Raw genomic sequence first — 57,671 nt, 5'->3', positions numbered from 1 at the left:
TCGCACAGCGAGGAGCGATGCTGGTCTGGCGGCATCTTCACGCGCACCACTGCGTGCGTGGGCACGTCGATGATCACGCGCTCGATCATGGTGACGTGTTCGTCGCCCGCCAGTGGATATTTCCACGACTGAAGTTCCGGGTGGCCAAGCTTGGTGGTGACCAGGTACATGTCGCCGGTCTTGCGCTGGTCCTGCTGGAAGGTGGCGATCCGCTTGGAATCGGGCGACCACTCCAGGATCGCCCGGTCGGTGTGCTGCCAACCCGCGTTGTCGGTGGCGTAGCCGAAGTTTTCCACGCCGTCGGTAGTGAGCTGGGTTTCCTTGCCAGTGGCCACGTCGCGCACCCACAGGTTCCAGTTGCGGATAAAGGCTTCCTGCTTGCGGTCGGGCGACAGCACGCCGGGCTCCTTGCCGGTCTTCACCAGCGTGCTCTTGTCCACGCACTCGCCTGCGCCGTGCAAATTGCACAGGTAATGCTTGTCGCCGATCGCGATGTCGTCGCGCCCGTCGGTGGCGATGCGGTAGTCGGTGATGTCGAGCTTGTCCGCCTTGACGTCCTTCTTGCCGGCCTTGGCCAGCGCGGCGGCGAGCCTGGCCTGGTCGAGCAGCGGCGCGGCCTTGCCGTTGGTGGCATCCATGCGCAGGTAGTGATCGCCGCTGGCGTCATGGTCGAGGTACCAGAAATGCGTGCCGTCCAGCCAATGCACCGTGTGCACCATATGGTCCACCAGCGGCGTGGTGTTGTACGCCATGTAGCGCTCGGCTTGCGCATAATCTTGCGCGGTCAGCGTGCGGCCCGCAGCCATAGCGCCCGGGATCACGCCCAGGGTCAGCAGTCCACCTGCCAGCGCGCCACGCAGACGCGACATGCCGATTTTCGAACGCATGTTTGCTCCCATTTAAAGGCCATGACCGCCGCGGCGGCCTCCCCCTATCTTGTCACCACCTTTCATCGTAGTGCGCGCGGGGGCCGGCGCCCCCTGCCAAAAGCCCTACGCCCCTGCTCGCCACGGAGAGCCACAAGCCGCAAAATCCCTGGCGCCCACGACGCCCCGGAACATCGCATGTCGCAGCCCTACACCCTCATCGGCAACTACATTTCCCCCTACGTGCGCAAAGTGCTGGTGTGCATGGAGCTCAAGGGGCTCGACTACCGGATCGACCCGATGACGCCCTTCATCGGCAACGACGATTTCAGCCGCGTGAGCCCGTTGCGCCGCATTCCTGTACTGATCGACGGCGAATTGGTACTCAACGATTCCTCGGTGATCTGCCAGTACCTGGAAGACAAGCATGCACAACCGGCGCTTTATCCGGCCGACATTGCGCAGCGCGCAAAGGCAAGGTGGCTGGAGGAATATGCCGATACGCATCTGGCGGATGTGCTGATCTGGCGGCTGTTCTATCAGGTGGCGATCCGCAAGCACATCTTTCACGAACCCACCGACGAGGCCATCGTGCAGCGTGCACGCGAGGTGGAAATTCCCGCCGCGCTCGATTACCTGGAAACACAATTGCCAGTTGAGGGTTTCATTTTCGGCGACTTGTCCATCGCCGATATCAGCCTGGCTTGCTATTTTCGCACTGCCTCGTTCGTGCGCTACGCGGTGGATGCGCAGCGCTGGCCGCGCACGGCCGCGTTCGTGCAGCGGATGCTTGCGTTGCCGGCGTTTCAGAAGCTGGCGCAATTGGAGGAAAGCATTCTGAGGATTCCATTGGCGCAGCAGCGCGAGGCGCTGGCCGCGGCAGGGGCGCCGCTTACGAAAGAGACGATGGGCACGCATGCACCACGGCATGGTTTGCCGCGAAGGTAACCGCTTACACGCAATCTCCACGGCCGTCATTCCCGCGAAAGCGGAAATCCATTTCGCTCTAGTGCGAAGGCGAAGATGGATTCCCGCTTTCGCGGGAATGACGGCTATGAGCGGAGAGGGTACGTTTTACAACTGCTTCTCCATCACTTCCACCAGCCAATCGACAAACACGCGCAACCTCGCCGGCATCTGCCGGTGCGGCGGATACAGCACCGTCACCGGCAATGATGGCGGCGGCATGGTGGGAAGTATTTCCTTGAGCTTGCCGTTCGCCATCGCATCGGCCGTGTGATAACGCGGAAACTGCGCAATCCCCAGGCCCGCTTCGCAGCAGACGCGGTAGGCCTCGGTGCCGCTGACGGTGACGCGGCCGGGCAGCATCACTTCGCGCCGCTTGCGTCCAACCATGAACTCCAAGGGTTCGGTGCGGTGCGTGGTGGGCGATGCCCAGTTCACCGCGTAGTGGCCGTTCTGCAGATCCGCTAGGTTGCGCGGCATGCCCTGGCGGCGCACGTAGTCCGCGCTGGCGACCGTGACCTGTTCCAGGCTGCCGACGCGCCGGCCGACCAGGCCTGAATCGGACAGCGTGCCCACGCGCAACACGCAATCGACGCCTTCGCGCAGCAGGTCGACGAAGTTGTCACCGGTGCCGATGTCCAGCTCGATCAACGGATAACGCGCGAAAAACGCCGGCAACGAAGGAATCAACCACATGCGCGCGGCCGGCGCCGGCAGATCCACGCGCAGCCGCCCACGCGGCTGCTCCCGTGCCTGGCGAAAATCCGCTTCCACCGCATCGACGTCGGCCAGCAGGCGCACGCAATGGCTGTAATACGCCTCTCCTTCGGGCGTGGCGCGCACACGGCGCGTGGTTCGCTGCAAGAGCTGCGCGCCGAGCCGCGCCTCCAGCCGCTTGATGGTGTGGGTAACGGTGGCGCGCGGCAGGTTGAGGTCATCCGCGGCGGCGGTGAAGCTGCCCAGATCCACGATTCGCATGAACAGGCGCATGGCGTCGAGGCGATCCACGGATTGTTGATCTCGATGAAATGGTGAAGTCCATTATTGAGCATTTATCGCAACATCGCATCGGCCGAAGATGCGTTGCTGCTCTACCACATCCCCCACGAGGCGACATCATGCAGACACGCACACTCGGCAAGAACGGTCCTAAGGTTTCCGCCATCGGCCTCGGCTGCATGGGCATGAGTGATTTCTATGGCGCGCGCGACGATGCGCAATCCATCGCCACCATCCACCATGCGCTGGACCGCGGCCTGAGCCTGCTGGACACGGCCGACATGTACGGCCCTTACACCAATGAGGAACTGGTCGGCAAGGCGATCAAGGGCCGCCGCGGGCAGGTGTTCCTGGCCACCAAGTTCGGCATCCAGCGCGATCCGTCCGATCCGTCCAGGCGCGGCGTCAACGGCCGCCCGGAGTACGTGCGCGCCAGTTGCGACGCCAGCCTGAAGCGTTTGGGCGTGGCGCACATCGATCTGTACTACCAGCACCGCGTGGACCCGAATGTGCCGATCGAGGAAACCGTCGGTGCGATGGCGGAACTGGTGGCGGCCGGCAAGGTGCGTTACCTGGGTTTGTCGGAAGCTTCCGCCGAGACCATCGAACGCGCCAGCAAGGTGCATGCAATCAGCGCGCTGCAGAACGAATTTTCGTTGTGGACGCGCGATCCGGAAGAGAACGGCACGCTGGCGCTGTGCCGCAAGCTGGGCATTGCGCTGGTGGCGTATTCGCCGCTGGGCCGCGGCTTTCTTACCGGCGCGATCACGCGGCCGGAGGATTTCGACGAAGACGATTTCCGCCGCACCAACCCGCGCTTCCAGGGCGAGAATTTCGCGCGCAATTTGCAGCTGGTGAAGCAGGTGGAGACCCTCGCGGTGGAGAAAGGCTGCACGCCGGCGCAACTCGCATTGGCCTGGCTGCTGGCGCAAGGGCAGGACATCGTGCCGATTCCGGGCACGCGCCAGAGCGCACGCCTGGATGAAAACATCGGTGCGCTCGAGGTCAGGCTCAGCGAAGACGAACTGGCCTCGATCGACCGCATCTTTCCGCCGGAAGCCGTCGCCGGCGCACGCTATGCGCCAGCCGGCATGGCGACGATCGGACGCTAACGGTCATGGACATGATCCAGCGCATCCAGCCGGAAAACGTGTTCGCCTTCCCGGGCATCCATGCGGGTGTCCGTGCTGGCCAGTTGCTGTTCGTGTCGGGCCAGGTGCCGCTGGGCTCGGCCGGTGAACTGGTGGGCGTGGGCGATTTTCGTGCGCAGGCCGAACAGGTGTTCGTCAACCTCGGCGAAGTGCTCGCCGCTGGCGGCAGCGGGTTCGGCCGGGTGGTGAAGCTCACCGCCTTTTTCGTGGATATCGCGCGCGATCTGCCGGCGTATCGGGAGGTGCGCAATCGGTTCATCGACGAGGAACATGTCTGCGCGAGTTCGGCGGTGCAGGTGAGCAAGTTGTTTCATCCGTCGGTGTGGTTGGAGGTGGAGGCTGTTGCGGTTTGTGGTGAGTGAAGGTGCGTGGTATCCACATTCCTCCGTGAAAATAGACCTCGCCTGATCGTCATTCCGGCGAACGCCGGAATCCAGTTCAAACACGTTGTGCGAAGCACTCAAACCCGGTTTTGTGTCCTTCGGACGCATATTTAGACTGGATTCCGGCGTTCGCCGGAATGACGGTGAGGTCCACCTAAATTCCCAAGGAAAGGAGGCTATCTCAGGCATTACAATGCCCCCATGACCACCCCCGAACACTCCCCCCTTGGCAAGCACACCGTCTACGCCGACCGCTACGACCCCTCCCTGCTGTTCCCGATCCCCCGCCAGCTCAAGCGCGACGAGATCGGCGTGCACGAACCGCTGCCGTTCCAGGGCGTGGATATCTGGAATGCCTACGAATTGTCGTGGCTGGATATGCACGGCAAGCCGATGGTCGGCGTGGCGGAATTCCACGTGCCGGCGCATTCGCCGAACATCATCGAATCCAAATCCTTCAAGCTGTATCTCAACGGTTTCGCGCAGGAACCGCTGGCCAACGTGGCGGCCTTGAGTGCGCTGCTGCAACAAGACCTCACACGCGCAGCTGGCGCGGTGGTGACGGTGACGATTCGCTCACCGCGCGCCGCGCAACATGTATTCGCCGATCTGGCCGGCGAATCGATCGATGGTCTGCCGGTGGCGATCGATCACTACGGCCCGCCGCGAGCGGAATACCTGCAAGCCGATGCAAGCGCGGGGATCATCGAGGAAACGCTAGTCTCTGACCTGCTGCGCTCCAACTGCCCGGTGACCGGCCAGCCCGATTGGGGTAGCGTGCAGATCGCTTATCGCGGCGCACCGATCGATCGCGAAGGATTGCTGCGCTATCTCGTTTCGTTCCGCACGCACAACGAATTCCACGAGCAATGCGTGGAGCGCATCTTCGTCGACGTGATGAAGCATTGCGCGCCGGAGCGGCTGAGCGTGTACGCACGTTACACGCGTCGTGGCGGGCTGGATATCAATCCGTTTCGCAGCACCGAGCAAGCGGCGCCGGGCAACATGCGCGGTGCTCGCCAATAAATCGCGATGTCCGTAGGCTGGGATGACAATCCCAGCACCACGAAGCTATCGGAAAGCTGGGATTGGCATCCCAGCCTACACTCGCAGAGAAACCGTCGTCCCGGCGAAAAGCGGGGCGACGGCATTCAAGCAACATCAGAACGTATAACGCACCGTCAACATCGCCGACCAGCGCGACACCACACGGCTCGGATCGTAGAAACCACCGTCATAGGTCTGCAGCGGCTGCGCCTGGTAGTTGCCGCTCTTGTCAGTAGGCAGGCTGTAAACGTACTGACCCTTGGCATTCACGCCGGCGTAGTTGACCAGCGTGCGCGTCGGATAGATGCCGGTAGTACGCTGCTGGCCCCAATCCGAATTCAGGAGATTGAGCACGTTGTAGATATCCAGGCGAATCTCACCCTTGTTGCCTGGGAAGATGCCGGGAATTTCCTGCGCGAAGCTCATGTCCAGCTGGTTGAACCATGCCGTGCGGGTGGCGTTGCGGCTGGCGATTTCGCCACGGTGATGGCTCAGATAATCATCCGAACTGATGAAGTTCTGGAACTGCTGGATCGTCTGTGCGCTGGTACCCGGCGCAAACGCCACCTTCGGATCGTTCACCGCCGGGATATAGACCGGTTCGAAACCGGCGATCGCCAGGCCCGGTGCATTGGTGCCGTTGGCGTCGTTGCCGAACACCCAGGTATACACATTGCCGTCGCGGCCGGAATAGAACAGCGAGACCTTGCTCTTGTAGTCGCCGAAGAACGCGTGCTGCCAATCCAGCGCAAGCTTCACGCTCTTGCCGGTCTGGTAGTTCGACGGCGCACTGTCCGTCGCGTTCGGATTGACGCGCGCGATACGCGAATAGCCGTTGATGGCAATGGTATCGGTGCCCGGATCGACATCCTTCGCGCGGTTGTAGCTGAAGGACAAAGTGCCCGAGAGATCGGCATTGAAGGGCTTGCTCAAGGCCAAGGTGATCGAATCGGACGACCCCTTGTTGGTATTGGTGAGCAAGGTCGATGCAGGACTGAACGCGCGGTTCTGGTTGGCCAGCGCATCGGCCGGCTTGCCTGCTTCACCCGGCGTACGCCAGTACTCGAGACGGCCGTCCGGCAGCGTGCCGGTGGGCGCGCCGATATTCAGTACCTGATACAGGATGCCGTTCTTCACCTGGATGTGTTCGTATTCCGCGCTGGCCATCAGGCCCCACCACGGCAACTGGCGATCCAGCGCCAGGCTGAACTTCCATGCGCTGGGCATCTTGAAGTTTGGATCGACCACGTCGATGGAACCGGCGCCGCCGCCGGCCGGAATGTTCTGCCCATGCGGATCCGGACTGAACGGCGCCGCTGCCGGGTTGAACGACTGGTACTGCAGCAACGTCACGCCGTTGTTCTGGTATGGATTGGTCAGCCATACCACCGGCGGCGTGGTCTGGAACAGGCCGATGCCGCCGCGCAACTGCGTGCGCAGCTCGCTGTTGAACAAGTAATTGAAGGACAGGCGCGGCTCGATCAGGGTGCTGCGGCTGCTGATGGTGCTGTTGTTGGCGTAGCCGAAGGTCTGGCTGAAGCCGGCGTTGTACGCCGGCGTGCCGGTGGCATGCGGGATATCCGCGCGCAGGCCGTATTGCACCGACAACTGATCGTTGACCTGCCAGGTGTCCTGCACGAACGGGCTGAACTGGCCGTACGTCCAGCGTCCGGCGATATCGTTCAAGGCATAGCCCGGCGCCGGATGGAACAAAGTGTATTGCGCGTAATTGCCCGCGGCGAAATTGTTGAGGCCCCAGAACGTGTACTGGCCGAACTGCGTGCGGCCGAACAGGTTGTAGATCTTCTCGCGGCGGTAATCGAAGCCCGCCTTGAAGCTGTGATCGCCCAGCACATACGTGCCGGCCCAATACAGCAGCAAGGTCTTGGTGTTGATGTAGTTGTAGTGGCGGAACTGTTCTTCGCCCAGGTTCACCACCGGACCGCGGCCGTTGCTGGACAGGTTGACCGCCACCGCCGGCTGCTGCACCGGCGCCGTGGTGGCCTGCGTGAAGTCCTGCCAGGCGATCTTCGTTTCGGTGGAGAAGTTGTCGGTCCAATCGTCGAACAGATGCAGCGCGTAGTTGTCGGTACTGATCGCCTTGGTATAGGTGTAGCTGCTCAGGCCCACGCTGTTGGGACCGTTGCCGCCGACGGCCGGCTGGCTTTCGCGCGTGCGCTGGTAGACGAAGCTGGCACGATGGTTGTTGCTGATGTTCCAGTCGATCTTGCCCAGGTAGCGCTTGTCGTCATACGTCAAACCGGAGGTACCGCCGAACACGCCGGGCTTCAGGCCCAGGCGGTTGGCGATATCGATCACCTTCTGCAGATCGCCAGGCGAAACCTTGTTGCTGGTGGACGCGCCATTGCCCAGGCTGGAATCCAGGCCATTGGCCGAATCGGCGCCGATGCCGTTGGTGCGTTCGTGCTCGGCCGACACGAAGAAGAACAGCTTGTCCTTCACGATCGGGCCGCCGACGTTGAGGCCGCCGGTCCAGTCGTTGCTGTAGCCGTGATAGTGATAACCCGGATTGCTGCTCGGCAACCAGCCGGCGTCGCCCACCAGATGATTGGCATTGCGATAGGAGTAATACACCGCGCCATGGAACTGGTTGGTGCCGGACTTGGTCACCGCATTCACGTCCGCGCCCACCGTATCGGAGGCGACGTCGTAGTTGGCGGTGGCGATGTTGTATTCGGCGATCGCCTCGGGCGAGATCGGCGACTTCAGGTACGGCAGGCCGTTGGCGTTGAGGCCGAACGGATCGCCCTGCGGCACACCGTCCACCGAAAGCAGGTTGTAGCGGTTGTTCATGCCCGCGGCGGAGAACGAGCCCACGCCCTGGTCCATCACCTGGATGCGCGGATCGAGGCGCACGATGTCGTCGATCGAACGGTTGCCCAGCGGCTTGGCCTGCAGTTCGGCTTGCGACAGGTTGGTCGCCAGCCCTTTGTTTTCGCTGCTGAAGATCTGCGCCATGGCCGACGCCTTGACCGTCACGCCGGCCAGCGTGGTGGCGTTCTTGGCTTGCTCGGCGCCCATCACCAGGTTGATCGACGAGGCCTGGCCCAGCTGCAGATACACATCATGCGCTTCGGCGGTCGTGGCGCCCGCCTTGCTGGCGGTGATCTCGAACGGTCCGCCCACGCGCAAGCCCTGCGCGGTATAGCGGCCATCCGCATCGGTGGTGACGTCCTTACGCGTGCCCGAAGGCTCGTGCACGATGGTCACCGTGGCGCCGGCCACCGGATGACCGGCACCATCCACCACGCGCCCGTTCATGCCGGAAGTGGTGATGTTCTGCGCCAGAACAGGCGTGCTCAGCAAAAGGCAGGCAATGGCCAGCGAAAGCCGCGTGGGTCGAGCCGTCGTCATGTATGTAAATCCCCAGTAATTGTTGTGAGCCACGAAAGCGCCTCTCCCGATAAAAGGCGTCAAAGGCGAAGCACTTGCTGGTGGTCCCTGCACCCGCGGCCGGTTGTCATGTGTGGGTCGGCCGGGACCGTAAGATATTGCCGCAAGAAAATGACAAAGTCGTTAGCTTGTCTGAAGAGGGCCGTATCTCGCGGCCGAGTCGCCGACCCTCCCCTGCTTCGCAGGGGGAGCTGTAGTCGCCGTTCCGAATCGAGCGCGAATGTCGGTCGCGCACACTGCGTTGCACGGCGCGATGGTGATGCGCACCGTCGCCGGCGCGCCGGAACGGCTGGCCGCTTGAGCGTGATTTCAACCTCGGCGTCCTGATTTCGCAGTATGAGCATCAACCCCCTTGGACAGCGCGTCCACAGAGGTTCCTAGCGGTTACACTCTGCGCCCCCGGTCATCGGCACTTCAGATCGCGGGCGCTAGCCTTGGCAGCTGCCTTAAGACGCCGGTCTGCCGGTAACGCTACTTCTTCATTTCGGAATCCGCCCATGAAACTTTCCGCACGTTCCGCCGCCTTTTACTGCGTGACATTGGCTGGCCTGCTGGCGCTCAGCGCCTGTGGCAAGAACGAGCAGCAGCCCGCGAACCAGCCGGCTGCCCCCAGCACCGCACCGGCACCGGCCAGCACCGCGGCGCAGCCGTCGCCGAGCACCACCGCCGCCGCGCCGGCGCATCCGGGCACTGCCGCGGCGCCCGCACCGGCTGCCCCGGCTCCGGCCACCACCACCGCTGCCGCGCCCGCCGCACCGGCTGCAGCCGAAGGCTTCCAGGTGAACACCATCACGCTGGGCGACGCGGTCACCGGCGACCACAAGGTGAAGAAGGAGGTGACCACCTTCTCTCCGAGCCAGAAGACCATCTACGTGAGCGTGGACACCACCGGCAGCACGCCGGGCGCCACGCTCAATGCGAAATGGAGCTACCTCGAAGGCAACGGCCAGGTGGTGACCAGCACCAGCCAGTCGATCATCGCCGACGGCCCGGCCACCACCACCTTCCGCGTGCAGAACCCCAACCTGTGGCCGGAAGGCAAGTACAAGGTGGACATCTCGCTCGACGGCAAGCCGGCCGCCAGCAAGAATTTCGAAGTGAAGAAGAGCTGAGCTCAGCAACGTGATGCATGCGGGGCGCTCCACACTGGAGCGCCCTTTGTTTTGATGGCGTGCGGCAGACGGAACACCCGCTGCGAGAGCCCGTCCCGTCGCCGCGGCTTTCGCCGGGACGACGATTTACGCTTTTCCATCGGCGCCAGGCACAAACGGCAGTTCGTGCCGCCATCACGCACGCCGCCGCCACGTGCGGCGATACGACGAAAGAAATTACTGGCTGTCATACCACCTATGGCACCATTCGCGGCTTGAGGACCTGAGAGGCAATCGCAGCGTGGAGCAACAAGGCGGGGCCGAAGTCCTTAGCCAAGAAGACGCCCTGGCCCGGACGGGTCCGGTATGGCTGCGTCGATTCGCCGGTCCGGCACTGTCGGTGCTGATGCTATGCCTGGCGTTGTGGGCGCTGTACCGCCTGGCCGGCGAGGTGAGCTATCACCAGGTCGGCGAATACATGCATCGGCTGCGGCGCGGGCGCATCGGCCAGGCGATCGTGCTGACCGCGCTTGGTTATGCGGTGATGCCGCTGTACGACCTGTTCGCGCTGAACGCGATCGGCCGCACCCTGCCCAGGTCGCGCGTGGCGCTGATTTCCTTCATCAGTTACGCCTTCAGCAACACGCTGGGCATGGCTATGCTGGTGTCCGGTTCGATCCGCTACCGCTTCTACATCCAGGCCGGCCTGTCGACCCTGGATGTAGCCAAGGTGGTGCTGTATTGCACGCTGAGCTTCTGGCTGGGCCTGTTCGCCATCACCGGCGTGACGCTGCTGCTGGTGCCGATTCCGCTGGGCCTGCCGCTTTCGCATATGCGATTGCTGCTGGGCGTGGGTCTCACCTTGATTCCCTTGCTGTGGCTGGCCGGTGGCGCGCTGATCCGACGCCCGTTCAAGCTGTGGCGCTGGAAAGTGAGCCTGCCGCCACTGTCGGTGGGCCTGCGCCAGGTGTTCGTCGGCGCGCTCGACTGGGGGTTGGCCGGCGCGGTGCTGTATGCGCTGATGCCCGATTCGCTGCAACTGCACTTCGGTTCGTTCCTGGCGATCTTCGCGCTGGCGCAGATCGCCGGCCTGATCAGCCATGTGCCCGGCGGCCTGGGCGTGTTCGAAGCGGTGATGCTTGCGGGCTTCGGCGCCACCGGCAACCAGACCTTGTCCGCGCCGATTCTTGGTGCGCTCGCGGCCTACCGCGGCGTGTATTACCTGCTGCCGCTATGCGCGGCCACCGTTGCGGTGGTGATTCGCGAAGCGCGCGGATTGCGCCAGGCTGCGCTGCTTTCGCCATGGTTCAACGGCATCCTGCCGCCGTTCTTCGCCGGCCTTACGCTGGTGTCCGGCGCGGTGTTGCTGTTCTCCGGCGCGACCGCCGTGCTGCCGGGCCGCCTGGAACTGCTGAGCGATCTGCTGCCGCTGCCGGTAATGGAGATCTCGCATTTCCTCAACAGCGTGATCGGCATGTCGCTGCTGATCCTCGCGCGCGGCCTGCAGCGCCGCCTGGATGCCGCGTATTGGCTGACATTGGTATTGCTGCTCGCCGGCGCAGTGGCTTCGCTGCTCAAGGGTATCGATTACGAAGAAGCCGCGCTGCTGATCCTGCTCGCCGTGGCGCTGGCGCCTGCGCATCGCTTGTTCTATCGACGCGCGTCGATGTTCGACATCACCTTCTCGTTCGGCTGGGTGCTGGCCTGCGCGACAGTGCTGGGCTGCACGGTGTGGCTGGTGCTTTTCAGCTATCAGCACGTGGAATACCGCAACGACCTGTGGTGGCAATTCAGTTTCTACCACGGCAATGCGCCGCGCGCGCTGCGCGCACTGGTCGGCGCAACCGGGGTGGCGTTGCTGTTCGCGCTCACCAGCCTGATCCGCTCGGCGCGCCAGCGCCCCACCTTGCCCGATGAAGCGGACCTGGCGCGCGCGCTGCCCTTGATCAAGCAATTCCAATCCGCCCAGGCACATCTGGCGTTGATGGGCGACAAGAGCTTGCTGTTCGATCCGGACAGCAAGGCTTTCATCATGTATGGCATCGAAGGGCGCAGCTGGGTGGCGATGGGCGATCCGGTCGGCAACGATGATCGCGCGCGGCAGGAACTGGTGTGGACCTTCCGCGAGCGTTGCGAACGCGCCGGCGGCTGGCCGGTGTTCTACCAGGTCAATCCCGGCGATCTGGACCTGTACCTGGAAGTGGGCATGAGCCTGCTCAAGATCGGCGAAGAAGCACGCGTACGACTGGAGCAATTCAACCTCGACGGCAAATCGAAAAAGGTCTTGCGCAATACGGTGAACAAGCTGGTGCGCGAAGGCCTGCGCTTGGAAATCTTGCCGATCGAACAGGTGCCAGCTCTGTTGCCGCAATTGAAGCCGATCTCGGATGCATGGCTGCGCGAAAAACGCGTACGCGAAAAAGGCTTTTCGCTCGGCGCCTTCGATGAAACCTATCTCGCACGCACGCCGATGGCGGTGGTGTGGCAAGAAGACAAGCCCGTCGCCTTCGCCAACCTGTTCCTTACCGACAGCATGGAAGAAGCCTCGGTGGACCTCATGCGCTATGCGCCCGACGCGCCGCCCGGACTGATGGATTACCTGTTCGTGGAGCTGATGCAGTGGTCCAAGGCGCACGGCTATCGCTGGTTCAACCTCGGCATGGCGCCGCTGTCGGGCTTGCAGAGCCGCCGCCAGGCGCCGCTGTGGAACCGCTTCGGCGCGCTCATCTTCGGTCGTGGCGAGCGCTTCTATAATTTCCAGGGCTTGCACCGCTACAAAGACAAGTTCGATCCGGAATGGGAGCCGCGCTATCTGGCGGCCCCGGGCGGTATCGCGTTGCCGGTGGTGCTCACCAATGTTGCCAGCCTGATCTCGGGCGGCTTAAGCGGAGTCGTGCGTCGATGAAATGGCGTGTTGTTGCAGTGGTTGTCGTGGTGGCCGTCATCGCCGTGCTGGTGATCTTCAAGCCCTTTCCCCATCCCACGCTGGAACACGCCACCGTCAAGCTGATGCCCACCGCGGCGGCGCCGGCCGGGCACGACGGTGTGCTGGCGGTGTTCTATTCCGGCGACGGCGGCTGGCGCGACCTGGATCAGCAGCTCGGCAAGCGCCTGCAGGCACATGGCGTGCCGGTGCTCGGCATCAGCTGCCTGGACTATTTCTGGCGCCTGCGCAGCGCCGACGAATCCGCACGCGACCTGGACGCGCTGTTGACGCAGTACACCGCGCAATGGCACAAGCAGAAGGTCTGGCTGATCGGTTTCTCTTTCGGCGCGGACATCCTGCCCACCGTGGTTAACAAGCTCAGTCCGGCCAACCGTGCGCGCATCACGCAGATGGTGCTGCTGTCGCCGAGCACGGACGTGAGCTTCGAGGTGGAGATGGAGGACTACATCATGGTGCGCGAGAACTGGCTGAAGACGCACCTGCAGAAGGTCAAGCAATGGTTCAACCCGGTGCCGCACTATCCTGCCCTGCCGCCGTTGCAGGCGCTGCAAGGCCAGCCGCCCGTGGTGTGCTACTACGGCCGCGACGATAGCGATGACACCGTGTGCAACGATCCGCATTTGCCAAAGTGGGTCAACGTGCATGTCATGCCGGGCGATCATCACTTCGACTACAACTACGATGGGCTTGCGGTGCACATGATCGCGGAGTTGCCCAGTGATGCGCCGGCGCATTGATTCGGTTGATGCGGATTCAACGCGGCCTTTGTGGCAACAAGCCATGACTGTAAGTAGCACCTCGCCATTAGCAACTCGCAAATAACTTTCTTAGGGCCTGTTTACACTATTTGCGTGATTTGCGTGGCCCGCGCTGGGATCTGATTAGCGTCGAATCTCAGCTGTGCGAATAATGGCTCCCTCCCCTGCGTGCAGGGGAAGGCTGGGGTGGGGTCAAGCAACCTCGCGATGAATCCATGTTGTGCGGCAAGTTCGCGCAACCCCACCCTAACCCTCCCCTGCACGCAGGGGAGGGAACATGTTCCGGCGAGCTGAGATTCGACGCTAGTCGGATCCCGGGGGGAGAGGGGCTCGTTTGCACTGCAGTTCGGCTCCGCCGCAACAACGCCTGCCAGTTGCATGTTTCAACACATGCATCGACGCATCTGCGAGTAGCAGCAGCTTTCTGCAAACGCGACGCATCGCACGCCGGCGCCACCATCGACATGACCATTCCTCCAGGCCTTATGCGTGTCGATTGCGCTCTACACATTTCGTTGACACACATTGAGATTCTTCTTATTTCATTCGATTCAAATGCCACCTATTCTCCCGATAAGCCTTATCGGGCCATGGCTCTGTTCATCAGCACGTGAGCCTTGAAGCAGCATTCCCTGCACGGATCGCAAGGGCGTGCCAACGTCATGCGATGACAAAAAGTCGTAACAGGGGTGTCATTCATGCTTATCGCAAAGCATTGTTGTACGTATAACGCTGCCGTTCGGCAGTCCTGTGCCCATGGCACGCCGTACTACAAACCTCCATCGATCGGTCCTTGACGAGACGCGGCGCGTTTGGCCGCTCTTCGTGTATTCGCAAGCAGAGCTAAGGCAAGCACATCCGTTGGTAAGCGGGTTTTGCGTCATCACGCGTGCACGTTTGCAATAACCGGATCATTGAGTCGAGGAAAGCAGCATGGCGACAACGGCCATCGTGGACGAACAGAAATTTCTACTGCCTGGCATTGTGGTCATTCGGCGGATGCTGGAGCTGTGCAGCTTCGAAGCCGTTTCCTTGCAGGAAGGTGGCTTGAGCGGTGGCTTCAGCAGTTGCGAGTACGGGCATGCCGTGTTCGGTAGCGCGCTGCTGGATTTCGCCGCGCATGGGCGCTTCGTGCCGCCGCCGGGACATTATCTTTCCTGCTACGTGCATGAAACCGCGTCGGAAAGCTGGTGCGCCGGCATGCCCCTGATCGCCGAGTCGATGGTGGTGGTGCTGCCTGGCAGCGCGTGCGAGGTGATGCTGGCTCCCGGCTCGCGCATCAGCATGGCGCTGGCGCCGCTGCATGGTGGCGTGAAGCGCACGGTCGAGGCGCATCCGGATTCCTTCGGCCAGTCCGGCCGGCAGTTTTCCCTGTTCCATCCCGACAGCCATGCCGGCACGCCATGGCGCACCTTGTACGGCATCTTGTTCGATGGCCTGATGAGCGGGAACGCGCGTGGATTGTCGCGGCTGCTGGAAAGCGGTGCGGCGGATTTCCTGATCGACGAACATGGATTGCGCGCACTGTTCGCGTGTGCAGCCTCGGCGCCGCCGTATTCGTTTGCCTACCGCGCGCATTATCCCGTCTTCCGCAAGGCGGTACAGTTCATGCGCGACAACTTGCAGCGCGACATCTACATGGAAGAAGTTGCGGCCATCGCGCAGATCAGCGACCGCAGCTTGCGCCTGGCGTTCGATGAGCTGCTTGGCGTATCGCCCACGCGCTATCTGACCTTGCTCCGGCTGCACGAAGCCAGCCGCCAGCTTTCCGCACAAGGTATGCAGCGGCTGTCGGTGAAGTCGGTGGCGATGAATTGCGGTATCTGGAACCTGTCGCGCTTTGCGGCCAATTATCGGCGGGCGTTTGACGAGCACCCGAGTGATACGTTGATGCGTGCGTGTAGTTTTGCGTCGTGATGAGGAATGGCTTGAACCGGTGACGCAAGGGAACCTGCTTTTGCGACATTCCGACTTGTTGCCTTACGTCATTCCGGCCTTCGCCGGAATGACGGTGAGGCAATACAAAACTCAGCGCGCTCGGTTACGACAGTACTAGGCAACCAACGTTATTCCTCAACCCCCGAAATCACCTGCAACTCGCTCATCCCGCCCGGCGCCAGATCCTTCATCAGGTCGACGAAGCTCAGACCCACCAGTCGTTGCGCACGGCGCAACAACAGCGGAATCGGGCTGGAGGGTTCGCAGCGGGCGTAGTAGTCGCAGATTTCGTCCAGGCGGCGGATCACGTCCTGTGGCGTTTCGATCCTGCCGCTCGCTGCCGCTTTGCCGGCGGGTGACGCAGACGCTTCGCCGTCGATGCTTTCCACCAGCTCGGCCGCCTGCGGCGAGCGCTTGGCCAGCTGCGGTTCGAGAAATTTCTTTACTTCGTAGATATCGCTGAGCAACGGTTTCAGGTCGGGACCGGAAGTACCGATGTGCTCGTTGAAGATCGCGTCGATGGCTTTGACGTGGTCGAACGCGGCGTTGATCGCGGCGACGTTTTCGGCCAGTTGGTCTTCCGCACAATCCATGCAGCAGGCTTCGATCTGGGTGAGGCCGGGCAGTTCGGTGTTTTCTTCATCGCTGCCGGCGACCTTGAGCGAACCGTTGGCGATGCGCAGGTCGCGCAGCGTGAACCGGCCCAGCCGCGGCGACTGCACGAACGGCGTGGTGCGGAAAAAGCCAAGCATGCCTTGCAGGTCGGTGACGGCGGCCACGGCGTTGACCCGCGCGGTGGGGTCGTTGTCGTCTTCCGCATCCAACTGGGGATGCACGTTGTCCCAATAGTGTTCCAGCAGGTTGCGGATCAGCTGCAAGCCGCTGCTCCAGCCAGGCAGGCCGGTGGTACGCATCCAGGCGGTGGCCAGGTGCACAGCCACGCGAAGATCCTTGGAGCGCGTCAGCAGGGCCTGTGCCTGGTCGGAGACCTTGTCCCAGTCCGGCTCCTCGGCGGCGATGACGCTGTCGCCCACGGCGCGCTCGACCTTGGGCGCCGCCAGGCGTTCCAGAGCCATGAAATCAGGATCATATTCAAGATTTTCCCCGCTGGGCGAGGACCCGTCGAGGGGAGACAACAACGACTCCAGAGCATGGCTGGTCATAGGCGCGTAGCAGTCCTTGAGGTGGGGGAATCCTACCGTAGGTTGGGGTGCAAACCCCAACATCCCGTGTACGCACGTATTCCGATGTCGGGGTTTGCAACTCAACCCACGGTTATCGCGCCGCCGCGACCGCGTGCTGCGCCTCCACCGACGCAATCGCCTGCTGCAACTGCGCCAGCGTAAAGGGCTTGTTGAGCACCGGTACGCTGTCGGGAATATTGGCGATCGCGTCCGCGTGGCCGGTGATGATGATGGCGGGCAGGGTGCTGCGCTTGGCGCGCAACTGGCGGATGATTTCCGAGCCCGACATCAGCGGCATGGCGTAGTCGCTGATCAGCACATCGACGTCGTCCAGCTCCTGGTTCGAAAGGCTCACTGCCTGCACGCCGTCAGGGATGGCGGTGACGCGGTAGCCCAGTTCTTCCAGCAGGATGGTGGTGGTCATGCGCACGCCGTCGTGGTCGTCGACCAGCAGCACATGCTGCGCCTCGGCCTCCGCGGTGGGCGTTCCCGCGACCGTCGCCGGCGGCGGCGCGATGGTGCTTTTCGGCGGCTGGGTGGCGCGCGGCAGCCAGATCTCCACCGTGGTGCCTTCGCCCAGCCGGCTGTGGATGCGCACTGTGCCGCCGGATTGCTGGGCGAAGCCATAGACCATGCTGAGCCCGAGGCCGGTGCCTTTGCCGACCGACTTGGTGGTGAAGAACGGTTCGGTCACCCGTTCCAGATCGTCCGGGGAGATGCCGCATCCCGAATCGGTCACCGCCAATACCACGTAATCACCTTCGGCAAGGCCAAAGCGGCCGCCCTGGGCATTGCGGCAGGCCACCTGGATGGTGCCGCCTTCGGGCATGGCGTCGCGGGCGTTGATCGCCAGATTCATCAGGGCGAGTTCGAGCTGGCCTTCGTCGGCATAGGGATGCCACAGGTCTTCCTGCACGTGCCACTCGACCATCACCATGCCGCCCAGCGTGTGTTCCAGCAGTTGCGTGGCGGCGGCGGAAAACACCGCCATGTCGATGCTGGCCGGTTGCAGTTTCTGCTTGCGCGCAAACGCCAGCAGGCGGGTGACCAGGGCGGTGCCTTGTTCGGCGGCGCGGCGCGTGGTGCCGAACAGCTTGCGCTGCTCCGGCGACATCGGTACGCGCAGTTCCAGCATTTCCAGGCCGCCGAGGATGGCGCCCAGAAGGTTATTGAAATCGTGCGCGATGCCGCCGGTGATCTGGCCCAGCGCATCCATCTTGCGCACATGCAGCAGTTGCGATTCCAGCTCCTTGCGATCGGTGATGTCGAGCAATGTGCCGGCGTATTCCAGCGGATTGCCTTGCGCATCGCGCAGCAGCACGGCCTGGTCCAGGAAATGCCGGTACTGGCCATCGGCCGTGCGCCAGCGATATTCGACCGCGTAGCCGTGCCCCTCCTGGCGGATGGCCAAGGCGGCCGATACGCGCCGCAGGTCATCTGGATGCACGCGGTCTATCCAAAGCGAGGGTTCGGCGGCGACTTCTTCAAGCGTGAAGCCGGTCAGCGCCTGGAAATTGCCGCTGACGAAATTGGGTACGCGCGGCGAGGTGTCCAGGCCTTCCAGGTAAAGCACGATCGGCAGCGATTCGATGATGGCCGACTGCCGCTGTTCGGCCTTGAGCAATTCCAGCTCGGCGCGCAGGCGGTCCGCGTTGGCGTGCAGGTTGGCATCGCGCAGTTGCTGTTCCTGCAGGGCCTTGAGCTGGATCTCCCGCCGCATCATGAACAGGTCGACGAACACCGCCACTTTCGACTGCAGCACGATCGGTTCGACCGGCTTGAACACGTAGTCCACTGCACCCATCGCGTAGCCGCGGATGAGATGCTCCACCTCTTTGTTGATGGCGGAAAGAAAAATGATCGGTATGCGCTTGGTCTGCTCGCGGGCGCGGATCAGTTGCGCGGTTTCGTAGCCATCCATGCCCGGCATGTAGACGTCGAGCAGGATCACCGCGAACTCGCCTTTCAACAGGTGCCGTAGCGCTTCCTCGCCAGAGCTGGCCAGCACCACATCGGCGATGTCTTCCAGCACGGTCTTGATGGCGTGCAGGTTCAACTCGTCATCGTCGATGATCAGAATGCGGGCACGGGAAGAGAGCATCTGGCTGTGCGTGGTCAGCATGCCATGCGCAAGTACGTCGGATGTCATGGGTGGCTCTCCAATGCCGGTTCCAGCGTGCGCGCGAACAGGGTCGTGCGTTCGCGCGCGCGGGTCACCCATACGCGCAGCAGGGCCAGCAGCAGTTCGATGTCGACCGGCTTGGCGATGTAGTCGGAGGCTCCTGCATCCAGGCATTTCTGGCGGTCCCCCTTCATCGCCTTGGCGGTGACGGCGATCAGCGGCACGCCAGCGAGTTCCGATTGCGCGCGGATCTGCTGCATGGTTTCGTAGCCGTCCATCTCCGGCATCATGATGTCGATCAAGGCTAGGTCGATGTCCGGCGTCTGCTGCAGGATGCGGATGCCGTCGCGCCCGGCTTCGGCGTGCAGCACATCCACGTTGTAGCTTTCCAGCACGCTGGTGAGCGAATAGATATTGCGGATGTCGTCGTCGACGATGAGGATTTTCGCACCGGCAAGCTCCGGCACCGCACGCAGCCCGCCGGTCGGTGCGCCGTTGCTGTCGACGATCGTCGGCGCGGGCAGGGTTTGCGTCTCGCGGGCGCGCCGCGCGAGGTCGGTGAACACCTCGGTCAGGCGTTCCATCGTGGCCGGCTTTTCCGTTACCTCGTGGCCGGCGAGCGACTGCTCGCCATCCAGGTTCTCGGCGCCCGAAATGATATGCACCGGCACGTGCGCGGTGCTCGGATCGTGCTTGAGCAGATCCAGCAGCACGAAGCCATCGATATCCGACAGGCCAAGATCAAGCGTGATCGCATGCGGGCAAAGCTTGCGTGCCAGCGCCAGGGTGCCGGCCCCCGCGGTGGACACCACGCCCTTCATGCCGACGTCGTGCGCGATGTCGAGCAGGATCGACGCGAAGGTGGGGTCGTCCTCCACGATCAGCACGAACGGGGAGTGGTCCAGTGCATCGCGGTCGTCGTTGACTTCCATCGGCGCGGGCAGTGCGGTGGGCACCATCGCGCCGCTGTTGTCGTAGCGTGCCGCGCTGGCGCCGGGCAAAGGCGCTGCGTGCGATACCAGTTCCATCGGAACGAACAGCGTGAAGGTGGAACCTTGTCCTGGCGTGGAGCGCACCTGCAATTCACCGCCCAGCAACCGTGCGATTTCGCGGCTGATCGACAGGCCAAGCCCCGTGCCACCGTATTTGCGGCTGGTGGTGCCGTCGGCCTGCTGGAAGGCTTCGAAGATCAGCTTCTGCTTGTCCTTCGGGATGCCGATGCCGGTGTCCATCACCGCGATTTCGATCGCGCATTCCACGTCGCGCAATACCGGATGATTGGTGCTCCAGCCGCTTTCCGCGCGGGTCACCGCCAGCGTGACGCTGCCTTGCGAGGTGAACTTGAACGCATTGGAAAGCAGGTTGAGCACGATCTGCTGCAGCCGCTTTTCGTCGGTGCGGATGGACCCCGGCAGGGTGGCGCCGAAATCGACCTTGAAATCCAGGTTCTTGTCGGCGGCGAGCTGGCGGAACGTGCGCTCCATATGCTGTTTGAGGCTGTTCATCGACATGTCGCCGATCTCGATCGACACCGTGCCCGACTCGATCTTGGAAAGGTCCAGGATGTCATTGATCAAGTTGAGCAGGTCCGAGCCGGCCGAATGGATGGTGCGCGCGAATTCGACCTGCTTTTCATTGAGGTTGCCTTGCTGGTTGTCGGCCAGCAGGCGGGAAAGAATCAGCAGCGAGTTCAGCGGCGTGCGCAGCTCGTGGCTCATGTTGGCCAGGAACTCGGATTTGTATTTGGAGGTGAGCGCGAGTTGCTCGGCCTTTTCTTCCACCGCGCGGCGCGCAAGGTCGATCTCGAAATTCTTGGCTTCCACCTGCTTCTTTTCGTTTTCCAGCAGTTGCGCCTTTTCCTGCAATTCCTCGTTGGTGGTGTGCAACTCTTCTTGTTTGGTGGTGAGCTCGGTCTGGCGCGCCTGCAGTTCCTGGGTAAGCAGCTGCGACTGCTTGAGCAGGCCTTCGGTACGCATGGTGGCGGCGATCGTGTTGAGCACGATGCCGACCGATTCCATCAGCTGGTCGAGGAAGCTCTGGTGCGTTTCGTTGAAGCGGCTGAACGAAGCCAGCTCGATCACGGCTTTCACATCGTTCTCGAACAGGGCAGGGAGAATGGCGATGTTGACCGGCGCCGCGTGGCCGAGGCCGGAACTGATACGGAGGAAATCGCTGGGCACATCGGAAAGCAGGATCGCGCGCTTGTCGGCGGCACATTGGCCGATCAGGCCTTCGCGCAACTTGAAGGTGGGGCTCAAGGTATCCCGGCCGCCGTAGCTGGCGACCAGCTCCAGCACCGTTTCGTCTTCTTCGCGGCGGGTGACGTAGAACACGCCGAACTGCGCATTCACCAGCGGCGCCAGCTCCGACATGATCAGGTTGGACACCGTGGCCAGGTCGCGCTCGCCCTGCAGCATGCGCGAGAACCGGGCGAGGTTGGTTTTGAGCCAGTCCTGTTCGGCGTTCTTCAGCGTCTGATCCTTGAGGTTGCGGATCATCTCGTTGATGTTGTCTTTCAGCGACGCCATTTCACCCGAGGCTTCCACCGCGATCGAACGCGAGAGGTCGCCCTTGGTCACGGCGGTGGCCACATCGGCGATCGAGCGCACCTGGTTGGTGAGATTGGCGGCGAGCTGATTCACGTTGTCGGTAAGGTCGCGCCACAAACCGGCCGCGCCGGGCACGCGCGCCTGGCCGCCGAGCTTGCCTTCGATGCCTACTTCGCGCGCCATATTGGTGACCTGGTCGGCGAAGGTGGCCAGCGTTTCGATCATGCCGTTGAAGGTGTCGGCCAGCGCGGCGATCTCGCCCTTGGCATCCACCGTGAGCTTGCGCTTCAAGTTGCCTTGCGCCACCGCGGTCACCACCTCGGCGATGCCGCGCACCTGGTTGGTGAGGTTGGTGGCCATCAGGTTGACGTTGTCGGTGAGATCCTTCCAGGTGCCGCCTACGCCGGGCACCTGCGCCTGGCCGCCGAGCTTGCCTTCGGTGCCCACTTCGCGCGCCACGCGCGTCACTTCGGAGGCGAAGGAGTTGAGCTGGTCCACCATGGTGTTGATGGTGTTCTTCAGCTCCAGGATTTCGCCTTTGACATCCACCGTGATCTTCTTGGACAAGTCGCCGCGCGCCACCGCCGTGGTCACCTCGGCGATGTTGCGCACCTGGCCGGTAAGGTTGGCGGCCATCGCGTTGACGTTGTCGGTAAGGTCTTTCCAGGTGCCGCCCACGCCGATCACTTGCGCCTGGCCGCCGAGCTTGCCTTCGGAGCCCACTTCGCGCGCCACGCGGCTCACTTCCGAGGCGAAGGAGTTGAGCTGGTCCACCATGGTGTTGATGGTGATCTTCAACTCCAGGATTTCGCCCTTTACGTCCACCGTGATCTTCTTGGACAAGTCACCACGCGCCACCGCGGTGGTGACGTCGGCGATGTTGCGCACCTGGCCGGTGAGGTTGGTGGCCATGGCGTTGACGTTGTCGGTGAGATCCTTCCACGTGCCGCCCACGCCGCGCACTGTTGCCTGGCCGCCGAGCTTGCCTTCGGAACCCACTTCGCGCGCTACGCGCGTCACTTCCGAAGCGAAGGAGTTGAGCTGGTCGACCATGGTGTTGATGGTGTTCTTCAGCTCCAGGATTTCGCCTTTCACGTCCACCGTGATCTTCTTGACAAGTCGCCCGATGCGACCGCGGTGGTGACTTCGGCGATGTTGCGCACCTGGCCGGTGAGGTTGTCGGCCATCAGGTTCACGTTGTCGGTCAGGTCTTTCCAGGTGCCGGCCACGCCGGGCACGCGCGCCTGGCCGCCGAGCTTGCCTTCGGTGCCCACTTCGCGCGCCACGCGCGTCACTTCGGAGGCAAAACCGTTGAGCTGGTCCACCATCACGTTGATGGTGTTCTTCAGCTCCAGGATTTCACCCTTGACGTCCACCGTGATCTTCTTGGACAAGTCGCCGGATGCGACCGCGGTGGTCACCTCGGCGATATTGCGCACCTGGCCAGTGAGGTTGTCGGCCATCAGGTTGACGTTGTCGGTCAGGTCTTTCCAGGTGCCGGCCACGCCTTCCACCCGCGCCTGGCCGCCGAGCTTGCCCTCGGTACCCACTTCGCGCGCCACGCGCGTCACTTCGGAGGCAAAAGAGTTGAGCTGGTCCACCATGGTGTTGATGGTGTTCTTCAACTCCAATATTTCGCCTTTCACCTCCACGGTGATCTTCTTGGAAAGGTCGCCCGATGCGACCGCGGTGGTGACTTCGGCGATGTTGCGCACCTGGCCGGTGAGGTTGGTGGCCATGGCATTGACGTTGTCGGTCAGGTCTTTCCAGGTGCCGGCCACGCCGCGCACCGTCGCCTGTCCACCGAGCTTGCCTTCGGTGCCCACTTCGCGCGCCACGCGCGTCACTTCGGAGGCGAACGAGGCGAGCTGCTCCACCATGGTGTTGACCACTTTGCCGATGCGCAGGAACTCGCCGCGCAACGGGCGTCCGTCGATCTCCACCGTCATCGATTGCGAGAGATCGCCCTTGGCCACCGCGCCGATCACGCGCGCCACTTCAGCGGTTGGCTGGACCATGTCCTCGATCAATTCGTTCACTGCGTGGATCGCGCTTTCCCAGCCGCCGGTGGCGGCCTTTACGCGTCCACGCTGGGTGATCTTGCCTTCCTTGCCTACCACACGCGACAGGCGCTCGAGCTCTGCCGTCATCTGCTGGTTGAGGTTCACCACTTCATTGAACAACTGCGCCAGTTCGCCATCCTGGCCTGGCAGATCTTCCGGCAGACGCACATGGAAATCGCCGCGTCGAAAGCTGCGCAGGGCGGCGATGACTTGACGGCGTTCGAGCGTTTCCCAGGTATCGGCGTTCATGCAAGCCTCGTGATCAAAGCCTTGAAAATCGGCAATCCTTAACCGAGGGATGGTGGCCAGTTTTTGATGCGACAGTTTCGGCTTGCATATACATGACAGGCCGATTTGTACAGAAAGCGTAGTCACGCCATGCTACGTAGTCTTGACGTGGCTGGCTATCGCCAAACAGGGTCCGGCGTCGTAAAAACCGCGGCTAATTTCAGTACGCGTCAGGTAGTTTTCAGGTGAGCGGCATGTGGAGGCGGCAATTGTGTAGGACGCGTGAAGCGGCCGCATTCGGGATCTTAACGCGGAAGGCAGGCAATCGATCCCGAGTGTTGGGTGTTGGCTTGCCGAATGCGTTCCCTCCCCTGCATGCGGGGAAGGGAACTGTCAATCGCATTGACGCTGATCAGAAATGCTCGCGCTTTCCTTGCATCCACGAACCATTAAAGGGTTGAATGAGCGCTGTCCGTTGCCCGGCGCCTGCGCATGCCCTTCGAACAACCAACTGTCCGATCGGCCGCCGTGGTTGCGATGCATCTGATCGACATCGCCGATGCCATCGACCTGTCGAATGCGCAAGTGCTGTGGGAACAACAGCGACGCTCGACCAGCACGCGTAGCAAGCTCGGCAGCACACCTCCCAAGGCGGTAGCTTTTGGCGTTCCGCCGGTACTGTTGAAACTCGATCCGCTGGAACTGCCGCTGCAGGGGCAGGCGTGTCGCGCCGAGGTCACGGCCAGGCTGTACGACTTCGGCGCGGTGGCTTTTTCGGTGCGCATCCCGGTCACGGCCTGCGACTGGGATGCGTTTTCGCAACGGGTGAATGCCGTCGACGCATTGCTGGGCCCCGGCGCCGACAGCCCTGTCTGGGAGCAATTGCTGCAGCAACTGCGCACCGCGCTACTGCCCGCCTTGTCCAAACCCAGCGCCGCGTCGCTGCACGAGGATTACCTGCTCGGCATCGTGCACGCCTTCGAAGAAACGGTGCCTGTGCCCACGTTGCACGAACAGATCGATCTGGTTCCGTTGCTATCGGGCGAACAGCGCGCGCTGTCCGAGCAGGCGCGCAGGGACCTGCTGCAGCATCGCTTTTCCTACTACGCCGATGACCTGGTCGTATTGACCTGGGATCGCGCCTTCATCTACGAGCCGCGCGGCGATTCGGACGTGGTGGACATTCTCGAGGTCGCCAATGCGCAATTGCTGGAGATGCGCTTTTACGACGAACTGCTCGATGCCGAACTGCCACGCATGTACGACATGGTCGAGGCCGCCCATCACGCCAGCAACCCGCTGGCCTCGCGCCGCTTCGCCGACCTGGCGCGCGGCCTGTACAAGCTGGTGGCGGAAGTCACCGAGATCACCGAAAAGGTCGACAACGCATTGCAGGTTACCGAAGATGTCTACCTCGCCCGCGTCTATGCATCGGCGCTGGACCTGTTTCGCGTCAGTCGCGTCAGCGACGCGGTGGACCGCAAGCTGGCGATCATCCGCGACACCTACGCCGCGCTTTACGAGGAAGCATCCGGCAAGCGCGCGGAGTTGCTGGAAGTGGCGATCATCGTGTTGATCGTGGTGGAAATCGTCATCGCCATATTGCGTCATTGACGTTACGCGCCGATCTACCCGTAAGGCTGGGTAGAGCCCCGGACTCGATCCGGGGCGAAACCCAACGTTGCCATGTGCATGTCATGGCATTGGAGTTCGACCGCGCCTCAGCCGAACCCGCGCGCCACTACAGACTGTTGATGTTGCTCGGTGAGCATGGATCCAGGAAGGGTGGTGGCGTATTCGGGTTGTCTCTGACGAGCAGTACGCTTTCACCCGAGCCGCTGTTGTAGCGAAGCGGAAAATCCGCTTTCTGGTCCGTCTTGGGATCTGCCGTGGTATCGATAACGAGCTTGCCCAGGTTGGTGCCCGTCGTGCCCTTGGCTACGGTATGTGGCTGTGCCAATTGCAGTAAATAGTCGAACGATTGATTGTTGGCGAGACTCTGATTCCCGTTGTACACCTTGCTCGGATTGAAGTTGAAATCCTTGGCGCCGGAGCTGGTGTTGTCGATCGATGTGATCTTGTAGATCACGAACAATCCATTACTGGATGAAGTGGTCGTATGTGGCTGGCCGGTTGGATTGCTATCAAACAGGTAGCAGGTTGCTGCCTGATCGTAATGAATGGTTACGGTGTTGCTGCAGCCCATCACTGAAAGTGTGGTAATGCTCATGACTGCAGCGAATACGATGCGTTTGACGGATGCTTTCATAGCACTTCGCCTCCTCAAGTAGGTGGTTACGCAAAGCAACTGGACGGGGCGTAGACGCGCCCCGTGCTTGTCAGCAGTGAACACCCGCGTGATATGTGCGTCCCATTTAGGTTTGGGACGCTTGTGCTAGTCACCGGCAAGTTTTCAGTGCACGCCAAGGCTTGTTGCCGCGCCGGCAGAGCCGGAATCCCCATCGCCTGGCGTGAAAGCGCGGCGAAAGCGTCGACTAGAGCGCGTGACGAAAGCGTCAAGCGGACGTAGACGTCAACCGATGGCAATTCGGAAATTGCATACCATGTTTATAGCTATCGCGGCATGATTTCTCGGCCAGGCGGCAATCGCACTCGCGTAGGTTGGGGTGCAACCCCAACATCGTGTGTTCCATACATGCATGGGCGATGTTGGGGTTCGCACCCCAACCTACGCGAGTTTTCGACGGTTTTGCCGCTTTAATCGATTGCGTAGATCACGCAGCCATGTGCAGGCAAAACCACGCTCAATCGATCGGATGCCGACAAACGCCGGCCGCTCCAAAGCTCGCGGGCGGCGTGATGTCCTGCGGGCAAACCCAGCTTGTCCCATCCCGAGGCCAGCGTAAGCGGCTTGTCATCGAGATTGAACACGGCAAGGTAGCGCTGCCCCGATGGACCGGTTGCAGCCCATACGCGCGCTTGTTCCCAACCTGCCGGCAGCTCGGTGATGGGATGATTGTCGTGGCTGTTCTGGTCGACCGCGATGATGTCCTTATTGGTAAGCAATGCACGCGTCGCTTGATCGAGCTTGGTCAGATTGGCGCCCAGAATCAGCGGCGAGCGCGCAATCGCCAGCAAGGTGAGTTGCGTGCGTTGCTCTTCCAGGCTCAAACGCGACTTGCGTGGTTCGCCCCAGCCAGGATGCGGGGCCAGCATGCCGAACGGCAGCATGTCGGCGTCGGGCCAGCGGCCGCCGTGGGCCTGGCCAGCCCAGGCCTGCAGGTGATCGAAGATGTTGCGCACGCCCTGCGGGAAATCGTCGTTTGGATGTTCGTGCTTGAACGTCCAGCCGTCCCAGACGTCGTTGGAGATGCGCCACATCTGGCCGTACTGGCGAATTTCGGCGGCATGCGCAAGCTGCGTCGGTCCCGGCGACAGGCTCAGCACGATCGGTCGGCCGGTTTTATTGATGGCCGCGTCGATCTGGCGAATCTCGGTGATCTTGTACGGATGATCGGCAATGCAATCGACCTTGAGAAAGTCCACGCCCCAGCGCGCATACAGGGCGAGCATGGAGTCGTAATAGGCCTGGCCGGCGGCGTTGTCGCGCACGCCATAGGTGCCGTCGTCCCATGCGCAGGTGTCGGCGGTATCGGCTGCGTCGACGGCGTGGAACGATGAACCGGCGATCGGCAGGTTCGCGTCCACCGCCTGCTTGGGAATGCCGCGCACGATGTGGATACCGAATTTCAATCCTTGCGCGTGCACCCAATCGGCCAGCGGCTTGAAGCCTTGCTCGCCGGTGGAGGAAGGAAAGCGCTTGAGTGCGGGAATCGATAAACCGTGCGCATCCATCGCGTAATCCCGATGCGCCAGCTTGTCGCCGAAGGGATTGCCCATGTACCAGCCTTCGTCGATCACGGCGTACGTCCAGCCGTAAGCGTGCAGCTTGGTGAGTTCGGTCACGTTGGCCTTGAAGTCGGCTTCGTCGATGGTGAGGCCGTAGGCGTCCCAGCTGTTCCAACCCATGGGCGGCGTGGGTGCGATGTCCTGTGCGGACGCCGTGGCGGCGAGTAGCAAGGTGGAAAGTAGAAGCGTGCGTCGTAGCCAGTGCGGCATGGGAATCCTTACGTTGATGACAAATCATGCTTCATCGTCATTCCGGCGTTCGCCGGAATGACGATGAGGTGTTAGCAAATACTTCGAAACTCAGGCAATCCCTCCCCTGCAAGCAGGGGAGGGAGCAAGCAACACATCAATTGCTCGACGTGCCGTAAATCACGCCACGACCGGCGCTCGTACCGAGATACACGGTGCCGAAGGTACGCGGATCGCCCACCACCAGCGAGACACCACCCCATTGATGGGCCGCATCGTTGATCTGTACCCACGTGCTGCCCGCATCGGTGGAGCGGAACAAGGCGGCGCTGCCGTTCACCGTGCCCGACAGATAAATAGCAGGATAGAACGCGCCGGTCGCCGCCTTGCCGAAGCCGACCGAGGTGGCCGAGGTGACGGTGGAAGCGTCGAAGGTATTCCAGGTCCAGCCGGAGTTGGTGCTGCGATACAGGCCCGAGGGCGTGGCGAGCCAGATGTCGCCTTGCACACCGGTCACCGTACTCACCTGGCTGTGCTGCCACGAAGCGATCTGCGGCAGGCTGCTGGTGGTGGCGTACCAGGTCACGCCCTTGTCGGAGCTGCTGTAGAACGTGCCGGTGGACGGATTCCACGCATAGAACAGATTGCCGTTGGCGCCATCGGATACCACCTGTACACCGGTGGGCAATGCAGTGAGCTTGGTCCAGGTAGTGCCGTTGTCGGTGGAGTAGGCGGGCGTGACATCCGTCGGCGCCCACACGATGGTGCCGCCGTCGGCGGACATCGCCACGGTGCCGCCACCGCTGCTGGAACCGGCCTGGTTGGCGAACGGCGTCCAGCTGCTGCCGCCATTGGTCGATACCGCGCCGAACACATTGTTGCCGCCGGTGCCGACGCGCACGATCTTCGATGGGAGACTCTTGGCGAAATCCAGCCCGGTGCCGTTGGAGCAGATGGGATTGTTGTTCTGCGTCGTCGGCGCGGTGGTAAGGCTGGTGTGCACGAAGCCGCAGACGTCACCGAGTGCGCTGACCAGATGCGCGCCTGAGGTGGGAGAAATCAGCCCGATCACCGCGGTTTCCTCGATGCCGTCGGCGCCGACGGTCCAGTTGGTCGGCTGTCCGTTGTCGATCGCAGTGAGGTTGTTGGTTGCCCAGATGCCGCCGCCCCAACCGTACATGGCATGCGCGGAGTTGAACGGATCGATCACCACTTCGCCCCAGTTACCGAACCCCGCCTGCGACTGGCCCTGCGTCATCCAGGGCGACAGGCTCGAATCGCGCGTGGCGGTGGCGCCTACGTCCACCCAGCTCGTACCGCCGTTGGTGCTGCGATACATGGTGTCGCTCGGCCACCAGTGGTCCATCGTCATCACCACCACGGTGCCGGGCTTGGCCGGATCGATCGCCACGCCGCTGAAGCCGGACGGATAGTTGTATTTGTCCGGCGGCGTGATGTTCTGCCAGGTGTTGAGGCCGATGCTGTACTTCCACACCTGCCCGGCCGTCATGCCGTTGGGGCCGGGCGCATTGCCGTAGGTGATGTACATGTTGCCGTCCGGCCCGATCACTCCGCGCTGCGGCATCAGGCCGGTGGGGCCTCCGCTCACCGCTGCCCAGGTCACGCCACCATCGGTGCTCTTGTAGAGCGTCGCCGTGGCCGTGCTGGTGGATACGCCGGCAAAGATCGTCTTGGTGGGCGAACCCTTGACGCCCGAGGGTTTGTAGAACGCGACGAAGGCCACGCCCGCACCGGTGCCATCGCTGGACAGCGCGTTGAAGCCGCTCACCTTGCTCCAGCTCGCGCCTCGATCGGTGCTTTTCCATAGGCCATTGGTGCTGGGCTGCGAAGAATCGTTCATGGTGCCGTAGAACAACACCGAGCCCAGGTTGGGATCCACCTGCAGGCGCTCGCCGGCGTTGCGTCCATCCTCGTTGCCGCCGGTGCGAAAACTCAACGGATGCGGCGTAAAGGTTTTGCCCTGGTCGGAGGACACCAGCACTGCGCCGTTGGCGCCCCAGGATGGCGTATACAGTCCCGTGACCATGAACAGCATGTTCGCGTTGTTCGGATCGACGGCAATGCTTTCCACGCCCATCCATTGCGAATTGGCCGGCGATACCCAATCGTTCAACGGTATCCATTTGCCGGTGGTGGAGTTGTAGCGATAGGCACCACCGACGTCGGTGCGCGCATAGAACAGTCCAGGCTTCGCGGGATGCGCAATGATGCCGTCGACATAGCCGCCGGCGACGATGCGCACGTTCTGCCAGCTGTACGACGGTGTGGTTTGTGCCGCAAGGTTTGCGACAGGTGATGCAGCGAGTACGGCAAACGCGCCATAGGCGAGCCCTTTGGCGATGGCCCGGCGTAACGTCTTGGTCATGATCCCCTCTCCAGGTTGGCTGTGCAGCTGATGTGCAGAACGCGCCATCGCAAGCAACCCCATGCCTGGTCAACGGCGTCCTCGTTTTTCATCGCACCCGAAAAAGCTCTTCCGATATCCGCTTGCTGAAGCCGATGGCAAGGGACGCCTCAAATTTTTTTAGGCTTCCTTGCCCGGTTAGGGACAAGACCACGATGCATGATGTCTTTCAAGGATCTGGTGCGGCACACAAAGGAAAATCGCAAGATGGTCTGAGTGATTTATGGGTCAAGCATGAGCAGGATGTGACCGTCGTCGCCTTCGCACTTGCCTTGGCCGCATTAACAATTTCTTCTTCACTGCTGCTACACACTGCGCACTTCTCAAGCCAGCGATTGGAAGCGGCATGAATCAGCGATTCGATGCAGTGGTCATCGGGGCAGGGCAGGCCGGGCCACCACTGGCAGAGCGCCTGGGCAAATCCGGCCGCAAGGTGGCGGTGATCGAACGCAAGCTGGTGGGCGGCACCTGCGTCAACACCGGTTGCATTCCCACCAAGGCGATGGTGGCCAGCGCTTATGTCGCGCAGATGGGGCGGCGTGCAAGCGATTACGGCGTGCTCGTCCAGAGCGAGGTTCGCGTGGACATGCAGCGCGTGTGGGAACGCACGCAGGGCATCTCCGGCCAGTCGCGCAGCAGCGTTCAGAAGTGGCTCGATGGCATGCAGAACGTGTCCCTGCTGCGCGGACAGGCCGTGTTCGAATCGCCGCGCAGCGTGCGCTTGGGCGATGCATTGATCGAGGCCGACGAGTTTTTCATCAATGTCGGAGGACGCGCGATCGTGCCTGATTTTCCCGGCATCGATACGGTGCCCTACCTGACCAACACCAGCATCCTGGCGCTGCGCGAATTGCCCCGGCACCTGGTGATCATCGGCGGCAGCTATATCGGGCTGGAGTTCGGGCAGATGTTCCGGCGCTTCGGTTCGGAAGTGACCATCGTCGAGCGCGGCGATCGCCTGCTGCCGCGCGAGGATCCCGAAGTATCCGCCGCGGTGGTCGATATCCTGCGCAAGGAAGGCATCGCGTTCCACCTTTCAGCCGAATGCATTGAAGTACATGGCAAGGAAGACGACGTGCGCGTGGTGGCCAGGTGCGCCGATCCGCGGCTGGAAGTACACGGCACGCACGTCCTGCTGGCGGTCGGCCGGCGACCCAATACCGACGATCTGGGCTTGCAGAACGCCGGCGTCGCCACCGACGAGCGCGGCTACATCACCGTCGACGATCAATGCCGCACCAATATGAAGGGCATCTGGGCGCTCGGCGATTGCAACGGCAAGGGCGCGTTCACGCATACCTCGTACAACGATTTCGAGATCGTCGCCGCCAACGTGCTGGACGGCGAGCCGCGACGCATTTCCGATCGCATCAATGCCTATGCGCTGTATATCGATCCACCGCTGGCGCGCATCGGGCTCACCGAGCAGGAGGCGCGAAAACAAGGGCGCAAGATCGAGGTCGGCGTGCGGCCGATGACGCGCGTCGGGCGTGCGGTGGAGCGCGGCGAAACGTTGGGTTTCATGAAAGTGATCGTGGATGCCGACACGCAGCAACTGCTTGGCGCCGCCATCCTCGGCGTCAACGGCGACGAAGTCATCCACAGCCTGTTGGATGTGATGTACGCCAAGGCGCCGTATCGCACCGTCACTCACGCCATGCACATCCATCCCACCGTCGCGGAATTGTTGCCCACGGTGCTGCAGGATCTGCATCACGCCTCGTAATACCCGTAGGTTGGGCTGAGCCCCGGACTTGATCCGGGGCGAACCCCAACATCGGAATGCGGCATGGCGACGTTGGGGTTCGGCTATGCCTCAGCTCCACCTGCGGGAAGCTTCCTGGCATATGATCCGCCCCAGGGAAAATCACGGAGGGGAGCCATGTTCGGCAGCACGGTGCTTGAGGTCGCCATCGGCATGATCGTTTGCTTCGGTTCGGTGGCGCTGATCGCCAGCAGCATCCAGGAGGCGGCGGCCTCCATCTTCCGGCTGCGCGCAAGAACCTTGCTGGCCGGCATCGCGCAGCTCCTGAACGGGCATCCGCTGGTGCTGGATATCTACAATCACGCGTTGGTCAATCCGCGCGGTGACGGGCGCGCGAAAAATCTCGACGAGCTGTCCTTGAAAGTGGCGCCGTCGTACATCAAACCGCTGAACTTCGCGCGCGCACTGGTGGATACACTGCAACGCGGGCAGATTGCGTTCGCCAACCTGCGACCGGTGCTTGAATCGATTTCCGATCCGCAGGTTCGCCTGTGCCTGTGCAGCATGTACGACCGTGCCGCCGGCGACGTGGCGGCATTCGAAGTGCAGATCGCGCAATGGTTCGATTCGGGCATGGAGCGCATCTCCGGCGCGTACAAGCGGCAGGCGCAATTCTGGGCGTTCGTTTTCGCACTGGCATTGACCATCGCCTTCAATATCGATGCCAGCTATGTGTTGACCAAGCTTTGGGCGATGTCCGCCGCGGGCATGCTGCATCTGCCAGTGCCACCGCCAGGGCCGAATGCGCACGACGCCTTGTCGATGCTCGATCAATTGCCGATCGGCTGGGGTCATCCGCCTTCGCGTTATCTCGATGTGATCTACATGATTCCCGGTTGGTTGATCACCGCGAGTTCCTCGTTGTTCGGCGCGCCGTTCTGGTTCGGGTTGCTTGGGAAAGTCACCAATCTTCGTGGGACGGGGGAGAAGCCTGCATAGGGCTTGGGTGGCGCAAAATCCGCCGTAGGGTATGGCTTCACCTTGTCGTCATTCCGGCGAACGCCGGAATCCAGTTTAAGGCAACACTGATCAAGTATCGCCGTCGTCATGATGTCTGGAAGGCTCGCAGGGTGCGCTGCGTGGCGCCGGGAAGACTGGCCGTCTTGCCAAGCCGCGCGGCGCAGCCTGCGGGCCTTCCAGACATCACCCCCTCATTCAAATTCAACCTGTGGGGCCAGCCCTGTCTGTCCACATGCCGCAGGTACCCGTCTCGATAGACGGCCAGTCTGCCTTCGCCGACGGCCCTGTGGCCTGCGAACAGACAGGCCTGGTGACGACGGCGATACTTGATCAGTGTTGCCTTAAGTACACCGTGCAAAGCACACAAAACCTCTCGCATCGTGTGCTTCGCACGTCATTCTTGACTGGATTCCGGCGTTCGCCGGAATGACGGTTCAGTTACACCACGCAAACGGCGGTAATCGACATTTGAGACTGCAGGGGCTGCATATCTCCAACACATCGCCCCTAAACGGCCATGTCCCGTTCTGACTTCGATGTGGACCTGAGCAAACATTCCGCGCCCGGCTGCGCTGCAACAGACTTATGCACATTGTTGCTTTACTGGTGATTTGAACAACACCAGCAGCCTGGAGAGAAGGCCTTGTTGGTCGTTAATCAAGTCGAAGTCCGGCATGGTAATCAGGCCGTACTCCACCGGATCCAATTGAAGGTGGACGATCCCGGGCTGCTGTTTCTGGTGGGTGGCGGCGGGTCGGGAAAGTCGTCGCTGTTGCATGCGATCGCTGGCAACGACCGAACATTGTGGACCGGAGGCTCGATCTTATGGCATGGAGTGCCGTTGCTGGCTGCATGCGCGGCGATCGCAATGCTTGAGCAGGGCGTGATCTTGGACGTCCATACGTCCATATCGAATGAGCAGGCGGACGCATGGATGGGTGAAGCCGGCATCGATCATGCGCACGCGCTCGTCGCCAGCCCCATAGAAACATGGCCGCGTGCGATCCGGCGCTATCTCGCGGTGATGCGCGTGCTGCACGAACCGGCCAATCTCTATCTGCTGGACGAACCGACCGCTGGCCTCGACGACGCCATGGCCATGGCGGTGCGCCGGCGCATCGCGGTATTGGCGAACCAGACTTGTGTCATCGCCGCCACGCACAACCGTATCGATTGCCTGGAGGCGGGCGGGCAGACCGCGCTGCTGGCCGGCGGCACGATCCAGGAGTGCAGCGACAGCCGGCAGTTCTTTAGCCGTCCCGCCACGCATCCTGGCCACATCTACGTCGAAACCGGCAATTGCAGCCTGCCGATGCGCTCGCGCAGCGTGCGCCTGGACGATGGCGTGTGGTGGCTGGTGCCCGGCCTGTTGTGCGGCATGAGCCGTCCCGGCATGACGGCGGCGGCGCCGGCGCAATATCGCCATTTGTCGGAGAAGGGCATTCAAGTGCTGATCTGCACCGAGGAACGATGCATTTATTCGGCCACGGAACCGGCCGAGTTCGGTCTGCAGATGCATCACTTCCCGATTCCGGACCTGGCGCCGCCGAATTTCAGGCAAGCGCTGGATATCTGCCGCATCGCCGAAGGCGCGATCGCGCATCGCCGCGGCGTGGCGGTGCATTGCCGCGGCGGACTGGGCCGTACCGGCACCGTACTGGCGTCGGTGCTGGTGTGGCTGGGGGACGACGCGGCCGAGGCGATCGAGAAAGTGCGCTACGCGCGCCCGATGGCCATTCAATCCGGCGCGCAGGAAAACTTCGTGCACGAATTTGCGCGACGGATCAGTGAATGGCACTGATGTCATTTCAAAACAGAGGAAAATGCAATGTCACTCGATAAAGTGCTGGCTGCGGTGCAAGGCGACGTTCCCGATTGCTTGGCGGTCGGCTACGTGGACATGACGAGCGGTTTCCTGCTCGGCGTGAAAACGGTGGACTCGCATCCCGGCGAAGTGCTGGACCTGGTCGCGGCGGCGACCGGCGATCTGTTCCAGGGCAAGAACGTGGTGGAAATCGAACGGCTGTTCGACAAATCCCGCGGTATCACCAACCGCGCTGCCGGTTCGCATTACTTCAACGAGATCGTGGTGTTCAGCACCAACCTAATCCACGTGTTCCTGCGCTCCAAGAAAAACCCCAACCACGTCGCCGTGTTCGTGACGCGCATTTCGGCCAATATCGGCATGGTACTGGCGCGCTCGCGCATCAGCATGACGGCGCTGGAAGCGACGGTCTGATCGACGTCCACATCGGATCGCCATGCTCGGCCAGACACGCTCGCTGAAAATTGCCTGCCCCAACTTCGGTATCGAAGAGAAGGGCGCGCTTCGCTCCATATTGGGCCTGCTCAAACCCTATCTGCAGGATCCCTGGGAAGTGAGCGAGGCAGGGCCGTGCGACGTGTGTTTCGTCAACGTGGACCAGCCGAACGATGCCGCGCCGACGGCCGATACCGCATCCAGAGTGGTGCGTTGCGCGCAGCGGCCGCGGCTGCATCCGCAGGGTGCCATCCACCGTCCGCTGCGTCCGCATGAAGTGCTCGCCGTGCTGAGCGATGCCACCAAGCAACTCAAGGGTCTGGATCGCGATGACACGTATCGGCCCGATGGTCATTGGGGCTTTCGCCTGCACGCCTGGCCGCTGGATTTCATCAAGTGGCCAAAACCCTGGTGGCGCGTGCTGGCGTGCATCGCCAGAGAGGCGCATTCGATCGAGCAGATCGCCGAGCGTACTGGCTTGCCGGCCAAGTACATCGAGGTATGCATGGAGCGGCTGATGGCAGCGCAATTGGTGGAGCGGCTTGCGTATACGTCCAACGGCGAGATGGCCGGCGCGGGCTTGAAACAAAAATGGTCCGCGCTGGCGTCGCGACTGCTGAAAAAATTCGGGTTTGCGCGATGAACGAGGTTTACAAGATCGTATTCATGGGCGCCCCGGGCTCGGGCAAGACGACGTGCATCGCGGCGTTGAGCGATATCCCGCCGGTTTCCACCGACGTGCCTTGCACGGATGCGTTGCAAGAGACCAAGGACACCACCACCGTCGCGCTGGATTACGGCGAACTTCGCCTGGACGGCGACAACGGGCGCCTGCTGCTGTACGGGCTGCCGGGCCAATCGCGCTTCAGTTACATGTTCGATGTGGTGCGCGCCGGTTTGTTCGGCGCAATCGTGCTGGTGGATGCCAGCAGCGAGGGCGCCATCGATGGGCTGGCCGAAACGCTGGAAACCTATCGCGAGGATCTGGCGTCCATTCCGCTGGTGGTGGCGATCAACAAAAGCGACGAACCTTCGCACGCGCTGGGCCTGCGCTGCCAGCAAGCCTTGCACGCGCAGGGCCTGGTGGCGCCGGTAACGGCGATGGATGCCCGGCGCCGCGACGACGTCGTGCAGCTGTTCGAGGTGTTGCTGACACTGCTCGAATTCGGTTTCGGCCACACCAGCAAAGGAAGAGCGACATGAGCATCGTGCTGCCAACCCAGCCGCGTTGTCACCGCGCACTGGATACCTTGCTGCATCGCTGCGACGGGGTGGAAGCGGCGATGTTCGCGCTGCGCGATGGGCGTTCGTACGCGGAGCGGTTCCGTTCGACCTTGCCGGTGAACAAGTTCGCTGCCATGAGCAGTTCGCTGGTGGCACTTTCCAATAGCGTGCTGCGTGAAATCGCCTCCGATGCGCTCAACTATCTGTTGATCGAAGGGGATGCGCACAAGCTGGTGCTGTGCAAAGTGGCCGGCAGCAAGAGTCCGCTGATTCTTTCGATCCTCGCCAAACACGAAATTAATCTTGGCCTGGTGCTGGGCCTAGCCAAGATGTGCGCGAAGGACGTGATGGAAGCCGAATTCGCCGAATCGGCGCAGGCAAGCTAGGGCCTGTTTACACTATTTGCGTGGCCCGCGCTGGGAGCTGTTTGCCCGCCAGACAAGGAAGAGCGAAGGAGTGTACTGGCGCATCGTCGAGGCAGCGCGCCGAACAGATGCGCGCAGACAGGGCCGGTAACGCCTGCGGGGAATAGATCAGAGCATCCTTGGTAAGACGGATTGCCCCTCACGAAAAACCTGCCCGTCGTCACAGTCTTTACGCCGCCACCAGGCGGCGTACACGCAAAATTCATTTTCTGCGAGCGAATGCAGCCTTTCACATTTGCGGTTTCACGGGCCCGTACCGCATCTTTAGCCCCGTTGTTGACGAATTAATCGGGGTTTTCAAGGTGAAAAGTAAGTCAGCGCCGCGAGGCGCCCAGGGGGCTTTTGTGTTCAGTTCAAACAATACACGCAAATTTAACTTCACGCGCAGCTGCAAGCTTTTCGCAGCCGTCGCCGCCTCGCTCGCGCTTTCGGCCTTTGCCTTGCCGGCCGCTGCCACGCCGTGGTGGAACGCGACGCCGACGCTGACGATTGGCGCCACCGCGCTCAACGCGAAGAACTTCGGTGCGATGGGCAATGGCACCACGGACGACACCGCGGCGATCCAGGCGGCGATCAATGCCTTGCCGTCCACCGGCGGCACCGTCGAAGTACCGGCCGGTACGTACATGATCAACGCGCTGACCGGCATCAGCTTGCACTCGCACACACGTCTGCTGCTCGACACCGGCGCAACGCTGCAGGCCATTCCCAACGGCGCTTCCCGCTACTGGGTAGTGAAGGCGTGGGGCGTGAACAATGTGGAGATCGCTGGCGGCAGCATCGTCGGTGAGCGTACGCAGCACCTGGGCACCACCGGCGAGTGGGGCTATGGCATCAACATCTCCGCGTCCAGCACCGTCTACGTCCATGACATTTCCGTGTCCAACTGCTGGGGCGACGGCCTGGTGGTCGGCGCATCGGGTTCAGGCACCACGCTGGTACGCTCGACCGGCGTGACGCTGAACAACGTGAAATCCAACAACAATCGCCGTCAGGGTCTGTCGATTCTGCCGGCGGTGCAGGTGTACGTGGTCAACAGCAGTTTCACCGGTTCCAACGGCGCGGCGCCGCAGTCCGGCATCGACATCGAGCCGGCGACGCAGGGCACCACGATGCAGGTGCGCCTGGAGAACACCACGCTGGCCAACAACGTGGGCAACGGCCTGGAAGTGCACAACAACGTGTCGGGCCTGTCGATGAACAACGACACGATCCAGAACAATCAGGGCTTTGGCGTGTACGTCGGCGGTGCGAACAACGTCACGATCAACAACAGCAATATCACCGCGAATTATCTGTTTGGCGTGAGCATTGCGAGCACTACCAACAATATGCAGGTGGTCGGCAATACCATCGAATGGAACTACGCCTTGTGGTTCATTCAGCACAACCAGTCGATCTATACCGAAGGTTGGGATCCGCGCGATGTCACGGTGGCCAGCACGGCGACCAACGTCCTGGTGTCGAACAACACGATCTCGCCGATGAAGTGATGTAACGCTTGGGTGATGGGCAAAGGCGCCTTCTTTCTTCGGGAAGAGGGCGTTTTTGTGGGCCATGATGTACTCCCTCCCCTGCGTGCAGGGGGAGCCGGGGTGGGGTTGCACGAGCTTGCCGCATAGCGTGAATTCGTCGCGAGGTTGCTTGGCCCCACCCCAACCCTCCCCTACTACGCAGGGGAGGGGGCCGATCACGGCAAGCGATCCATATTTGTTCACGTTGAACATGGCGACACACGCGCATTGCGATACCTGGATTGCTATCACCCCTTACGCATTCGGTTATCCATCCGTGAACAGCGACACGCATTGTGCGAAATTCCGCATCCACGTCCGGCAATTGAAACAAGACGCTCCGCCAATTATTACGGCACGATGAAACCATCCCGCCAGCATGCGCATGTGCGCCATGCATTGCGGCGCGGCGGTCATCATCGTCATCGGGGAGCGGCATGCAGCACGGGGAAGATCCACGCAGGAAGTTCTTGAAAGGCGCGGCGGCGGCACTGGCCGCGGCAGCGATCGCACCGCGTACGCGCGCGTTCGACATGGCCGAACCGGCCAAGGCGGCGACATCCAAGCAAGCCGTGCCCGACCGGCCGGTGCGCTGCGTGCAGCCGTTCGCGCTGGACCAGGTGCGCCTGCTGGACAGCGAATTCACCCGCGCGGCAGCTATCAACCGGCGCTATCTGCAAAGCCTGCCGATCGACCGGCTGGCGCATACGTTCCGCCTGCAGGCGGGCTTGCCCTCGCACGCGGCGCCGCTGGGTGGCTGGGAAAAGCCCGATTGCGAACTGCGCGGTCATTTCACCGGCGGCCATTATCTGTCGGCCTGCGCGCTGGCTTACGCCAGCGACGGCGATGAAGCGCTCAAGGCCCGCGGCGACGAACTGGTGGCCGCGCTGGCGAAGTGCCAGCGTCCCAACGGCTATCTCAGCGCTTTCCCGGAAAGCTTCTTCGACCGCCTGGGTAGCGGGCAGAAGGTATGGGCGCCGTTCTATACGATCCACAAGATCCACGCCGGCATGCTCGACATGTATCGGCTGGCCGGCAACCAGCAGGCGTTGCAGGTTGCGATCGGTATGGGTAATTGGGTGGCGCGCTGGCTCAACGGTTTTTCCGATGCGCAGATGGCGAGCATCATGAAGACCGAGTTCGGCGGCATCAACGACTCGATGTACGAGCTGTATGCCATCACCGGCAATGAGAGCTATCGTGACGCCGCGCATCGCTTCGACCAGTCGTCGCTGTTCGATCCGCTGGCTTCCTATCGCGACGAATTGCAGGGCCTGCACGCCAACACGCAGGTGCCCAAGATCATCGGCGCCGCGCGCCGCTACGAACTCACCGGCGAGCCGCGCTACCGGCGCCTGGCAGAATTTTTCTGGGAAACGGTCACGCAACACCGCACCTATGCAACGGGCGGCTCCAGCAACGATGAATTCTGGCACACCGCTCCGGGCGACCTGAAAGGGCAGCTGGGCCTGTATACGGCCGAATCCTGCGTGGCGTACAACTTGTTGAAGCTTACGCGCCACGTCTACACCTGGAACGGCGATCCGCGCGCCTTCGATTACTACGAGCGTACCTTGTACAACGCACGCCTCGGCACGCAGGACGCCGATGGCATGAAGCTCTACTTCTATCCGCTACGCAGCGGCGCCACCAAGTTCTACAACTCGCCCACCGATTCGTTCTGGTGCTGCACCGGCACCGGCGCGGAAGAATTCGCCCGTTTCAACGGCAATATCTATTTCCACGACGACAACGATCTGTACGTCAACCTGTTCGTGCCTTCCGAGCTCAACTGGACGCAACAAAAGCTTACGCTGCGGCAGGAGACGCGCTTCCCGCGCGAACCGCGCACGCAGCTTGCCTTGAAGCTGGCGCAGCCGAAGCACTTTGCGCTGCACCTGCGTATTCCTTCCTGGATCGGTCCCGATGCCAAAGTGCGCGTAAATGGCCAAATCCTGGATGTCTTCGCGTCACCCGGCAGTTATCTGAGCCTGCAGCGCGAATGGCATGACGGTGACCGCATCGAGCTCGACTTGCCGATGCGGCTGCACACCATGACCTTGCCGGGCGACGACAGCCAGGTCGCCATGCTGTATGGCCCGCTGGTGCTGGGCGCGCGACTGGGTACGCAAGGCGTGACGCATGCCATGCAATACGGCGGCTACGGCACCGGCCCGGAACCGGAGCCGCCGGCGCAACCGCCGGTGCGCATCGCGGCCGCCTCGGCGCAGAGTACCGACTGGATGCGCGTGGTCGCCGCCGATGAACTGCGCTTTGAGGCAAGCACCCGTAACGGCGCCGTCGCAGTAGCACCCTTGAAGGACATCTACGGCGAACGCTACGCCGTGTACTGGCAAAACGAATCCGAAGCCTCGTCTAGCGGCTGAGCATCGGCTTTATCCGCTCCCTTTCCGCGTGCAGCAGGGAAGGGAGCAAAACCGAAGGGGGACACTCGATCTGCGCCGCGCGCCGGTGCATGTTCCCTGCTGCGCCTTTGTCGTACGTCATCACCGCCACTACTGCCCACGAGCGTGAGAAGTCTATGACCCGAACATCGCACCGCCCTGGCCGTTCCTCATCCCGTCGACACCCTTCGCCGATCGCCACCGCCGTACGCAGCGCCTTGTTCCTGGGCATGATCGGCAGCGGCGCCTTGCATGCGCAGGATGCGTCCACGCCGCAAAGCGCCGCAACCCAAGCCAATGCCGACTCCGCCGCGCAGGCCAAGAATCTGCAAGCGGTGACTGTCACCGGCTCATTGATCCGTCGCGTCGATGTCGAAACCGCCAATCCGGTGACCACCATCGACAGCGGACAGATTGTCGCCAGTGGCAAGCCCACGCTGGGTGACCTGATGCAGCAGTTGCCATCCGTCGCTGGCAACGCCACCAACCCCAGCATCAACAGCGGCGGCGGCACCGGCGCCTCGACCGTGTCGCTGCGTGGCCTGGGCGATAACCGCACGCTGGTGCTGGTCAACGGGCATCGCCTTGCGTACGACGACGTCAACAGCATTCCTTCCAACATGATCGAACGTGTGGAAGTGCTGAGCGATGGCGCCTCGTCGGTGTATGGCTCCGATGCGATCGGCGGCGTGGTCAATTTCATCTTGAAGGATCACTACCGGGGCGTGCAGCTGAGCGCCGATTACGGCGAAAGCTCGCACAGCGACGGCAATCGCCGCGGCTTCAACCTGCTGGCGGGATTGTCCAGCGATCGAGTGAACTTCATTGCATCCATCACGCATCAGACGCAGAACCCGATCACCTCGGGCAAGCGCGATTATTCCGCTTATACGCTGGCATTCCGCGATGGGCAGGTGAAGAGGATCGGCTCCTCGGCGGTGCCCGGCGGCCTGGTGCAGGATGCCAGCGGCACCAATGTCACGCTCAATCCGGGCGTGACCGGCATCACCACCTTGGCCGATTATCATCCGTATACCTCGGCCGATTCGTTCAACTATGCGCCTTACAATCTGCTGCTGACGCCGCAGGATCGCACCAATATCTCGCTGTTCGGCTCCTACAAGTTCACGCCGCAGATCGAGGGGTATTTCAACCTGTTCTATACGCGCACGGCGGCCTCTTCGATCATCGCGCCGGTGCCGATCTTCGCCAACTCGGACGATTTCTTCGTTCCGTCCACCAACTACTACAACCCGTTCGGGCTCAACTTCGGCACCGATCGCGTCAGCGGCAACAGCTACAACGATTTCAACATACGCTTTACCTCGCTGGGCAACCGCATGTACGCCAATCAGACGTACGACCTGCAGTTCACGCCTGGCCTGCGCGGCAGTTTCGGCAATAGCAGCTGGCAGTGGAATGTCGATTTCAATTACGGCAAGGTCAGGCAGAAAACGCGCAACGAGGGTTTTATCGACTATGCGGGGTTCCAGCAGGCGATCGGCCCCTCGTTCATGTCCGGCAACGGCGTGGTCACCTGTGGCACGCCGGCCGCGCCGATCGCCAACTGCACGCCGATCAACATCTTCAACATCAATGACCCGGCTACTATCGCGTCGTTGAAGAAGCTGCTGGTCAATCCCGATTCGTTCTATCACTACACCATGCAGCAGTTCGAGGCGAGCGCCAACGGCGAGCTGTTCGATCTGCCCGCCGGCGCGGTGAACCTGGCCGCGGGGCTTTCCTATCGCCGCGAATCGCAATCGGATGGTACCGACACGCCCAGCGCAATCGCGATCAACGATGGTCCCTATGCGGGCCTGTGTGGCGTGGTGGAGTTCTGCGCCACCCAGCTCAGCGGCAGCTATACCGTGAAAGAGGCGTACGCCGAAACGCTGATTCCCGTGCTGGCCGACGTGCCATTTGCGCATTCGCTGAATATCGATATCGGTTCGCGCTTCTCGCGCTACAGCCTTTCCGGCACGACCACCAACAGCAAGATTGCGTTGGAATGGCGCCCCATCGCCGACCTGCTGTTGCGTGGCACGGCCTCGCAGGTATTCCGTGCACCGAACATCAGCGAGCTGTTTTCCGGTACATCCGGCGGTGCGCTGGCGGCCACCGATGTCTGCGATGGCTATACCGGCGGCCACCCGCAGGCCTGCGTGAACGTGCCGACCAACGGCAGCTTCCAGCAGATCAATCCGCAGTTGGGAGTGAGAAGTTCCGGCTCGGTGCCGGCCGGTTATGACTTGAAGCCCGAATACGGCAAGTCTTTCGATTTCGGCCTGGTCTACGATCCGCACTGGTTACCGGGCTTGTCGTTCAGCGCCGATGCGTGGCGCATCCATCTGCGCGACACGATCGTGGACGGCCTGGACCCCACCACTATCTTGAACGAGTGCTACTACAGCAGCCGCTTGTGCGGCCTGATCCATCGCGCCGGCAACGGCCAGATCAGCTACATCAACCTGCCCACCGTCAACCTTGGCGAAACCTGGGCCAGCGGCATCGATTCGACCATCCAGTATGCGTTTAACACCGAGCGCTTCGGCAAGTTCAACGCCAGCCTCACCAGCACCTACCTGCAGCGCTACGACGTGGATACGGCACCCGGCGACAGCTCCGTGCCGATCACGCACTGCGCCGGCTCCTATTGCGCGGTGTACGGCGAGTTTCCGCGTTGGCGCGGGTTGGCCACGCTCAACTGGAGCAAGGGACCGTGGAGCGCCACCTGGACGATGCGCTATGTAGGACGCACGCGCGTGGGCAGCGCGGATCTTTCGCAGGGCTATTCGGCGGACGAGAGCGTGCCTGGCGTGGTGCATCCGATCGGGGCGTATGTCTATCACAACCTGTCGGCCAGTTATGCGTTGGCGAAATATCACACCACGCTGTCGGCTGGCGTCGACAATCTTTCCAACAAGCAGCCGCCGATGTTTTACCAGTGGGGAAGCAACGGGAACTCGGATGCGTATACGTATGATTTGATCGGGCGGTATTACTGGATGCGGGCGACGGTGGCGTTCTGAACGCGTAGGTTGGGGTGCAAACCCCAACGTCGTCATGCACAACATTACGATGTTGGGGTTCGCACCCTGATATATCCCTACGTTTTTGCTTTTTGATGCCCGAAGAATCAGTAGGTTATGTTCTTTCTAATCGACAAAACATAGCGCCGTCATTCCGGCGAAAGCCGGAATCCAGTCAAAAATGGCGTGCGCAGCACATCCCATAAATGGTTGTGTGCTGCGCACGACGTATTCAAACTGGATTCCGGCCTTCGCCGGAATGACGACTCGCTCTGAAACGAGATCAGCGCAGATCTTGGTTTTCCCTCGGAATCACGCTCAAAAAATCAGGGTTTGCAGCCCAGCCTGCGTTATTTCGCGGCTGTTTTGCCGGCATCGGCCACGTCGCGCGTCCAGCCGCCACCCAACGCACGAATCAGATCCACGCTCGCCTGCAAGCGCCGCGTGCGGATCGTTTCCGCATTGCGCTGCGCCGATAGCGCGGCGGTTTGCGCGGTGACTACGTCGAGGTAATTGACGATGCCTTCGCGGTAGCGGTTGGTGGCGATGCTCATGGTTTGTTGTGCGGACGCCACCGCCTGGTCTTCCTGTTCCATTTCCGTGCCCAGGTCGCGCAGCAGCACGAGGTCGTCCTCCACCTGGCGGAATGCATCCAGCACGGTTTGCCGGTAGTTCGCGGAGGCGTCGTCGAATTCCGCCTTGGCCTGGTCGAGCCTGGCCTGGCGCAGGCCGGCATCGAAGAGCGGCAGCACCGCCAACGGTCCCAGCGACCAGAACCGGTTGCCGAGCGTGAGCAGGTTGCTGCTGCCGGTGTCCTGGAAACCGTAGGCCGCCGACAAACTTATGTCTGGAAAGAACGCTGCACGCGCCACGCCGATGCCTGCATTGGCGGCATAAGCGCGCCGTTCTGCTGCGGCGATATCGGGACGGCGCTGCAGCAGGCTGGACGGCACGCCCGGTGGTGTCAGCGGCATGCTCAGCGGAACTTGTGCGGGCGTAATCGAAAAGCTCGATGCAGGCTCGCCGATCAGGCTGGCGATGGCGTGCTCGGTCAATGCGCGCTGCGCCTGCACGTCGGTGACTTGCGCCTGTGCATCGTGCAATTGCGTTTGCGCGCGCGATACGTCCAGTCCGGAGGCGATGCCGCCCTGGTGGCGGTTCTCGGTGAGCGACAACGCACGTGTGTAAGCCTTGAGCGTGTCCTGAAGAATGGCCGCCTGTTGGTCGTAGCCGCGCAACCGCACGTAGTCGTCCGCCAGCCGCGCTTCCAGGCTCAATTTGGCGGTGGCCAGATCGGCCTGCGCGGCTTGTGACAGGGCGTGGCCCGCGCGGACTTCATTGCGAATGCGGCCCCACAGATCGAGATCGTAGTTGAGACCTACCTCGACGGTGTCGGCATCGTATTCGTTAGGTTGGTTGCTGCCGCGCAACGGTCGGTTATTCGACTGGCGGTTGCGTGTGGGATTGGCGAGCGCGCCCAGTCGTGGAAACAGGCCGGCGTTCAACTGGCTTTCGAAGGCGCGCGCAGTGTCGTAGCGGGCCAGCGCCGCGGCAAGGCTGGGGCTGTCGGCATCCAGCTTGGTTTCCAGCTGATCGAGCGTACCGTCGCCATAGATCGCCCACCAGTTGCCATGCGGCTGTTGGTCTGCCGGTGTGGCGGTTTTCCATTCGGCGCCAGCTTCCTTGAACGTGTCCGGCACCGGCGGCAGCGATGGCGTGTGATAGGCAGGCGCGAGCGAACAGGCGCTCAGGATCAATGACACGGCGATGCTTGCGCAAAGCGTCTCAACCCGCCGACGCATGGCCACCCTCCATCGCCACGTTCTCGTCGTTGTCGCTTTGCACGCGGACCTGGTCGCCGTCCATCAATGAATCGGGTGGATTTTCGATTACGCGATCGGCGGGGTTCAGGCCCTGGTCGATCTGCAGCGTGGTGCCCAGGTCAAGTGCCACATGGACCTTGCGCAGATGCACGCGTGCATCTGCGCCGAGCACCGCAACTTGCGGCCCGTGCGAGCGGAAGATCAACGCCGTGGCAGGAATGGTCACGCGATGCGGATCGACCTGGATGTCCAGTTGCACGTCGCTGTAGTCGCCGGGTTTGAGTTCGCCGTTCTTGTTGTCCGCTTCGAATTGCGCGAGCAGGCTGCCGGAGCTGGGATTGATCGCTTCGGAGTTGCCGATCAGCGTGGCGGTGAAGTCTTGTCCTGGCCATTCGGGCACGGTGAGCGTCGCCTTCATGCCGGGTTTGATGCTGCCCGCATCGACCTGAGGCACCGGTACGTACAAGCGCATGCGGCTGGTGTCGGCGACGGTGAACAGTTCCGGGCCGCTTTCGCTGTTGGCGGTGATCAGGTCGCCGACATCGGTATGCCGCGCGGTGACCACGCCGTCGAAGGGTGCCACGATCTTTTTGAAGGCCTCCAGCGCATTGAGCCTGTCCACGTCGGCCCTGGCAGCCAGCACGGTCGCCTGCGCAGCGGCGGCATCACCGGCCTTTTCGTCGGCTTCCTGCTTGGATACCGAGTCCGAACCGAGCAGATGCTGCCAGCGCTGCGCGGTCATGTCGGCCAGATGCGCATTGGCCTGCGCCTTGCCCAGTACCGCCTTGGCTTGCTCGAGCTGCTGGTCGAGTTCGGGGGTGTCGATTACCGCCAACACATCGCCGGCTTTGACCTTCGCGCCGATGTCCTTGTACCAAGCCTTGAGATAACCGCTGACACGCGCATGGATCGGCGCGCTGTTCCATGCTTCGAGGTGGCCGGGCAGGGTAATGGCATGCGTGCTGGCCGGGTCCATCGCGGGCGCCAGGCGCACGCTGGGAACCAGTTGCGCGTCGGTCCATTGCACAAGTTCCTGATGCTGGTGGCGCCGTGCCGCCAGGCCGGCCGTCACCACCAGCGCGGCGGCTAATGCAGAGCCGATGCCGATGGCTTTCAAATGCCTGGGCTTGCGCACCACGTGTACGTCTGCAGAGTTATGCGACATGAGGGAAACCCGATACGGAAACGTCAGAGGGAGCGCGCTGTTCGCGGCCATGCACCAGGCTGAACACCACCGGCACGAACAGCAGCGTGGCGCAGGTGGCGAACAGCAGGCCGCCGATCACGGCGCGGCCTAGCGGCGAGTTCTGTTCGTGCGCCAGCGCCATCGGCAGCATGCCGATGATCATCGCCAGCGCGGTCATGCACACCGGACGGAAGCGCGTGAAGCCTGCTTCCAGTGCGGCCTTGATCGCATCGCCATGTTCGGCAAGACGCTCGCGCGCAAAGCTCACCACCAGGATCGAGTTGGCCGTCGCTACGCCCATGCACATGATGGCGCCGGTCAAGGCGGGCACGGACAGCGTGGTGTGCGTGACGAACAGCATCCACACGATGCCGGCCAGCGCGGCGGGCAGTGCGGTGATGATCACGAATGGATCCACCCATGACTGAAAGTTCACCACGATCAGCATATAGATCAGCACGAACGCGCCGAGCAGGCCGAACAACAGACCGGAGAACGCGGTGTTCATGGCCTGCACCTGGCCTAGCAACTGTACGGTGGAACCCTTGGGGCGATCCTTGGCCGCATCGTCCAGCACGCGCTGGATGGCGGACGCGACCGCACCCAGGTCGCGCCCCTGCGTGGTGGCGTAGATGTCGAACGACGGCATGATGTTGTAGTGCGTCACCACCGCGGGCGAGGCCGTGCGTTGCACCGAAGCCAGCGCACCGAGAATCTGGTGCATGCCGTTGGCGGATGAAGTGATCGGCAGGCTTTGCAGATCGGCCAAGTGGTCCATGCGGTATTGCGGCGTCTGCGCCACCACCGCGTACGACACGCCATTGGCGGGATTCAACCAGAACGTAGGCGCTACCTGGGAACTGCCGGCGAGCGAGGCGACCATGCTGTTGGTGACATCGCGCTCGGTAAAGCCCAGGCCGCTGGCGCGCACGCGATCCACGTCCACGTTCAACTGCGGCGCGCCGGTGGACTGCTGCAGGCGCACGTCGGCAATGCCGGGAATCGCACGCATCTTGCGCATCAACTGGATCGCGTAGGCCTGGTTGCCGGCAGTGTTGCGGCCGGCGATCTTCACGTCCAGCGGTGCGGGCGCGCCGAAGTTGAGAATCTGGCTGGCCATGTCGGCGGGCAGGAAGGCGAAGTCGGTACCGGGAAATTCACGTGGCAGCACTTCGCGCAGTTTCTTGACGAAGCCGTCGGTATCGTCGTGGTCTTCGTTGAGCAGGATCTGGATGTCGCCATCCTGCGGTCCGATGGTGCCGCTGGCGTTGTAGACCATGTTGGTGCCGCTGAGCGGCAGGCCGATGTTGTCGACGATGCTGTCCAGCTGCGCCGGCGGAATCACGCGGCGGATCGCGCGTTCGATGTGATCGAATTCGGCCGCTGTGTCCTCGATGCGCGTGCCGATGGGTGCACGCACGTGCATGGCGATAGCGCCGGCTTCCGTGCTGGGGAAAAAATCGCGGCCCAGGAACGGCACCAGCGCGAACGATGCCAGCACCACTACCAGAAAGCCGATCACGAACGGCCGGCGCGAACTCAGGGCCAGGCCAAGAGCGTTGTAATACGCATCGCGCACCTGGGTAAAGTGGTGCTCGAAGCGCTGCTGGAAATGCACCAGCGCCAGGCGCAGCCGGCCGCGCTGGATATCCGGGTGCTGGTCGCCTTCGTGATGGTTGATATAGGCGTCTTCCGGATGGTCGCCCACACCCTTTTCGGTGACGTGCGGCTTGAGCAGGTACATCGCCATCGTCGGCACCAGCGTGCGCGACAGCACGAACGAGGACATCATCGCGAAGATCACCGCCAGCGCCATCGGCCGGAACAAAAAGCCGGCGATGCCTTCGAGCATGAACATCGGCACGAACACGATGCAGATGCACAGCAGCGAGACGAAGGCCGGCGTCACGATCTGCCTGGCGCCATCCATGATCGCGGTATGCACGTCCTTGCCCTGTTCCAGGTGCCAGTTGATGTTCTCGATGGTCACCGTCGCATCGTCGACCAGGATGCCTACGGCCAGTGCCAGGCCGCCCAGGGTCATCACGTTGAGCGTCTGGCCGAAGGCGGCGAGCAGGGCGATCGCGGAAAGCACCGCCAGCGGAATCGAGACGGCAATGATCACCGTCGAGCGCCAGCTGCCGAGGAAGATCAGGATCATCACCGAAGTGAGCAGCGCGGCGATGATGCCTTCGCGCGCCACCGAGGCGATCGCGCCGCGCACGAAGATGGATTGATCGCCCAGCAGTTTCAGTTTCAGCGACGAAGGCAGCGTTTCCTGCGCCAGCGGCAGCAGCTTTTTGATGCCGGCGACTACCGCCAGCGTGGAAACATTGCCACCCTTGAGCATCGGCATCAGCACCGCACGCTGGCCATCCACGCGTACTTCGTTCTGTTGCGGCGGCGCGCCGTCGTGCACATGCGCAACCTGGCCGATGGTGATGGTGGCGCCGTTGACGGTCTTGATCGGCAGCTCGTTCAGCGCCTCGATCGCGGTGGGGCTGTCGTTGAGCTCGATCGTGTATTGTTCGTGACCGATCTTGATGCTGCCCACCGGAATGATCTGGTTCTGCGCCGCCAGCGCATTGCCGACGTCCTGCGCGGACAGGCCCTTGGCGGCCAGCGCCTGCGGATCGAGGTCGATCATGATCTGGCGCTGCTTGCCGCCATATGGCATCGGAATGGCCACGCCGCGCACCGATACCAGGGTGGGGCGCAGGAAATTCTGCGCGATATCGCGGATCTTGCCTTCATCGAGCTTGCTGCTCGATAGCGCCATCTGCAGGATCGGCACGGTGGAGGCGTTGTAATTGATGATCTGCGGCGGCGTGATGCCGGGCGGCATCTGCTTGAGCACCGTCTGCGAGATCGAGGTGACCTGCGCGGTGGCGGTGCGGATGTCCACGCCGGGCTGGAAGAAGATCTTCACCACACCGATGCCGGGCAGCGATTGGGACTCGATGTGTTCGATATCGCTGACGGTGGAGGTGAGCTGCCGCTCGTAGTAGTAGATCACCCGTCCGGACATCGCGCTGGGCGACTGGCCGTTGTAGGTCCACACCACGCTGATGACGGGGATGCCGATGTTGGGGAAGATGTCGGTGGGAGTGCGCAGCGCGGCCAGCGGTCCTGCGATCAGGATGAAGAGCGCCAGCACGATGAAGGTATAGGGACGTGATAGGGCGATGCGGACCAGACCCAGCATGCGGCATTTCCATCGATACAAGCCAACGATGGGCGGCATTATTCGCGATGGGCCGGGGGTGTTGCCTTTCGGGGGGATGAAGATTTTTTCATGTTGGGCAGGAGGCGGGAATTGCCGATGCCTCCACGGCACGCCACCGTCATTGCGGTCTTCGCCGGAATGACGGCATCTGGGCACGTGTGCGCGTAAACGAAAAACGCGAGGATATACCAGGGTGCGAACCCCAACATCGCCATGCATTACGGGAGTGGACTGACCGCGCACGCCATCCCGATGCGCGTTCCGTCTTCACCGCCGTCAATGCTCAATTCAAAATCATGCAACTTCGCAATCGCCGCGACGATGCTCAGCCCCAACCCGTGCCCGGTGGTCTCACGACTTCCTTCACCGCGATAAAACCGCTGCCATATGGCATGGCGCTCTTCCACCGGAATCCCCGGCCCGCTGTCGGCCACTTCGATCCGCGCGCGCTCTGGCGCCAGGCGCGTGGCGCTCATCGTCACCTTGCCGCCATCGGGCGTGAACTTGATTGCGTTGGCGACCAGGTTCCCGATTGCCTCGAACAATAGATCCGGATCGGCCTGCACGATCAGCCCGGGTTCGGTGCGCAGCTCCAGCAGCTGCTGTCTGTCCTCGGCCAGCGGCGCATACAGCTCATGCACGTGCTGCAGTGTTTGGCCGAGGTCCACGGCGACAAAGCCTTCCCGCCGGTGGCGATCTTCCAGCTCGGAAATACGCAGCAAGGCGCGAAAACGCCCCAGCACTTCATCGATGTCGGCCACGCAGCGCTCGACCAGCGCCTGGTGCGGATCGTCCTCGCCCAGCTGCTGTTGCACGCGATAAAGCTGCGAACGCAAACGCGTCAGCGGCGTGCGCAGGTCGTGGGCGATGTTGTCGCAGACCCCTTTCACTTCGCCCATCAGCCGCTCGATCTGGGCGAGCATGTCATTGACGATCGCGGCCAGACGATCCACCTCGTCGTCGCGCTTGCTGACCGGCAGGCGCTTGCGCAGATCGCCATGCATGATCGCCTGCGTGGCCAGCTTGATCTGCCGGATACGGCGTCGCGGCCCTATATTGAGAATCAAGCCACCGATCAAACCGGGTACCAGGGTGAACGACAAACCCCACCACAAGGCATGCTTGATGATGCTGCCGACGTGCGCGGTGACGCCGGTGGTATGCGCCAGCGCCAGCACGTTGCCGTCGTCCAGATGCGCGGCGATCAAGTGCAACTGGCCAATATTGGGCAGCGCCTGCTGGCGGATGATGTCGCGCGCTTCGATGCGGATGGGGCCGCCGCCGATCTTCAGCGCCGGCGGCAGGCGCACGATGTCGCCGTTGATCCAACGGCCCTGCGCATCGAACAGGCCCCAGGCGTTGTAGCTGGTGTCTTCCAGCGCGATGTAATCGTCGAGCATCGCGGCCAGATGGGCGCGGTCGACGTGGCGCAGATGGTCGATCTGGTGGGTGAGGTCGCGGTCGGTGTGCTCGGCCAGGTAGCGCGTGGTTTCCCAATAAATGGAGCCGAGCAGCAAGGTGCCCCAGATCACGAAGAACACGCCGTAGCTCAGCAGCAGGCGCGAGGTGGTGGCGCGCCAGTGCGGGGACGGCTCGCGGCGGGCCGTGGCGCTATCCAAGCCGATAACCCGAGCCGCGCACGGTGCGGATCAAGGAAGGCTCGCCCTCGGTATCCACCTTGCGACGCAAGCGTGCGATGTGCACGTCGATCAGGTTGGTGCCCGGATCGAAGCGCAGGCCCCATACGCTTTCGAAGATCATCGCGCGGGTCAGTACCTGGCCAGGGTAGCGCATCAGGAATTCCAGCAGGCGATATTCGGTGGGCAGTAGCGACAGCTCGCGTCCGCCGCGGCGGGCCACGTGCGTGATCAGGTCCAGTTCGAGATCGCCCACACGCAACCGGGTCTGCGCGGGTTGCTGGCGGCGCAGCAGCACTTCGATGCGCGCGGCCATTTCGTCCGGCGCGAAGGGTTTGGTGAGGTAATCGTCGCCGCCGGCGCGCAGGCCGCGTACCCGTTCGTCCACGTCTCCCAGCGCGCTGATCATCAGCACCGGCGTGGCGATGCCGCGCTCGCGCAATTGCTTCACCAGGCTCAGGCCGTCCATGCCCGGCAGCATCAGGTCCAGGGTGATCGCGTCGTAATGGGGCGCCTGCGCGGCGCGCAAGCCTTCGTCGCCGTTGTGCACGCGGTCGGCGCTGATGCCGTGCGCGGCCAGCTCCAGCGCAATTTCTCGCGCCGTGATTTCGTCGTCTTCGATGACTAGTACGTGAGGCATGCTCGAATGGGCGGTAGGCGTAGGTTGGGTTGGCGAAGCGTAACCCAACACCCCGTCCTTGAAAAAAAGAAACCCCCTTCCGAAGAAGAGGGTTCGATGTTTCAAGACGCCGGGCCGGTCATCCCGGCCTGCACTATCACTTCGTCCGCAGCGGCGAAATCAAGTTGCTCGATTGCGTAATGTTCGTGGCCGTGCTCGAAATGGTCACGTCGCGCGGCACCCAGCCAGGGGTGAAGATCGACACGTTGTTGTTGTAGAACCACGCATCGCCATTCCAGTTGATGGTGTTGCCGATCAACTGCACGTTGTTGGTGGTGCCGCCGATGTCCAGGCCGAACAGCCAGTTCTGGGACAGCGTACTGTTGCTGATCACCAGGCCATTGGGGCTGTTGGTATATACGCCGTAACCCTTGTTGTTCTGCGAGGTGAATTTGTTCAGGACCACGTCCGACACGTAATCGCGAATTTCCAGGCCGCTGCCGGCGTTGTTCGCCACGGTGACGTTCTCCAGGCGCACGTGCTGGGTGGAGCCCTGCGTCATCGGTTCGATGTCGATGCCGGACTGCGGCGCGGTGCCGTTGGAACCGTTGAAGCTGCTGTTCACCACGTACACCTGGGTGGCCGGTGCGATGGTCAGGCCCTGGCGGCGGTTGTTGCTGGAGGTGACGCGGTTGAGCGTGACATTGGTCGACAGCACGGCCGAGGTGCCCGAGCCGATCGCGCCCACCAGCAGGCCGTCACCCCAGGAATCGGAGACGTGGATGTCGTGCACGTAGACATTGCTAGACCCGGAGACGTTGATGCCATAGCCCCACTCGCCAGTGGTGCCCACGTGCTGGTTGCGTTCGCCGACCACGTTGCCGCCGACGATCTCGACGTTGTTGACGTTCCACGCCTTTACCACCCAGTAGCGGCTGGCGCTGTTCGCAATGGCCTTCAGGTACGCGCTGCCCCACATCGACAGACGCACGTGCGAGCGCAGGTTGATCGCCTTGAGCGCGTTGATCATGTACGTGCCGTTTGGCACCACGACCGTGCCGCCGCTGGCGGGCAGGGCGTTGATGGCTGCCTGGATCGCGGCGGTGTCGTCGGTGACGCCGTTGCCCATGGCGCCGAAGTTCTTCACGTTCAGCGCGGTGGTGCCGATCGACACGGTCGGCGTGGTCGTCCACCAGTTGGTTGCGGATGCCGGCACGGCTACGCTGGCCAGCGTCAACGAAGCGGCGATGGCCGTCAAAATTTTGCCGCGAGTGTTTAAGCGGGGAACACGGTTCCCCAGCGCGCCTTTCGGCGCGGATGTGATGTTCATGTACTGCCCCCTGGTTTGATTGTGTACAGCGTTTTTTTACAGCGGGGCTACGATCCGGCACGGACCAGTGAAAGCGCAAATGTGAAATGCTGTTTCTGCTCACAGTATGTGAACGTGACTTTCACGAAATGCATGCAGTGTCGAACAGTCCCGCTTTTTTCGGGGCTAAAGGGTTCGCCAGGCACCGTCGATAACCTCATCGAGCTACGCATGAGGCGATGGTTGTGAACCCTATAGACGAAAAGATTTTGTCTGCCGCGATGGAAGCATCCACACAGGCCCCTGCTTGCGCGGGGCATCATGAAGCGTCAAGAAAACCCACCGTGCTGGTGGTCGACGACGAACCGGGCATCCTCTCCGCATTGAGGCGGTTGCTGGCCATGGCGCCTTATCGCGTGCTGGTGGCGCAAAACGGCGCCGCGGCACTGGAGCTGCTGGCCAGCGACGAGGTGGATCTGATCATTTCGGACATGCGCATGCCGGGCATGTCCGGCGCGGAACTGCTGTCGCAGGCGCAGGCACTGTATCCGGAAACCATGCGCATCCTGCTCACCGGGTACTCGGAAATCGAATCGGTGGTGCGGGCGATCAACGAAGGCGGCATTTATCGTTACCTGAGCAAGCCCTGGGATGAGCACGACCTGCTGCTCACCATCCGCCAGGCGCTGGAACAGCAGCGGCTGCGCAAGGAAACGGCGCGGCTGCTCACGCTGACGCAGCAGCAGAACGAACAGCTCGCATCGTTCAACACCGCGCTGGAGGCGAAAGTAAAGTCCAGGACCGAGGAGATCCGCCAGACCGTACTGTTCCTGGAGGACGCGCAGAAAGACTTGCGCCGCAACTTCCTGACCATGGTGCAGGTTTGCTCGAGCATGATCGAGCTGCGCTGCGGCGCGCTGGGCGGCGAATCCCATCGCGTGGGCGAGTCGGCGAAACAGCTTGGGCTGGCGCTCGGCATGGATGGCCTGGACGCGCAGGATCTTTATGTAGCCGGACTCCTGCATGGCATCGGCAAGCTGTCGCTGCCGGATGAACTGCTGCACAAGTCCATCGACCGCATGACGCCGGCGGAAAGCCATCTGTACCACCAGCATCCGCTGCGCGCGCAGATGCTGCTGACGCCGGTGGAACAACTGCACCATGTCGCGCACATCATTCGACACCAATACGAGCGCTTCAACGGGCGCGGCACGCCGGACAGCCTGTCGGGCGCAAGCATTCCGATCGGCTCGCGCATTCTCGCCGTGGCGCGCGACTATGCCGGCCTGCAAAGCGGTGTGATCGTGCGCGAGCGCATGCGTGCCGGCCAGGCAGCCGAATTGATCAAGATGCAGGCTGGCCTGCGTTACGACCCGCAGGTGGTGGAGCAATTCCTGGCATTGCTGGAAGACCCTTCCGCACTGGGCGGATCGATGCCCTACATGCAAATCGCCAGTGCGCAATTGCTGGCCGGCATGACGCTCGCCGACGATCTGCGCACCAACCGGGGCGTTTTGTTGATGACGAAAGGAAGCGTGGTATCCGATTATCAGGTCTCCGTCGTGCGGCGTTACGAGGCGCAGGAGAGCACGCCGTTCGTCATTTCGATCCAGGTGCCGCCGGCCGAAGCCAACCGCGTTGCCCAAGTCGGGTAGGCGCCGCGCAGGCGGAGATCACGCGATGAACGGCACCTACAGTCTTCCGCTGGTTGCGCTTTCGATCGCCATCGCCACCCTGGCGTCGTACACCGCGCTGGACTTGAGCAGCCTTATTTCGCTGATCGACCGTCCACGCCTGCGTTCCGGCTGGCTGGCCGCCGGCGCCGCGTCCATGGGCATCGGCATCTGGGCCATGCACTTCATCGGCATGCTCGCTTTTTCGGTATCAGTGCCGCTTGGCTATGACTTTGGCGCCACGTTCCTGTCGCTGGCGATCGCCATGTTCGTCTCTTACTTTGCACTCAACGCGGTCACGCGTCCGGTACTGAAGCGCGAGCGGCTCGTGGTGGGTGGCGTGCTGATGGGGCTGGGCATTGCCAGCATGCACTACGTGGGCATGACGGCGCTGCAGATGGAACCGCCGATCGACTACGACCCGTGGCTGTTCGTGGCCTCGGTCGGCATCGCCATCGCGACCTCGACCACCGCGCTATGGCTGGTGCATCGCCTGAGCGTGGAAGACAAGTCGCACGTGATCATCAAGCGCATCGGTGCGGCCGGCGTGATGGGTGTTGCCATCGCCGGCATGCACTATACGGGCATGGCATCCGCGCAGTTTCAGAGCGGCGCCATTTGCACCACCCTCAACGGTATCGGCGGGCCATGGCTGGGCGCCACCATCGCGCTGTTCACGGCCACCATCCTGACCGCGACATTGGTGGTCTCACGCTTCGACGCGCGCACGGCGTACCTGCGCGGCAAAAACGATGCACTCGAAGAACAGGTGAAAAAGCGCACGGGCGAACTCGAAGGCGCGCTGCGCCAGTACGAGCAAACCACCTACATCCTCGAACAGACGCGCAAGCGGATGGAACAGGAGATCGAGCAGAGCAAGGCGGCGCAGCAGCGCCTGGAAATCGAAAAGGAAGAACAGCATCGCCTGATCCATATGCTTGAAGAAGCGAACCTGCAATTGCTGCAGTCCGAAAAACTGGCCTCGATCGGTCAGCTGGCGGCCGGCGTGGCGCACGAAATCAATAACCCAGTCAGCTTCGTCAACGCCAATCTCAACACCTTGAAACATTGGGTGCGGCAATTGCTGGCTGTCATCGTCGCCCAGGAAACGGCCATCGGGACGCCCGCCGCGGAAATGCTCAAGCCGGTCGCAAAAATGGAGGGCGATCTCGACCTGGACTACGTGCGCAACGACATCATGATGCTGATCGACGAGTCGATCGAAGGCGCCATGCGCGTACGCCAGATCGTGCGCGACCTGCGCGATTTCTCCCGCCCCAGTGGCGAGGAATGGGCGTTGGCGGATCTGCACGCCGGACTGGAAAGCACCTTGAATGTGGTGCACAACGAGATCAAGTACAAGGCCAATGTGATCCGCGACTACGGCGAACTGCCGCCGGTCGAATGCAACGCCGCCCAGCTCAACCAGGTGTTCATGAACCTGCTGGTGAATGCGTCGCAAGCCATCAAGGAGCAGGGCACGATTACTGTAAGAACCGCCTGCTGGGGCGATATCGTCACGGTCTCCATCACCGATTCGGGCGCGGGCATCGCCGAAGAAGTCATCGGCAGAATCTTCGATCCGTTCTTCACCACCAAGCCGCTAGGGCAGGGTACCGGGCTGGGCCTGTCGATCTCGCATGGCATTGTCGAACATCATCGTGGGCGGATCGAGGTTGAAAGTCGTGCAGGTGAGGGGACGACGTTTACGGTCACGATTCCGGTGAGGCGTAGTGCGCGGGCGGCGTAGCGACGACGATAAGGTGACTTGTAGGCTGGGATGCCAATCCCAGCATCGCCTTTGCAGGAAAAGCTGGGATTGCATCCCAGCCGACAAAGTTGCAGGGTCCCGGCGTTCGCCGGGGGCGGCGAGCGCGAAATATATGGCTTGGCCGAAAGTAAAATGGCAGGCGGGCCGTTATACCCACGGAACAGAAAAGTGAATCGCCCAAAGCCATGTCGATTTCCGCAAGCCTGGTTCGTCGCACGGGCAGGAGTGGGAAAATGGCCCGGTTTGACGTGCCTCCCCAGCTCTGTCATTCACTTGCGGAGATACGACAATGCGCTTTCTATCGATAGTACGAATCGACGAAAACTCGGGCCTGCAGCCCAGCCCGAAGCTGATGGCCGACATGGGCACGCTGATGGAAGAGCTGACCCGGGAAGGCAAACTGATCAACACCGCCGGCCTCACGCCCACCGCCGAAGGCACGCGTATCCGGCTGTCCGGCGGCAAACTGAGCGTGGTCGATGGCCCGTTCACCGAAGCCAAGGAAGTGATCGGCGGCTATGCCTTGCTGGAAACGGCATCCAGGGAAGAAGCCCTGGAGATCACCAAGCGCTTTCTGCGCGTGCATGGGGATGAATGGAATGTGGAATGCGAGGTGCGGCAGTTGATGACGCATGGTGAGACCTGCGGGTGA

At 62.3% G+C, this 57,671-nt stretch carries 40 protein-coding genes (1 of these 40 running past the window's edge); 23 read left to right on the top strand and 17 right to left on the bottom strand.

Translation table 11 applies throughout. The annotated features are described in order from the left end of the window. Positions 1-887 carry the start of a DPP IV N-terminal domain-containing protein gene (locus tag ACTHNE_RS16340; protein WP_440269805.1) on the bottom strand. The gene continues 1,459 nt to the left of window position 1, outside the view, so 887 of the gene's 2,346 nt are visible here — the first part of the coding sequence; its start codon is at positions 885-887; its stop codon lies off the left edge, out of view. 177 nt (positions 888-1,064) lie between these two features. Between ACTHNE_RS16340 and ACTHNE_RS16335 the strand changes: the two genes are divergently transcribed. Beyond that, positions 1,065-1,814 (top strand): glutathione S-transferase family protein, encoded by a 750-nt coding sequence (locus tag ACTHNE_RS16335; protein WP_324945445.1) that lies wholly within the window; start codon positions 1,065-1,067, stop codon positions 1,812-1,814. A 126-nt stretch (positions 1,815-1,940) separates the two neighbouring features. Here ACTHNE_RS16335 and ACTHNE_RS16330 read toward each other — a convergent pair whose 3' ends face one another. Then, positions 1,941-2,840, bottom strand: a complete 900-nt coding sequence (locus ACTHNE_RS16330) for a LysR family transcriptional regulator (RefSeq protein WP_324945442.1) — start codon at positions 2,838-2,840, stop codon at positions 1,941-1,943. Positions 2,841-2,950: 110 nt separating this feature from the next. Here ACTHNE_RS16330 and ACTHNE_RS16325 point away from each other — a divergent pair, with 110 nt between their 5' ends. The 3 genes from ACTHNE_RS16325 (at position 2,951) to queF (ending at position 5,391) form a co-directional block, all read left to right on the top strand. Continuing rightward, a complete protein-coding gene (locus tag ACTHNE_RS16325; protein ID WP_324945439.1) occupies positions 2,951-3,943 on the top strand; it encodes an aldo/keto reductase in 993 nt (330 codons plus the stop codon). An 11-nt stretch (positions 3,944-3,954) separates the two neighbouring features. Beyond that, complete coding sequence (locus tag ACTHNE_RS16320) at positions 3,955-4,344, top strand: RidA family protein (protein WP_324945436.1); 390 nt, start codon at positions 3,955-3,957, stop codon at positions 4,342-4,344. A gap of 222 nt (positions 4,345-4,566) precedes the next feature. Next, positions 4,567-5,391: an NADPH-dependent 7-cyano-7-deazaguanine reductase QueF gene (queF, locus tag ACTHNE_RS16315; protein WP_324945433.1), complete on the top strand. Its 825-nt coding sequence runs from the start codon at positions 4,567-4,569 to the stop codon at positions 5,389-5,391. Positions 5,392-5,526: 135 nt separating this feature from the next. Here queF and ACTHNE_RS16310 read toward each other — a convergent pair whose 3' ends face one another. Further along, entirely contained in the window at positions 5,527-8,787 is a 3,261-nt protein-coding gene (locus ACTHNE_RS16310) for a TonB-dependent receptor (protein WP_440269804.1), read from the bottom strand. A gap of 536 nt (positions 8,788-9,323) precedes the next feature. On the opposite strand from ACTHNE_RS16310, the gene ACTHNE_RS16305 reads away from it, so the two are divergent. From ACTHNE_RS16305 to ACTHNE_RS16290, 4 genes are all read left to right on the top strand, one after another. Next, on the top strand, positions 9,324-9,938 hold the full coding sequence (locus tag ACTHNE_RS16305) for a hypothetical protein (RefSeq protein ID WP_440269803.1): 615 nt from the start codon (positions 9,324-9,326) through the stop codon (positions 9,936-9,938). 280 nt (positions 9,939-10,218) lie between these two features. Next, positions 10,219-12,822 (top strand): bifunctional lysylphosphatidylglycerol flippase/synthetase MprF, encoded by a 2,604-nt coding sequence (gene mprF / locus ACTHNE_RS16300; RefSeq protein ID WP_324945424.1) that lies wholly within the window; start codon positions 10,219-10,221, stop codon positions 12,820-12,822. Continuing rightward, complete coding sequence (locus ACTHNE_RS16295) at positions 12,819-13,601, top strand: AcvB/VirJ family lysyl-phosphatidylglycerol hydrolase (RefSeq protein ID WP_440269802.1); 783 nt, start codon at positions 12,819-12,821, stop codon at positions 13,599-13,601. Before mprF ends, ACTHNE_RS16295 begins: the two co-directional genes overlap by 4 nt. 954 nt (positions 13,602-14,555) lie before the next feature. After that, positions 14,556-15,539, top strand: coding sequence for a helix-turn-helix transcriptional regulator (locus ACTHNE_RS16290; RefSeq protein ID WP_440269801.1), 984 nt, complete (start codon positions 14,556-14,558; stop codon positions 15,537-15,539). 149 nt (positions 15,540-15,688) lie between these two features. Here the strand turns inward: ACTHNE_RS16290 and tssA are convergent, their stop codons facing one another. From tssA to ACTHNE_RS16270, 4 genes are all read right to left on the bottom strand, one after another. Beyond that, a complete protein-coding gene (gene tssA / locus ACTHNE_RS16285; RefSeq protein ID WP_440269800.1) occupies positions 15,689-16,723 on the bottom strand; it encodes a type VI secretion system protein TssA in 1,035 nt (344 codons plus the stop codon). A 112-nt stretch (positions 16,724-16,835) separates the two neighbouring features. Then, entirely contained in the window at positions 16,836-18,893 is a 2,058-nt protein-coding gene (locus tag ACTHNE_RS16280) for a response regulator (protein WP_440269799.1), read from the bottom strand. Further along, positions 18,890-22,510 carry a HAMP domain-containing protein gene (locus ACTHNE_RS16275; RefSeq protein WP_440269798.1) on the bottom strand — a complete coding sequence of 1,207 codons (3,621 nt, stop codon included), beginning with the start codon at positions 22,508-22,510 and terminating at the stop codon, positions 18,890-18,892. Before ACTHNE_RS16275 ends, ACTHNE_RS16280 begins: the two co-directional genes overlap by 4 nt. Then, on the bottom strand, positions 22,507-23,727 hold the full coding sequence (locus tag ACTHNE_RS16270) for a HAMP domain-containing protein (protein WP_440269797.1): 1,221 nt from the start codon (positions 23,725-23,727) through the stop codon (positions 22,507-22,509). The genes ACTHNE_RS16275 and ACTHNE_RS16270 overlap by 4 nt, the downstream gene beginning before the upstream one ends. A gap of 471 nt (positions 23,728-24,198) precedes the next feature. On the opposite strand from ACTHNE_RS16270, the gene ACTHNE_RS16265 reads away from it, so the two are divergent. After that, positions 24,199-25,320 (top strand): hypothetical protein, encoded by a 1,122-nt coding sequence (locus ACTHNE_RS16265; protein ID WP_440269796.1) that lies wholly within the window; start codon positions 24,199-24,201, stop codon positions 25,318-25,320. A 127-nt stretch (positions 25,321-25,447) separates the two neighbouring features. Here the strand turns inward: ACTHNE_RS16265 and ACTHNE_RS16260 are convergent, their stop codons facing one another. From ACTHNE_RS16260 to ACTHNE_RS16250, 3 genes are all read right to left on the bottom strand, one after another. Further along, positions 25,448-25,936, bottom strand: a complete 489-nt coding sequence (locus ACTHNE_RS16260) for a hypothetical protein (RefSeq protein ID WP_440269795.1) — start codon at positions 25,934-25,936, stop codon at positions 25,448-25,450. A 488-nt stretch (positions 25,937-26,424) separates the two neighbouring features. Further along, complete coding sequence (locus ACTHNE_RS16255) at positions 26,425-27,786, bottom strand: glycoside hydrolase family 27 protein (protein WP_440269794.1); 1,362 nt, start codon at positions 27,784-27,786, stop codon at positions 26,425-26,427. Between the two features lie 136 nt (positions 27,787-27,922). Beyond that, complete coding sequence (locus ACTHNE_RS16250) at positions 27,923-30,151, bottom strand: hypothetical protein (protein ID WP_440269793.1); 2,229 nt, start codon at positions 30,149-30,151, stop codon at positions 27,923-27,925. Positions 30,152-30,183: 32 nt separating this feature from the next. Here ACTHNE_RS16250 and ACTHNE_RS16245 point away from each other — a divergent pair, with 32 nt between their 5' ends. The 3 genes from ACTHNE_RS16245 to ACTHNE_RS16235 all read left to right on the top strand — a co-directional run bounded on the left by ACTHNE_RS16245 (position 30,184) and on the right by ACTHNE_RS16235 (position 32,894). Beyond that, positions 30,184-30,540, top strand: a complete 357-nt coding sequence (locus ACTHNE_RS16245) for a hypothetical protein (protein WP_440269792.1) — start codon at positions 30,184-30,186, stop codon at positions 30,538-30,540. Further along, complete coding sequence (locus tag ACTHNE_RS16240) at positions 30,537-31,916, top strand: FAD-containing oxidoreductase (protein ID WP_440269791.1); 1,380 nt, start codon at positions 30,537-30,539, stop codon at positions 31,914-31,916. Before ACTHNE_RS16245 ends, ACTHNE_RS16240 begins: the two co-directional genes overlap by 4 nt. A 156-nt stretch (positions 31,917-32,072) precedes the next feature. Further along, positions 32,073-32,894 (top strand): hypothetical protein, encoded by an 822-nt coding sequence (locus tag ACTHNE_RS16235; RefSeq protein WP_324938940.1) that lies wholly within the window; start codon positions 32,073-32,075, stop codon positions 32,892-32,894. Positions 32,895-33,498: 604 nt separating this feature from the next. On the opposite strand, the gene ACTHNE_RS16230 is transcribed toward ACTHNE_RS16235, so the two are convergent. Continuing rightward, the gene (locus ACTHNE_RS16230; protein WP_440269811.1) at positions 33,499-33,693 is read right to left on the bottom strand and encodes a hypothetical protein; all 195 of its coding nucleotides are present in this window, start codon (positions 33,691-33,693) and stop codon (positions 33,499-33,501) included. Here ACTHNE_RS16230 and ACTHNE_RS16225 point away from each other — a divergent pair. The 8 genes from ACTHNE_RS16225 (at position 33,628) to ACTHNE_RS16190 (ending at position 43,775) form a co-directional block, all read left to right on the top strand. Next, entirely contained in the window at positions 33,628-34,716 is a 1,089-nt protein-coding gene (locus tag ACTHNE_RS16225; protein WP_440269790.1) for a phosphatase domain-containing putative toxin, read from the top strand. The two genes, ACTHNE_RS16230 and ACTHNE_RS16225, sit on opposite strands and share 66 nt — an antisense overlap. 27 nt (positions 34,717-34,743) lie before the next feature. Then, the gene (locus ACTHNE_RS16220; protein ID WP_324940327.1) at positions 34,744-35,154 is read left to right on the top strand and encodes a hypothetical protein; all 411 of its coding nucleotides are present in this window, start codon (positions 34,744-34,746) and stop codon (positions 35,152-35,154) included. Positions 35,155-35,176: 22 nt separating this feature from the next. After that, entirely contained in the window at positions 35,177-35,818 is a 642-nt protein-coding gene (locus ACTHNE_RS16215) for a hypothetical protein (RefSeq protein WP_440269789.1), read from the top strand. After that, complete coding sequence (locus ACTHNE_RS16210; RefSeq protein ID WP_324940333.1) at positions 35,815-36,378, top strand: GTP-binding protein; 564 nt, start codon at positions 35,815-35,817, stop codon at positions 36,376-36,378. Before ACTHNE_RS16215 ends, ACTHNE_RS16210 begins: the two co-directional genes overlap by 4 nt. Then, positions 36,375-36,785 (top strand): roadblock/LC7 domain-containing protein, encoded by a 411-nt coding sequence (locus ACTHNE_RS16205; protein WP_324940336.1) that lies wholly within the window; start codon positions 36,375-36,377, stop codon positions 36,783-36,785. The genes ACTHNE_RS16210 and ACTHNE_RS16205 overlap by 4 nt, the downstream gene beginning before the upstream one ends. A 383-nt stretch (positions 36,786-37,168) precedes the next feature. Next, positions 37,169-38,317, top strand: a complete 1,149-nt coding sequence (locus ACTHNE_RS16200; RefSeq protein ID WP_324940339.1) for a right-handed parallel beta-helix repeat-containing protein — start codon at positions 37,169-37,171, stop codon at positions 38,315-38,317. A 458-nt stretch (positions 38,318-38,775) separates the two neighbouring features. Beyond that, positions 38,776-40,725, top strand: a complete 1,950-nt coding sequence (locus tag ACTHNE_RS16195; protein WP_440269788.1) for a glycoside hydrolase family 127 protein — start codon at positions 38,776-38,778, stop codon at positions 40,723-40,725. A 155-nt stretch (positions 40,726-40,880) separates the two neighbouring features. After that, positions 40,881-43,775, top strand: coding sequence for a TonB-dependent receptor (locus ACTHNE_RS16190; RefSeq protein WP_440269787.1), 2,895 nt, complete (start codon positions 40,881-40,883; stop codon positions 43,773-43,775). A 350-nt stretch (positions 43,776-44,125) separates the two neighbouring features. On the opposite strand, the gene ACTHNE_RS16185 is transcribed toward ACTHNE_RS16190, so the two are convergent. The 6 genes from ACTHNE_RS16185 to ACTHNE_RS16160 form a co-directional block, all read right to left on the bottom strand. Then, complete coding sequence (locus tag ACTHNE_RS16185; protein WP_440269786.1) at positions 44,126-45,577, bottom strand: efflux transporter outer membrane subunit; 1,452 nt, start codon at positions 45,575-45,577, stop codon at positions 44,126-44,128. Beyond that, positions 45,561-46,763: an efflux RND transporter periplasmic adaptor subunit gene (locus ACTHNE_RS16180; protein WP_324938886.1), complete on the bottom strand. Its 1,203-nt coding sequence runs from the start codon at positions 46,761-46,763 to the stop codon at positions 45,561-45,563. Before ACTHNE_RS16180 ends, ACTHNE_RS16185 begins: the two co-directional genes overlap by 17 nt. After that, on the bottom strand, positions 46,753-49,989 hold the full coding sequence (locus ACTHNE_RS16175; protein ID WP_440269785.1) for an efflux RND transporter permease subunit: 3,237 nt from the start codon (positions 49,987-49,989) through the stop codon (positions 46,753-46,755). Before ACTHNE_RS16175 ends, ACTHNE_RS16180 begins: the two co-directional genes overlap by 11 nt. 239 nt (positions 49,990-50,228) lie before the next feature. Further along, a complete protein-coding gene (locus tag ACTHNE_RS16170) occupies positions 50,229-51,629 on the bottom strand; it encodes a sensor histidine kinase (RefSeq protein ID WP_440269784.1) in 1,401 nt (466 codons plus the stop codon). Continuing rightward, complete coding sequence (locus ACTHNE_RS16165; protein WP_324938893.1) at positions 51,622-52,287, bottom strand: response regulator transcription factor; 666 nt, start codon at positions 52,285-52,287, stop codon at positions 51,622-51,624. The genes ACTHNE_RS16170 and ACTHNE_RS16165 overlap by 8 nt, the downstream gene beginning before the upstream one ends. A gap of 136 nt (positions 52,288-52,423) precedes the next feature. Then, positions 52,424-53,596 (bottom strand): glycosyl hydrolase family 28-related protein, encoded by a 1,173-nt coding sequence (locus ACTHNE_RS16160; RefSeq protein ID WP_440269783.1) that lies wholly within the window; start codon positions 53,594-53,596, stop codon positions 52,424-52,426. 323 nt (positions 53,597-53,919) lie between these two features. Between ACTHNE_RS16160 and ACTHNE_RS16155 the strand changes: the two genes are divergently transcribed. The 3 genes from ACTHNE_RS16155 (at position 53,920) to ACTHNE_RS16145 (ending at position 57,671) form a co-directional block, all read left to right on the top strand. Next, positions 53,920-55,230, top strand: a complete 1,311-nt coding sequence (locus tag ACTHNE_RS16155) for an HD domain-containing phosphohydrolase (RefSeq protein ID WP_440269782.1) — start codon at positions 53,920-53,922, stop codon at positions 55,228-55,230. A 25-nt stretch (positions 55,231-55,255) separates the two neighbouring features. Next, positions 55,256-56,998 carry a histidine kinase gene (locus ACTHNE_RS16150; protein WP_440269781.1) on the top strand — a complete coding sequence of 581 codons (1,743 nt, stop codon included), beginning with the start codon at positions 55,256-55,258 and terminating at the stop codon, positions 56,996-56,998. 310 nt (positions 56,999-57,308) lie between these two features. Continuing rightward, a complete protein-coding gene (locus ACTHNE_RS16145) occupies positions 57,309-57,671 on the top strand; it encodes a YciI family protein (protein ID WP_440269780.1) in 363 nt (120 codons plus the stop codon).

This window comes from Dyella sp., assembly GCF_051954575.1.
Lineage (GTDB): Bacteria > Pseudomonadota > Gammaproteobacteria > Xanthomonadales > Rhodanobacteraceae > Dyella_B.
This window is presented reverse-complemented; position numbering and strand designations above follow the sequence as displayed.

Excerpts from the sequence above, each read along its gene's own strand:
- ACTHNE_RS16335 (WP_324945445.1), top strand. The coding sequence starts at position 1,065 with ATGTCGCAGCCCTACACCCTCATCGGCAACTACATTTCCCCCTACGTG.
- ACTHNE_RS16325 (WP_324945439.1), top strand. The coding sequence starts at position 2,951 with ATGCAGACACGCACACTCGGCAAGAACGGTCCTAAGGTTTCCGCCATC.
- ACTHNE_RS16320 (WP_324945436.1), top strand. The coding sequence starts at position 3,955 with ATGATCCAGCGCATCCAGCCGGAAAACGTGTTCGCCTTCCCGGGCATC.
- queF (WP_324945433.1), top strand. The coding sequence starts at position 4,567 with ATGACCACCCCCGAACACTCCCCCCTTGGCAAGCACACCGTCTACGCC.
- ACTHNE_RS16310 (WP_440269804.1), bottom strand. The coding sequence starts at position 8,787 with ATGACGACGGCTCGACCCACGCGGCTTTCGCTGGCCATTGCCTGCCTT.
- ACTHNE_RS16305 (WP_440269803.1), top strand. The coding sequence starts at position 9,324 with ATGAAACTTTCCGCACGTTCCGCCGCCTTTTACTGCGTGACATTGGCT.
- ACTHNE_RS16295 (WP_440269802.1), top strand. The coding sequence starts at position 12,819 with ATGAAATGGCGTGTTGTTGCAGTGGTTGTCGTGGTGGCCGTCATCGCC.
- ACTHNE_RS16290 (WP_440269801.1), top strand. The coding sequence starts at position 14,556 with ATGGCGACAACGGCCATCGTGGACGAACAGAAATTTCTACTGCCTGGC.
- tssA (WP_440269800.1), bottom strand. The coding sequence starts at position 16,723 with ATGACCAGCCATGCTCTGGAGTCGTTGTTGTCTCCCCTCGACGGGTCC.
- ACTHNE_RS16280 (WP_440269799.1), bottom strand. The coding sequence starts at position 18,893 with ATGACATCCGACGTACTTGCGCATGGCATGCTGACCACGCACAGCCAG.
- ACTHNE_RS16270 (WP_440269797.1), bottom strand. The coding sequence starts at position 23,727 with ATGAACGCCGATACCTGGGAAACGCTCGAACGCCGTCAAGTCATCGCC.
- ACTHNE_RS16265 (WP_440269796.1), top strand. The coding sequence starts at position 24,199 with ATGCCCTTCGAACAACCAACTGTCCGATCGGCCGCCGTGGTTGCGATG.
- ACTHNE_RS16260 (WP_440269795.1), bottom strand. The coding sequence starts at position 25,936 with ATGAGCATTACCACACTTTCAGTGATGGGCTGCAGCAACACCGTAACC.
- ACTHNE_RS16255 (WP_440269794.1), bottom strand. The coding sequence starts at position 27,786 with ATGCCGCACTGGCTACGACGCACGCTTCTACTTTCCACCTTGCTACTC.
- ACTHNE_RS16250 (WP_440269793.1), bottom strand. The coding sequence starts at position 30,151 with ATGACCAAGACGTTACGCCGGGCCATCGCCAAAGGGCTCGCCTATGGC.
- ACTHNE_RS16240 (WP_440269791.1), top strand. The coding sequence starts at position 30,537 with ATGAATCAGCGATTCGATGCAGTGGTCATCGGGGCAGGGCAGGCCGGG.
- ACTHNE_RS16235 (WP_324938940.1), top strand. The coding sequence starts at position 32,073 with ATGTTCGGCAGCACGGTGCTTGAGGTCGCCATCGGCATGATCGTTTGC.
- ACTHNE_RS16230 (WP_440269811.1), bottom strand. The coding sequence starts at position 33,693 with ATGCAACAGCGACGACTTTCCCGACCCGCCGCCACCCACCAGAAACAG.
- ACTHNE_RS16220 (WP_324940327.1), top strand. The coding sequence starts at position 34,744 with ATGTCACTCGATAAAGTGCTGGCTGCGGTGCAAGGCGACGTTCCCGAT.
- ACTHNE_RS16215 (WP_440269789.1), top strand. The coding sequence starts at position 35,177 with ATGCTCGGCCAGACACGCTCGCTGAAAATTGCCTGCCCCAACTTCGGT.
- ACTHNE_RS16210 (WP_324940333.1), top strand. The coding sequence starts at position 35,815 with ATGAACGAGGTTTACAAGATCGTATTCATGGGCGCCCCGGGCTCGGGC.
- ACTHNE_RS16205 (WP_324940336.1), top strand. The coding sequence starts at position 36,375 with ATGAGCATCGTGCTGCCAACCCAGCCGCGTTGTCACCGCGCACTGGAT.
- ACTHNE_RS16195 (WP_440269788.1), top strand. The coding sequence starts at position 38,776 with ATGCAGCACGGGGAAGATCCACGCAGGAAGTTCTTGAAAGGCGCGGCG.
- ACTHNE_RS16190 (WP_440269787.1), top strand. The coding sequence starts at position 40,881 with ATGACCCGAACATCGCACCGCCCTGGCCGTTCCTCATCCCGTCGACAC.
- ACTHNE_RS16185 (WP_440269786.1), bottom strand. The coding sequence starts at position 45,577 with ATGCGTCGGCGGGTTGAGACGCTTTGCGCAAGCATCGCCGTGTCATTG.
- ACTHNE_RS16180 (WP_324938886.1), bottom strand. The coding sequence starts at position 46,763 with ATGTCGCATAACTCTGCAGACGTACACGTGGTGCGCAAGCCCAGGCAT.
- ACTHNE_RS16175 (WP_440269785.1), bottom strand. The coding sequence starts at position 49,989 with ATGCTGGGTCTGGTCCGCATCGCCCTATCACGTCCCTATACCTTCATC.
- ACTHNE_RS16165 (WP_324938893.1), bottom strand. The coding sequence starts at position 52,287 with ATGCCTCACGTACTAGTCATCGAAGACGACGAAATCACGGCGCGAGAA.
- ACTHNE_RS16160 (WP_440269783.1), bottom strand. The coding sequence starts at position 53,596 with ATGAACATCACATCCGCGCCGAAAGGCGCGCTGGGGAACCGTGTTCCC.
- ACTHNE_RS16150 (WP_440269781.1), top strand. The coding sequence starts at position 55,256 with ATGAACGGCACCTACAGTCTTCCGCTGGTTGCGCTTTCGATCGCCATC.
- ACTHNE_RS16145 (WP_440269780.1), top strand. The coding sequence starts at position 57,309 with ATGCGCTTTCTATCGATAGTACGAATCGACGAAAACTCGGGCCTGCAG.